Origin of the sequence: Subtercola boreus, from assembly GCF_003399625.1 — a bacterium.
GTDB lineage: Bacteria > Actinomycetota > Actinomycetes > Actinomycetales > Microbacteriaceae > Subtercola > Subtercola boreus_C.
The window spans coordinates 1-53,802 of sequence record NZ_NBXA01000031.1; the positions used below are offsets into that span (position 1 = coordinate 1).

The following is a 53,802-nucleotide window of genomic DNA, read 5'->3' on the forward strand; positions in this document are numbered from 1 at the left end:
CGGTCCGCGCCAGGGGACATTTCCCCAATGAGCAAGCCGCACTGAAATGTGTCTACCTGGCCGTGATGAGCCTGGATCCGACCGGCCAAGGGCGGGCCCGCTGGACCCAACGATGGAAGGCCGCGCTCAACGCGTTCGACATCACTTTCAACGGCCGACTCACCGTCGGACGCTAACCCACAACAACACTAGTTACACCGAATTCTTGACAGACCCTTTTCCGGTGTCGAACTTCTCGCAGCATAAAGGGGGCAGGCGAACTGCAAAAAGCGGAGACTAAGCCGATAAGCCCAGCCTCCGCTTGAATGTTAGAAACTTTTGCATCTAATGACACTCGTGCAGGCGGGAGTCAGAGCCCCTTGAACCGCGATCATTGCGGCGAGTTCCGCAGATGTAAACAGCCCGATGGTAGCTACTTGTCTTCCAGTACTGGTACTTGACTGGAATAGTCAGCAGCAATGAATTCGGCAGGGGCTGCGATAGTGATCATTGCAGCTTGGCGGGGCTCAGAGATCCGGACGAACTCTGCACCTTGAAGGCGCACTACTTTTCCCCTCCATCGTTCGCCGTCGACAGATATCTCGACGGCGTGTTGGTCGGCTTCCTCGAGAAGATGCAGCAGCTCATCACGCGCCAGCTTGGGACTGGAACCATCTGACGTTGATGAAGAGCCAACGTGGAGATAATCAAGCGCATGCAGGTAAAAGTCCAGATCGAGATGATTCCCGAATTTCCACGTCCTGGTGGTAAAGGCGAGCGGATCCGGAGATTCTAAGCTGGCGACGGAAACATGGTTGGCCTCGACTGCCCGGTCCCTGTTCCCATGGGGGGCTCTGTCTTCACCCCGGATCGAATAACCAACCAGGAGAGCATCGGGATGAAGAGATCGAAGGATCGGTGCGTCGAACGCACGGGCACGTTCATAGTTGTGTCGGCGCTCTGCTTGGGCCTCGATGATGGTTCTCAATCCTGCCACACCACCGCGGAGATGGGATTGCCGCCGTAGCAGGTGCCCAATGTTGTCGTGACAGTCCCCCCGGCGACCGCCTCAAGAGTTGTGCCTCCGATGGCCTGAACATCGTGGGTGAAGTTCGTGTCCCAGCTAAAGCTGATGCCGGGGAATGGCGGCAGCCCGTCGAGCGGCTCACTACCTGCATCGATGGACGACGTGAGAGCGACGCTCCACGTGTGCGAGACCGCTGCACCAAAGGCGCCGTTCAGGTCGTACTGAGTATGACCAGTGGTGTTGTCGTAGAGAACCAAGTCAGACGTGCCGCAGTCACCATTTGCCGGCTGCCGAGCTGCACTTCCCGGGATGCTCACCACTTCCCCAGTGGTGGGGTTGTACTTGGGAGTAGCGCCATCCAGGCTGCCCTCAGGCGTGCCGGTTGGAACCGCGTATTGCAGGCCATCCGAGTCAGTACGAATGTCGAACCCATTCTCCGCGGCCCGTTGTACGTCGTACCCGGCAAAGTGCAGTGAGGCCGTGCCCGTAATCGGTTCGTCTTCTACTGCGGCAGCAGATTGAGCCATCGAGATCGGGGTGGCTAGAGCCAAATCAACGACTGCCGCTTTTGTAAGCCACGATTTACGCATTTTAGTCTCAACCTTCTGTTCGATCGAAAAAAGGAGCACCCCTCTTTGGGGTACAAGTCTTCTCCTATGAGACCATGAAAAACAGTCTGTATATCTTCACAGAATTGGCATATCGTTGCTTAGCTTGAGTAAAGCAATTCAATCAAGGTGTTCTTCCCCAAGAACCGAGAGACCGTTCTAGCTGGCGCCATATTTCGACCACAAAACACCGCCTCTTTGCGATCAACTCCACAAACTGTCCCTGTATAAGAGGAACGACTTCGGGACCGGTGAGAAGTCTTGCTATCTAAGGGTTGCAAGACGCTCCCGCCAGAGAATCTGATGTCAAGTAAACATGTGGCATTCTCGTCACGCGAGAATAGACGACGGTCAGGCGACCCGGGTAGGCACGTCCCCAACCCGAGCTGGACGGCGGGTGGGGTCTTTCCCAGCCTGTGCACGACCTCCGACAGGCGAGGAAGTGTGCCACCGAGTACTGGCTTGTCGCCTACGCGTATACGCGTGACCTCGGCCGACCCAACGGCTCACAGGATCAATCATCGCGCCATCCATCATTCCGGTCGTGTCAGTCACAGCCGTTCCCTTTCGGATCAGGCCAGACCGACACACAATTATCCAGACACTCCCAAGGCTAAGGTTTGGGCTCCTGTTACGGTCATTGGCTAGCGGCGTGCCCGTTTGAGTTTCGTGTCTGTTCGAGATTGTGGCGCACGAACCGGCCGCCAGATTTCAGGGCGGCAGCCGCTTCGGGCAGGGTGGAAGGAAAGCGGTGCCAGACGTGAGGCATATCCGGCCATACTTGCATTTCGGTGTGCACGCCGGCGAGGGCGGCTTTGCGGGCCGTACGGGTCGTGTCGTCGAGGAACATTTCCGTCGAGCCGACCTGGAGGAGTAGCGGTGGTAGCCCGGTCAGGTCTGCGTAGAGCGGGGAGGCCCATGGGTGCCGTGTCTGCGTTCCTTGGAGGTAGGCGGCCGCGCCGCCGTGGGCGCCTTCTGCTGTCATGATCGGGTCGATCTCTTCGAGCTCGGTGAAGCTGGCCCCTTCGCCTGCGAGATCTAGCCAGGCCGACATCGTGTATCCGGCTGCTGGCAAGGGAAGTCCAGCGTCGCGCGCGCTCAGCATCGTCGCCAGGACCAGTGCGCCGCCCGCCGAGTCGCCGGCGAAGACTATCTTCGACGCGGATATTCCGCTTTCCAGGACTGCGAGGTAGGCGGCGGTCGTATCCAGGACGGCGGCCGGGAAGGGATGCTCGGGTGCCAGCCGGTAGTCGATCGAGAGCACGGTCGCACCGGCCGCTGCCGCGAGTGTCGAGGTCAGGCCCCTGTAGCCGCGCGAGGACCCGAACATGTAGGCGCCACCGTGGAAGAAGAGGACGAAGTCCGTTTCCCGCGCGGAGGGCACGGTGACGCGTTCAGCTGGGACTCCGCCGAGCTGTACTGTCTCGAAGTGGGCGCCTTCGAGCGTCAGCTGGTCTTTGGCCTGAAGGTCGATGAGTGATCGTAGCGATCCCAGGTCGAAGTCTTCTGGGGCGACATCGTCTCCCTCTCGTTGGAATCGCTTGAGGACAGCGGCGAGTTCAGGGCTAAGCATCATTGCTCCATTCATTGGTCATACGAGGGGTGGTGTTCTGAGATCTCGTGTCGAGAATGATCCCGGCGACTGTCTCCGGAGCCTCGATCGGCGCCAGGTGGGCGGTATCGATGACGAACAGCCGGGATCCACTGATGCGCGCAGCGAGTATCGCGGCGTGCTCGTCGAGGGGAGTTGAGATGTCGCGGAGCCCGGCGACGACCGTGGTGGGGACGGTGATCTCTCCGACGCGATCGAGCAGCGTCATGTCACGGATCGCTGCGCCGGCTCCCGCGTATCCCGAGGGGTTCATCAACATCAATTTTCGACAGAGATCGGCCGCCACCTCCGGATGGTGCTGGGCGAAGCTCGGGGAGAGGAAGCGGCCGACTGACAGCCCGGCAACGCTCTGCAACCCGTTGTGTCGAACCTGTGTGACGCGGGCGACCCAGATGGAGGCGTCCACCCGGGCTGATGTGCAGATCAGCGCGAGGGAGACAACACGGTGTGGCTCGCTCAGCGCGAGTTCCATGGCAATCATCCCGCCGAGCGAGACGCCAGCGACGATCGCGCGCTGGACGCCGGCAGCATCCATCACGCTGAGGACGTCGCCGGCCAGCATCGACAGGGAGTAGTCGCCGTCGGTCGCGTCTGACGCGCCGTGGCCGCGTGTGTCTATCCGCAGCACGCGGAAGTGCGGCAGGAGGTATGGCATCGCCTCGTCCCAGAGGCTCATGTCGGTGCCGATCGAGTTCAGGAGTACAAGATTCGAAGAGGCTGAGCCTTCGAGCTTCCAATGGAGCCGGGCGCCGTCGTTGTCGACGAATGGCATTCACAGACCCCCTGAGTCGGCAGGTGTAGCGCTGGTGCTGGTGTCGGTGTTGGGTAGGAAGCATTTGCTGTCCAGGTAGGCTTTTCGCCAGCGAGTGATGGTTATCCGGTCGAAGAGTCCGGCTGTGCTGAATGGGTCGGCGCTGATGAACTGCTCAGCGTCCGAGCGACGTTCGGTGTCAAGTATGTAGAGGCCGCCTCCGAGGTCGGTTCCGTCGTCTTCGAGCTTTGCGCCGCAGGCGAGAAGGCGGGAACTGTTGTTGTCAAGATAGACAAGATGCTCCGCGCGTACATGGGCGCGAAGTGCGCGGTGACCGGGTTTGTCCCAGGTTTCGATGATGTAGGGCATGCGATGGTCCTGTCCTAGGCGGTGGTCATGTGGTCGGCGCTGGCGGAGTCTCGGCGGTAATGGGAGAGTTTGTCCTCATCGATTCTCATTCCGAAGCCGGGGCCGTGAGGCACTTCGAGATGGAAGTCGCGGTAGACCGGTTGGTGCTCCGTGATGGTGTCGGCGAACAGCAGAGGTCCGAAGAGCTGGCATCCCCAGTCGAGCGATTGCACGGTCGAGAAGACCTGCGCGTATGCGGCAGTGCCGACGCTGCTTTCGAGCATGGTGCCGCCGAAGAGGGTCAGACCGGCGGCTTCAGCGACGGAGGCGACGTCACGGGTTCGGAGCAGGCCCCCGTGCTTCGTGACTTTGATCGAGAACGCGTCTGCGGCCCGCACGCTTGCGAACGCGAGAGCGCTCTGCACCGTGTCGATGGCCTCGTCGGCCATGATCGGGATGGTAAAGCGCTCGGTCAGACGACGCATGCCATCGATCTCTGCTGTCGGTAGTGGTTGCTCGACGACCGCGATGCCGCCGTCCTGCAACCGTTCGATGGCCCAGGTCGCGGACGCTTCGTCCCAGCCCTGATTAGCATCAGCGTGCACACGGACGTCGCCGCCGAGTGCGTTTTTCACGGCGATGGCGCGAGCCACGTCATCTCGTGGGTCATCCTTGCCGAGTTTGACGAGGAAGCGATTGTGCAGTCGCTTGTCGAGCATCTCCTGGGCGAGCGCTATGTCTTCGTCGGCCTTGCCCGCACTGAGAACGAGCAGAACCGGCAGCCGGTCGTGCACAGCACCCCCTAGCAGGGTGGATGCCGGCACTCCTAAGGCGCGCGCGGCGAGATCGACGCAGGCCATTTCGACGGCGGCCTTCGCGTACGAGTTGCCCTTCACGGTCGCATCCATCATGGCTAGAACCCGGCGAATGAGCGAGGTGTCCATGCCGATCAAGGGAGGGGCGAGATATTGATTGATCACGACTTGGATCGCCTCGATCGTTTCCGCTCCATACCGGGGGATCACTGACGCTTCGCCGAGTCCTTCGTTGCCGTTCTCGTCGCGGATCCTTACCAGGATCAGGCTCTGAGCGGTAACCGTCGCCATGGCAAGCTTGTGGGGGCGGATGGTTGGTAGATCAAAAACGATTGTCTCAATTGAGTGGATGCGTGTCATGGTGCCAGTCCTACCCATCCTCCGAGCGGAGGGAAGTCTGATCCGAGCGCCTGCATCGCGAGTCGGTCGTCGCGGCGAGGATCGCTAACCTCCTCGCTGTCGTAACCTAGAACCATCGTTTCGCGCCGTTCGGAGGTGTAGCGGTTCCAGTCGGGTAGGCCGGATGTTTGAGGGGAGCCTGTACGGGCAAACGCAGCCCAGGCGCTGCTCACCGTCATTCCCAACGTGAAACATCGGGGGTCCGGCTGAGGGCCGGTCAGCCCTGGTGCGCGGTCAACATTGTTGAAGACGAAGGGCACGTCGACGACATGGGGAGATCTAAGGCGGCCGCTGAATTCTTCCCAGGAGAAGAGGTACATGTAGACGGCTGCCTCATTCTGCGCCGCTTTCCGTTCGGCCTGCAGTATTGCGTTTGCACGGAAGCAGGCATCCGTCTTGACGTCGAAATAGATCTCTGCCGGAGAGGAGCCCGGTCTCCGCGCCGCGTACGAGCGCCAGACGTAGTCCAACGCCTCGTCGGAGACCCCAAATCGGTTGAGATCCGTCTGCAGATTCGTTTCAGTGAACTCCCGTGAGCCCGGGGGCACAGTTGCCAGCTCTAGTCGGTTCTCGTCCTTTGTCGTTCCGACGAGCAGCGGGATGCTCGCGGAGACCGAGGGGGCGTCGGGGGCGAATGGGTCGTTAGAGAGCGTCGAGCCGTCCACGACGGGCATGAAGTTATGGCCGGCTTTCACCGCCGACGCGTATGCGTCCAACACCTGTTCCGGGGCAGATCGAAGAAGCCCATCAATGTCGGTTGGAGCGAGGTCCAGCGCCCGGAAGACCGCGGCCGTCGTTGACGACGCTTCGTCTTGTGTCTGAGCGCGAACGATGGAGCCGCTCTGCACGACAGCCTTGTGGAAAAGGCCTTGGGCTGCGGGCATGGCCAGGAGCGCGCTGATCTTCGCGCCACCACCGGACTGCCCGAAAAGCGTCACGTTGTCGCGGTCGCCACCGAACGCTTCGATAGTGCGGTGCACCCACTGGAGGGCTGTCACGATGTCGAGGAGACCCGTGTTGCCGCTGTTCGCATAGTCGGCTCCGCCGAACTCGACGAGCGATAGAAAACCGAAGACGTTCAGGCGATGATTCAGTTGCACCACCACGACGTCCTGCTCCCGGGCAAGACGTGTTCCGTCGTGCCAGTCGGCGTCACCCACGCCTCTGACGAATCCTCCACCGTGTACCCAGAGCATCACCGGCCGTTTGAGATGATCTGAGATGGAGGGAGTCCACACGTTGAGGACGAGACAATCTTCACTCATCGGGCGGAACAGATCCTGGTTCCCGATGAATGGATCTCTCAGCGCTTGGTCGGCTGAACGCCGTTCGGGCGCCCGGTTTGGAACTACCTGCATGGCTAAGGGGCCGTATTGGGCCGCGTCGCGGACACCGGCCCACGGGGCAGGCTCTCGAGCTGGCAGGAATCGCCCGTTCGCCGCCACAGAGGCGGCATAGGGAATGCCTTTGAACACGTCGATACCACCGTGCCGGACACCTTGCACCCGGCCGGCCGTCGTATCAACAATGGGCCGTTTTGACATGACCTGATACCTCCATTGGTGTCGGAAAACGGTAACACGAAAAGTTCGCTCTATGAATTTATGGGCGCACAGCGAACACTCCGCGTCTCGTTGTGAAAGGATGAGGCTCATGCCCGGGCAATCAGATACGAGAACCGACCGTCCTGATTCGATCGCCTCCGTGCGATCCTTCGCTCGAGGGCTCTCCGTCATATGCGCGTTCGATGCGGACCATGCTGAACTTTCCGTGAGCGACGTTGGGCGACGTACCGGCCTACCACGAGCCGCCGCTCGTCGATTCCTTTACACGCTCCTGGAACTGGGCTACGTCCGCAGCAACGGACGACTATTCACCCTCACACCTCGCGTACTCGAGCTAGGTTTCTCCTACCTGTCGGCGCTGTCCCTTCCCGAGATTGTTCAACCGCACCTTGAACGCCTCTCACGCGCGGTCGGCCAATCGGTGTCCGCAGCCGTGATCGACGCAACCGACATCGTCTACGTCTCCCGTGTCGCAACAGAACGCATCATGAGTGTGCGCATCACGATCGGAACCCGATTCCCAGCATTCGCAACCAGCACCGGGCGGGTCCTCCTAGCAGGAATGACCGAACTGGACGCGACGGCAGCAGTCGAGGCGAGCACCCTCACCCCATTTACCGATCGCACAATCACAGATCCAACCGCCCTTCACGCCGCACTCACCCAAATCCGAAATCAGGGATGGGCATTTGTTGATGAAGAACTCGAGCCGGGGTTGCGTTCTCTGGCAGCACCCGTGCGAGGCCGGAACGGTTCCGTCCTCGCGGCGATCAACATCTCCATGAGCACAACAAACACAACCGGAGGAACCACCGAGGAGATGCTGCAAAAATATCTCCCACCGCTGCTCCAAACGGCCTCCAACGCCGAGAAGGAGCTACGCCTGATCTGAGAACGACAAACGCCTGCGACTGGAGGTGAGCAGCCCCGGTCTGGTGTGCCCTTGCTTTGTCCTCGATCGAATCGTGGCGCCGGCTAGATCGCCGTGTAGCCGCCGTCGATGACGATCTGCTGCCCGGTGATGTAGCTCGACACCTCGGAGGCGAGAAAACTGACAAGCCCGGTGAGATCGTCGGGGGTCGCCATGCGTCGCTGCGGGATCAGCGCGATCCACTCCTCCTGGAGCGCCGGCTCCTTCTCGATGATCTGACGGGTGAGGTCGGTCAGAACGTAACCGGGTGCCATCGCGTTGACGCGGATATCGGCCGACGCCCATTCCACCGCGAGCGACTTCGCGAGGTGCGCGACAGCGGCTTTGGAGGAGTTATACGATGCGGCCCACTGCGGCACGTTGACGATCAACCCCGACATGGAGGAGATGAGGATGGCGCTGCCCGGTAGGCCGGCGGCAAGGAGACCACGCCCGAATGCCTGGGCGGAAAAGAACGTGCCCGTCAGGTTGACGTCGATGACAGCTCGCCACTGGGCGGCGGTCACGTCGGCGGAGTCGCCGTTGATCTCGATGCCGGCGGCCGTCAGGAGAACCTGTGGCACGCTGAGGCTTTCCGTCACCTCATCGAACGCAGTCGCAGTCGCGACCTGGTCCGTGACGTCGAGACGCCGACCGAGGGTTCGCACCCCGTATTGGTCCGCGATCTGCTTCGCGGTTTCCTCGACGTTGTCGAGGAGGTCGAACAACGCGATGTCCGCGCCGTCGGCAGCGAGGGCACGGGCGACGGTCAGTCCGATCCCGCGTCCCCCGCCCGTGATGACAGCGGTCTTGCCAGTGAGTGAGGTCTGCATGGTCTTGCTCCTGAATAGTGGTTTTATAACGGGGTGAATATGAAGGTGGTCAGGGAGTGTGCGGGGCTCTTCCGCCGGAATCGTCCCAGCCCTCGCGGGTTGCCCTGATGAAGAGCCGGGCGGCAGCGCGGGGATCGGCTGCCCTGAGTACACCGCCGGTTGATCCGGTTCCATCGGCACCCGCCTGCAGGATCGAACGGGCGATCTCTGGGGTAGTCACACCCCCGGCGTGCATCATCAGCACCCCAGGGGTGCGCTCCCTGACCTCACGGTTCGCCCGCGGGATCCACTCACGCGGTTGGTCACCCATCGTGCCGATCAGCTCGGGGGGCTCGAAAAGGATCGCCGCTGGTCCGAGGCCGGCGAAGCGGAGCGCGTCCTGCTCTGAACCCGCACAGACGATCGCTTCGAGACCTGACCCACGCATGCGTTCCAGGGCGACCACGAGTGTGTCATCGTCGAGCGGATTGCGGTCGTGGTTGAGCATGACACCGTCCGCCCCGGCATCGGCCAGAGCTTCGGCCGTCACCGTGCCGAAAGTGTCGCCCTGAACATCGGTGCTCATCTCCTGCGCGAAGACCAGAACGCCGGTGCGGAGGTCGGCGACCGGAGCGACAAACGCCGTGGGAACAGTCAGAACAACCGTGACCCCGTAGTCGGCACCCGCCAGTCCCGCAGCACGCGCCAAGCTTTCCACCTGTATGCGTCTGAGCAGGTTCTTCGGACCGATCTCGAAGAACGGACCCTGCAGCACCCCGGTCATGCGGCGATCAGACGTCGAAGGAAGGCCGCGGTCGCAGGAAGCGTCTGGGCGGGATCTCCCTCGGTCGAGCACTCGAGGTTGACCCAGCCGTCGTAGCCGATGTCTGAGAGCGCCCCGAAGATCGCGGCCCAGTCGAGGTGCCCACTACCGGGCAGCAGGCGGTTGCTGTCGCCGAGGTGCACGTGCACGACACGCTCGGCGGCCAATCGCAGCGACTCCGCAAGATCAGTCTCTTCGAGCGACATATGGAAGGTGTCGGGTAGCAGTCCTCCATTCGGATGCGCGACCGCATCGATGATCTCGAGATTGTCGACGACTCTGTTGAGGTACCTGCTCTCATACCGGTTCAGAGGCTCTAGCAGGATGCGTCCGTCGGTGTCCTCCACGACAGCGAGCAGTTCACGGTAGAAGTCCATGAATTCCGTCTTCTGAGATTCATCCGGTTGCTGGAAAGCATCGAACAGGGGCAACGGATTCTGCGGGCCGTACTCGTATTCGATCTCCGTGACGGCGCCGAGCTCGGCGCACACGGCCGCAGCCTCCCGGTACATGTCGCGGCAGCGGCGCCGCAGCTCGAGGTCGTCCGACATAGCGTGCCCGTAGATGTCGTCGGTCAGCACGAACTCGACCGGCCGTATGCCGGTCTGGCTCTCCAGCGAAAGAAGCTCGGTGTGCACCTCCGCATTCCAAGCCTGCAAAGGCTGAAAAACGGCGATTGCCTCGTAACCCCAGTTCCGGAGCAGCTCGGCCTTTTCGGTGAGTGTAACGCCTGGAACCATTGGTGAGGAGCAGCACAGCGTGATCATCAGTTCTCCATTTCGGGTGTGTGGGCGTAGAGGCTTCGCAGGTAGTGATCGAAGAGTCGATATCGCGATTCGTGGTCTCCTGATCCGGATGGCCTGTACCGGTTCACGGCCGGCTTGTTGAGGGCGGCGGCTTCATCGCGCGAACTCAGCTCGCCGGACGCGACGAGCGCCAGTATCGCGGCGCCGCGACAGGTTGCCTCGCGTTCTTCGGGTACAAGCACGTCGACGTCGCAGACGTCGGCCTTCAACTGGTTCCAGAATCGCGACGTCGTTCCGCCTCCACTCGAGACGATCTCCCGCACGGTGCCGCCGAGGTAGTCGATATTCCGTTTCAACAGGTGGGCGACGCCCTCTTCCACGGCGTAGGCCATGTCGATGCGGTCGTGACCGAGCTCGAGCCCCAGGAAGGCGCCTTTGGCGAGCGGAAGATAGTCGGGTGGGTTCACTCCGGTCAAGTAGGGCAGGAACACCGGAGCATTCGGCAGCAGTCCGCGGGGGGCCCGAGTAGTGAGGCTCTCCTCGAGCTCCTCGTAGGTCAGCTCGCGGAGCGCCTCGCGGCGATACCAGTCGAGCGCCACCCCGCCACTATCGGCTCCGTTGAACAGAAGGGTGTCACCCGCTTCGAAAGCAGGATGGAACGACACTTTCGTTAACGCATCGAAAGCCCAATCCTTCCGGAGCATGGAGAGCGAGAGCACCGTTCCCGCGGACTCGCTGACCAAACCATAGTTGTAGGAGTCCGTGCCCACCATGGCGCAGAAGTGGTCTAAGGCCCCTGAGTTCACGCGATAGCCCCTGGCTGGCGGAAGGCGATCCAGCACAGTTTGGCGAACGGGGCCGAGATCGGCGCCCGCGGACACGACGTCGGGGAGCGAATCATCCGACACGCCGGTGAAGTCCACCATGTCGTCCCAGTACTCGCCCTTCGGAACGTTCCAGAAGTAGGTGAACCCGCGGGTCGTCAGCTCACCCAGCGGCACGCCCGTGAAGCGCCGGATGAGGTCATCCTTGACCATGAGCACCTGCCGGGTCGCGGATAGGGTCCGCGGCTCGTGAGTGCGGAGCCACCGAAGTTTGGCGGCAGGCCAGGTGGAGGAAGGGAACGGCTCACCTGTTATGGCAAAGGCATCCGCGCTGTCGAAACGTTCATTGAGTTCGTCGACTTCATCAGTAGCTCGGTCATCCAACCACGACATCGCCGCACGAACCGGCTGACCCGAGGAGTCGTTCAACACGAGCGACTCGGCCTGGCCAGTGAGCGCGATAACCGCATCTTGTTGAGCGGTCCCCACGACCTGGTGCGCACATTCGTTGATCAGGTCGAGGATCAAGTCGAAAAGCTGCCCGGGATCGAACTCGACTCTGTTCTCGGTTCGTTCGTACACCGCTTCCCGGCTGGCGCCAGCCAGCCTCTGTAACCGATCGTCGTAGAGGACCACCTTGATGTTGGTGGTTCCGACATCCACGGCATAAACCAGCACGGTCAGTCGCCGATGAGCTGGAAATGCACGGATCGTGTTCTGGCACGGACCGCGTCGAGGTCCCCGAAGTACGCACGGCCGAACTCACCGAGAATCACAGCACCGTCGACCACCGGGATGACCTCGGACCGGCCAAGAATCGACGAAATGATATGTCCGTCTGTATTCAAACCCCACTCCGGAAGCTCGCCGCGAAGTTCTGCGGCATTTCGGATGTGAATGGGGCCGGGGTGGAGGTACTGGCCCTCATGGCGGGTCGGCGGGGCAATTTTGGCGAGCACGTTCAGGGTGTCCTGCAGAACAAGTTGCGTGCCGTAGTAGGTACGATCCTCCGACTCCTCCTGGAGGATGACGCAACAGCTGGTGTGTGCGGAATAGACGATGACGATCCCGTTGGAAACTCCTGCGTCGACGATGAACTGCTGGAGCTGGGCCGTTACGTCGAAGAACTCCTGCCGGGCCGGTGTCTCCAGTGTGATCGTTTGGTGGTGGGTGACCATATCGTCCTCAGCTCTCCATTGGGTCGGAAGGTTGGATCAGCATGACGCTTTGCTGGAGCCGGCAGAAGTCTGAAGCTACGATGAACCAATAACCGCAACCTATCAATCGAGAAAATCGAGGTCCGATGAGTCAAAACGTCACGGTCCAACTGCTGCGCTACTTCGACGTTCTCGCCCGTGAGCTCAACTACCGGCGCGCGGCAGAGAAGCTATTCATCTCCCAACCCGCGCTGTCGGCCGCCATCCGCCAGCTCGAATCATTGATCGGCGCCCGACTGTTCGACCGGGACACCCGATCCGTTGCCCTGTCGGCGTTCGGAGAAGAATGGTTGCGATCGGTGCGAGCGGCCATCCACGAAGTCGACGCTTCTCTTTCGGCGGCGGCGGACCTCCTTGACCGCGGCCATGTCCGCATTGGGTACCTCATCGGCACGGGAGCCGATCTGTTATTTCAGCTCATCGAGGGGCTCGAGGAGGTGCCGGGAGTCACGATCGAGACCATCGAGCACAACTTCTCCGACCCCACGGCGGGACTCGCGGCGGGCACGTCCGACGTCGCCCTCATCAGGCCACCCGTCGATCTTCCCGAGCTCAAGATGTCTATCGTCGCGGAAGAGTCGTGGGTCGCCTGCCTGCCACGAACGCACCGACTAGCGGATAGGAGCGAGCTCCGCATCGCTGAGCTGCTCGACGAACCGATTGTTGTGGCGCCGAAATCTGCAGGAGGCTGGCGCGACTACTGGATGGCGACGGACGCCCGTCACGGCAGACCCGCGGTCATCGCTGCCGAAGCCGCAACCTATGAGGCGGAGACCATGCTCGTCTCCACCGGCGTCGGGATTAGCTTCACGACTTCGTCCATGGTGAGGCTCTACATGAGACCAGGCATTCGGTTCGTGCCGATAGTCGACCGTCCTGTCAGTTATACCGCCTTGGCTTGGGACCCCGAACGCCTCTCGACGTCAGCGCGAAAGCTCGTGCAGCACATGCTTGACCGTGTGCCCGCCCGAACTGCGGAGTGATCAGCATGTGTTATCAGTAGATAAGGCATCTGGACTTCCAGCTGAGAGCCTTTACCGGTTCACTTCTCGAAACGAACGGTGGCTGACTGGCCGCACGACGAGAAAGAGCTAGGACAGCACTCATGATCGATCCAGCACCTCATGTCAACCCGTCGCCCGCTACTTCGTCTCTCGCTTCAGGCGGCGACGAGGATGCAAGGCTCCAAGAGTTCGGATACACCCAGAAACTTGACCGGTCGGTGGGCAGGCTGGCCTCATTCGCCATTGGGTTCTCGACCATCAGCGCTACGACCGCGGTGTTCACCGGATTCGGAGCTGGTTATCTGAATGCCGGCTCACCTTTCATCTGGACTCTTTTCCTCGCTATCCCGGTGTTCCTGCTGTGGACGTTGATCGCTGCCGACATCGCTGCGAAACTTCCTCTCGCGGGCTACGCATACCAGTGGACCAGTCGGCTGAACGGACCCGGCTTCGGCTGGTTTACGGGAATCAGCGCTCTCATCGGTTGGGTGAGTGGCATGACGAGCCTGGGTTATATCTTCGCCGGCTATCTCGGCAGCGTTTTCGGATGGGCACTCACCCAGCCGGGCCAGATCCTCATCGCCGTCGGGGTCGTGCTCGTCTGCGTGTCGATCAATGCTTACCGCGTGCGCCTCGCAACTTTCATCAACAACGTCGGGGTCGGACTGGAGATCGTCGTCACCGTCGGCGTAACTCTCATCGTCGCCATCATTGTTTTTGCCATCCCCAACAACGCCCAGCCATTCTCGTCGCTGTTCCAAGGACAGAGCCCCGACGACGCTACCCCGTACCTCCTCGCCTGGCTCGCCGCTTCACTCGGCCCGTTCTTCGGCCTGGTTGGCGTTGAGGCCGTCGCTGATGTAGCTGAAGAGACCAAGAACGCCCGCCGGGTCATCCCACGCACCATGTTCTACGCGTTCGCCACTTCATGCGTGATCGAGTTTCTGATGTACCTCGTCTACACCCTCGCGATCAAAGACGCCTCGGCCGTCGCCGGCTCATCGACACCCATCGAGGAGATTATCTCCCAACAGCTAGGTCCAGTCTTCGCGCGAATTGTCGTTGCTGTAGCGCTCACCAACATTCTTGTCTGCCTTCTCGCCAATGTTCTTGTCGGCACCCGGCTTCTCTACTCGATGTCGCGTGACAATATGATGCCGTTTTCGAAGGCCCTCCGACACGTAGCGCCCAAGCGCAAGACTCCGTCGACAGCTGTCATCACGCTGGGTATCGTCTCGGTGCTCCTGCTTCTTTCTGCCCTGGTCAGCCCGCAGGCCTTCAACTACTTCCTCGGAATCGCAACACTCGCCTTTTTCACGACGTATGTGCTCCAGACGATCGGGTTGTTGATCGCAGCTGCTAGGGGAGCAATACCGGCTCCGGAGCCCGGCACCTTCGACTTGGGTCGAGCTCGAGTCCCCCTGCTCGTCCTCGCCCTCATCGTCTTTGTAGCTGTCGAGGTAGCGCTCCTCTTCCTCCCCGCCTTCGCTGGGAACGGTTTCGTGTTCGGCGGGATCGTTGTCCTCGCCGCTCTTTGGTACTTGGTGGTGGTGCGTCGACGTCTCACCACCGGCAACGCCGGACCGCGCTACGCCCAGCAACACCCCGACGAAGAGACCCACTGAGCTGATGGCAATGATGGCGCACGGCATCCTCCTCCCCCGTGATATCCCCGCCTCTGAGGTCGTCCACTTCGCACGGCACGTCGAGGACCTCGGATTCCAAGAACTGTGGGTCGTCGAAGACCGGGGGTTTCGAGGTGGGGTGGCTCAGGCCGCAGCCGTGCTGGCCAGCACCACAAGCCTTCGTGTCGGTATCGGTATCCTTCCGGCTGCGGTTCGGAACGTGGTCTTCGCGGCAATGGAGGTCGCCACACTCGCCCAACTGTTCCCCAGACGCATCGATGTCGGACTTGGCCATGGCATGCCGGCCTGGCTCGATTCGGTCGGGGCGCGCCCCTCTCGGCCTCTGAGCTTTCTCGAGGAATACGTGCAGGCGATGACCGCACTCCTGCGCGGCGAACGGGTGGCTGCGGACGGCCGGATCGATGTTCGCGACGTAGCCCTAGAGCCGTCAGCGTTACCGGACGTAGTGCCGGACATCTTCCTGGGCGTGCGGGGGCCCAAGTCGCTGGCAGTCTCAGGCAGGCTGGCCGCAGGGACAGTGCTGGCGGAGCCGAGCTCCCCCGAGTACGTCCGCGTGGCGCGCGCACAGATCGACGCCTCGTCCCGCCACCGGATCGTTGCTTACAACGTCGCAGTCGTAGCCGACACAAACGCAGATGCCTTCGCCACTGCCCGCCCCGCGCTGCAATACGTCGGGGATGATGACTGGGGACCCCACATCGCGCCCCTCCCGTTCGCGAGTGAACTCGCCGACCTGCGAACGACGTCCCGCACTCGAACGCAGTTTGCGGAACGACTGCCAGACGAATGGGTTGCGCAGCTGGCGCTTGCTGGGACCCCGTCGACGGTTCGCCGCCGCCTCCGCCAGCTCGGCGAGGCCGGCGTAACCTCATCCGTCATGATCCCGGTGGGCCCTGATCCCTTTAGCGCAGTGACCTCCTTCGCTCAGTTAATTGACTGAACCTGGTTTTGAAAACGCATCGAAGGGAGTAGCCGGATCGACGAGAGCAAGGCAACTCGGCAACCATGATGTTCTTGGTCGGTATCGACTTGACTCTGGACCGGATGACTGCGCATCCTCGTCGATGCTCATGACGACAGGCCGGGTAAGGCCTCGTCTTCGAGCCAGCAGCTGCTGAGCCGTGCATCGGTTTGGTCACTCATCGAAGCGGCGTCGTGCCTCTTCAATGTCCGGCATGTACTCGTGCGCCCAGGTGAGGATCGCCTCGACCGGCGGTCGGAGCGTCTTTCCGAGGGGTGTGATGCGATACTCGATCGCCACGGGACGGGTACTAAGCACGACGCGTTCGACGACGCCGTTCCGCTCAAGTCGGCGGAGCGTGGCGGTGAGCGACTTCTGGGTCACCGCAGGGACGAGGCGTCGCAGCTCGCTGAAGCGGGACGGACGTTCGCACAGCTCGTTCAGCACTTGCAGGGACCATTTGTCGAGCACCTGGTCGAGCAGCTCGCGATGAGGCGTATCGATCTCGAACCGGACTGACTGGGAGGTTGTGGTGTCGCTCACGAGACCTAGTCTCGTTGAAGTGACCGGTGATTACCAGGTATCTATGAGGTACCACAATCGATAGGAGTCGCCCATGACCGTCACCCTCATCTCTCCGGATGCCCTCATGCAGCCCGCTGCTTACCATCACGTCGCTATTGGCACGGGCGCTCGTCATGTCCACGTAGCCGGTCAGATCGCTCGGACGAGCGACGGTAAGCCAGTTGCCCCGGGCGACCTGGCCGGTCAGGTGGCACAGGCACTCCGCAATACCCACGCGGGGCTCGACAGCGCTGGTGCCGGGTTCGGCGACGTCGTGCGGCTTACTTTCTACGTAACCGCTTGGGCGCCGGAAAAGATTGACGCATTTATGGCTGGCGTCACTCAAGTGGCTGAGGAGATTGGTCTGCCCCTACCAATGCCTCCAGCCTCGCTCATCGGCGTTGACTACCTCTTTGAGCCCGACGTGCTCGTCGAGGTCGAGGCCTCGGCGATCGTGGATTGAGGCCAAGTGCGTGGAAGACCCTTAGCCGCGCCCTGCGCCCGCGGCCAAGGCACCGGTACGATCACCACGAGGGTGGTCAGCTGAGTGCACGGTTCGAGAGACTGCTTAGCGCAGGGCGACTCGCGGAGGCTCTGACCTGCCTGTGAGCAGGTCAGAGCTGGGCGTGGCGAAGGTCGTTCCACCGTAGGAGTCGCCAACGTCTTTGTAGAAGTTTCGCCACATGTAGAGCCTTGTGTTGCCGCCGCTGACCGGCCCACTTCCGGGCCCGACGATGACGGTGTGCCTGATCGAGACGTGGCCAGTGACGTTCCCTGTCCAGGATGCCGTCACGAGCTTCGTCGTACCGCCAACAAGCCAAATGCTCTCCTCGTTGTCGTTCGTACCGGTCTTGCCTGCATGCGGCACGCCATCTCGAGGATTGCCGGGCGCTCCTGTTCCCGACTGCACGACGCCCTGCATCGCGTAGGACGCGGCGCGTGCGATGGCGGGGTCTACGGCCTGGTTGCATTCGGTCTGTCGCACCGGCACCGGATTGCCGTCTGCGCCGATTACTTTCTCGATCGCGACAGGTGTGCAGAACAACCCACCATTGATCACGCCGGCATAGGCTGCTGCCATGGTGAGCGGCGCAATCTCATTCGTCCCCAAACCGTCTGAAACGTAGGTCGACAACGGGTCGCCGTCGGCCCGGTGGACGCCGAGCGAGGTCGCCACATCGCGGATCGCGCATTGGTCGAGAGACTGTTGCATAGTGATGAAGCCGTTATTGATCGATTCTTCGAACTGGGTGAGGACGGATGCCTTTCCACCTGGCTCGCCTGCGTCGTTATTGGGCTGGTACGGGCCGTTCTGGTCGCCGCCACAGGTGTTCTCGAAAGAGGCGAGGTCGTACTTCTGGCCGTTTGCACCGTTCACGATGTCGCCGAGCGAGCGCCCCGACTGGAGCCAGGCGATCAGCGTGAAGAGCTTGTACGTCGATCCGACCTGGAATCCCGTCGAGCCGCCGTACTTGGAGTCGGTGGAGTAGTTGATGCTCGTGGCGTCAGCGGGAGCATCCGGTTCTTCGCTGAAGTTCTTGTTCTGGGCCATCGACAGGATCTTGCCGGTTCCGGGCTGAACCGTGACGAGCACGGCACCCAGGTCGAGGTTCGTCGCGTCATACGGCGCGTAGTACTTGACCGTCTCATCGGCTTCGGTCTGCAGCTTCATGTCGAGCGTGGTGTAGATCTGGTAACCGCCGGTGGCGAGGTTCTTGTCGCGTTCATCGGCCGAGCCGCCGAACGTCGGGTCCTGTTCGATAACCTTCTTGACGTAGTCGCAGAAGAATCCGGCCCCGTGCACGGCGGTCTGGCAGCCCGTCGAGGGCTCGGTGATGTTCGCGGTGACCGGAGTCGCGATGGCCTCGTCGAACTGCGCCTGCGTGATGGTGTGCTCTTTGAGCATCGAGGGCAGAACATCCAGGTCACGCCTGGCCCTGTTGGCCGCCGTGTGCTCCTGGTCGAGGTCGATGCGCAGTGCCTCGGGCTCATTGACGATCGCGATCAGGCTCGCGGCCTGGGGAAGGGAGAGCTCACCTGCGTTGATGCCGAAGTAGTACTGGGATGCGGCCTGGATGCCGTAGACCCGCCCGCCAAAGAGCGCGATGTTCATATAGCCGAGCAGAATGTCGTCTTTGCTGTACTCCTTCTCGAGACCGATCGCGAGCTTGGCCTCCTTCAGCTTGCGATCCGTCGTCTGCGCAGTGGCCTCGGCGTACGCCGCCTGCTCCTGCGCGGGGTCGTCGATGGCCTCGGCGCGCTGCACGAGGATGTTCTTCACGTACTGCTGCGAGATCGTCGAGGCGCCGGAGCTGATGCCACCGGAGACGACGTTGCCGACGAGCGCTCGGAACGTGGACTGCACATCCACCCCGCCGTGAACGTAGAAACGCGGGTCTTCGGTCGAGACGAGGGCGTCTTTCGCGTACTGCGAAATCTGGTCCCACCCGACCGTCTGCCGGTTCTGCTCGTAGAACGAGGCCAGCAGCACGTTCGAGCCATCTTCGTTCTTGCCGTAGATGCTGGAGGTCTGGGCGAGGGCGTCGGGCTTGATGTAGCTGGGGAGGTTCTCGAACACGCCGATAGAGTTGTTGGCAGCGAGACCGGTCACCGCGAGAGCCGGAGTGACCATGGCGGTGACCAGCAGGCCCGCGACTGCACTCAAACCTACAAGGCCGAAGAAAGCTCCGAAGCGCGTCGCCACCGCCCTTCCACCTTTCCCACCCGTGCGCCAGAACCGGCGCGATGAGGTGTCAGCCACGAGGATCCCCTAACTCGTCGAATACAGCGGCAGAAGCTTCTGCGACGAGGCGGTCATCATAAGCCGCGGCCGGATCGAGGGTGTTTGTGAAGATCGACAGAATGATTGGATCACGGCCGGGCGGAGTGACCACGGCGATGTCGTTCCGAATGCCGCCGGCACCGCCGGATTTGTCGGCGACCGTCCATCCCGAGGGCGCACCGGCGCGGATGAGCGCGGACCCGGTCGTGTTCCCGCTCATCCAGCCGGTCAGAATTGCCAGATCCGCCGGTTCGAGGTAGCTTCCCTCAATCAGTGAGGTGAGATTCGCGCGGAATGTCGCGGGCGTGGTGGTGTCGTCTGTGCTGCCGGGTTCGATTCTGTTCAGCAGCGGCTCGTCGTTGACGACTTCGGACTGACTGTCTCCGAGCTCAGTGAGTCCCGCATCGATGGCCTGTGGGCCACCGAGTTGCGCGATGAGGAGGTTGACCGCCGTGTTGTCGCTCTTCCGCACGGCAGCTTCCGCCAACTGCGACAGGGTCAGTCCCGTCTCGATGTTCTCGCTTGTCACGGGTGAATAGCCGGCGGCCTGAACGTCGGATTCGGACCACTTCACCCTCCCGTCACGGTCAGACGCCGAAACGTCGTGCAGGAACTCTGCCGCAACGAACACCTTGAGTGTCGACGCGTAACCGAAACGCTCCTCCGCCCGGTAGTTCACCTGCCGCCCAGTGGCTGTATCGATGGCGCTGACGCCGACCCTCGCGTCGTATTGCCGTTCCAGCTTTTCGAACGGCGCCGGGTCAGCGGAGACAGACGGGCTCGTCGTCGCTCCGGCCGCTGTCTGTGAGGGTGGCGCTATCGTGCTGCAACCAGTGGCACTGACTCCGATCACTACTGCGAGCATCCAAGATCCGCGCGCTGAAATCCTCGATTTCATCAATTCCTCCGGTCGATTGCGGACGGCGCTCTCGCAGTCCCTTCACATCCCACCCCATCGGTCATCATCGCGTCAAAGCGTTGAATGACAGGATTGATGCATTTTTGACATAATGCAGATATGGATCTGTTGGCGGAATGTTCGGTGTTCGCGAGCGTAAGTGACTCGGGAAGCTTCACGGTCGGGGCCGCGCACCTCCGGATTCCGCAATCCGTCGCGAGCAGAAGAGTGGCAGCCCTCGAAGAGCGATTGGGTGGTCGGCTGCTGGATCGGACGGGTAAGAGAGCGACATTGACACCCTTCGGTCGCATCATGCTGCCCCGCGCTCGACGTCTGGTGGAGTTGGGTTACGAGTTTCAGCGTGACGCGAGTCGGGCCCTACTGGCGCCATACCGTCTTGCTGTACCAGCCAACTGGTCAGTCATCGGGCTCGCTGAGGTCGCCGCCACAGCACAAGCGGACAACCTGGCCCTCGACTATCACCAAGCTCATCCGGCCGAGCGCGACGAGTCGGTACGACTGCACACTGTTGAAGGAGCCGTAGTCGCTGTGCCGCTGGGCGAGAGCACGTGGAGCTTCCCCCTGGGTGTGGCCTCTCGTGACGGTGGGGGAAGCCACCCTTTGCGCGTCGCCTCGCTCCGCCCATATCGCGGACTGCCCGCCGGAAATTTCCGTCGGGTCTGGATCGATCCGGAAGATGACATTCCAGCTGTGCGCGATCACCTCCTCCGTTTCCGGGATGCTTCTGGACTGGCTTCAGAACAGGTTCGGGTCGCTCCGAACATGACGGGCGCTCTGACCGCCGTCATCAGCGAGGACGGCCTGCTTTTATGCACACAGCGGCAAGCCCTTGATCTCCAGCTAGAGTGGCGTGCGCTTGCCGATATTTCCCTCTATCGGAGCTATGCCATCCGGGGCCCGCGCGGAAGCGATACGGAGAGGGTGTCAGCAGTCCTGCAGATGCCCATCGAGTCGGCGTTCGGCGCGGAACAGGAAGAATTCGGATGAACCCGGTACCCGGCTCGGAACTCAAAGCGCGCGTCAACTCCAAGCTGGCGTCCGCAGGACTGACCGGCTCGATCCTCGTCCGCGATCTGGACTCGGGTCGATCCGTCGGCATCGACACGGACCGTCTCTACCCCCTGGCATCGCTGGCGAAACTGCCGCTTGCTCTCGCAGTGCTCGATCAAATCGCTGCCGGCCATCTGGACGGCGCGGGCCGGATTCGGGTACAGCCGGGGCGGGTCGGAACACCCGGCCCCACAGGGACGACACGATTCCGCCACCACGCTGACCTCGCACTGGACGACTTGGTCTATCTCTGCGTGTCCCTCAGCGACAACGCGGCGGCGGACGCGCTCTTCGAACTCGTCCCGCCAGCCGAGGTTTCAGCGAGTCTGGCTGCCTGGGGAATAGGTGCGGTGTCGATCCGGCACGGTTTTGCGGACCACACGCGAACACCAACTGAAACCCTGCCGCGGAGCGAGGTTGCCTTCGCGCACTCGATGGCCATCGGCGAGGTAACCGCCGGCGGCGGTCACCGGCTACATCAGCTCGATGTCACTTCGACGAATTCCGGGAGCGCTCAGGGCCTCAGCGACCTGCTGGCGATGATCTGGTCTTCAGGCACCGAAGGGCCTCTTCCCCGACCCAGCGTTCAGGCCCGAGAACGTCTCCGAGAGCTTCTGGCGGCGAACGTGCACCGGCAGCGTCTGGCTCCTGACTTCGCCTCCGATTCTGCTCTATGGTCGTCGAAGACAGGAACGCTTCTGAACCTCAGACACGAAGCGGGAGTCGTCGAGCACGATGACGGCACTCGCGTTTCGGTGACCGTGTTGACCGAGTCTCACGTTGCCGCAGCAATACAGCCGTACGCCGAACATGTGATGGGTGAAATTGCACGGGACCTTCACGATCACGTGCGAGCGTGAAATGTCATGTGGCGACCAACGGTACCGGGACACCGTGGGCGTCGGCCACTACTACTGGATCGACCGCCACGCGACGACCGGGGGAAGCGCCGGTGGCGGCGGGTTGCCCGAACCGTTCGAGATCCCCCTGGGCTCGCTCATTCCCCAGCGCGTGCGGAATCTCCTACCCGCGGCGAAGAACATCGGCACGACACGCATCTCGAACAGCAGCTATCGGCTCCAGCCCGTGGAGTGGTCGATCGGGGGGCTGTCGGAGCTCTCGCTGTGTTCTGCCTCAACCGGAGCGTGCAGCCGTCTGACGTCCGACAGGATGACCGGCTCCTAGAGGACTTCCAGGGCGACTTGACCCGCGGTGGCTCCCAACTTCGCTGGGACCCGACCCTCCGGTGGTAGCGAAGTATCGGGTTCGACCGCCGCAGTGTCGCACCGCCGCCCTCTTAGCACCGGTGCGGGCCCGTCGACGCCCGCACAAGAAGCCGGGGCGTCACATCCTGATGGGCGGCCGGAGGGGTACCACCAATGACATCAAGCAACCGTGACGCGGCGTGTGCACCCAGGGCCGAGACATCATGGCTGAGGGCGGTGAGCTTGGGGTGCACATACCCGCAGAGCGAGGAATCGTCCCAGGCGACCAGCGACAGGTCACCTGGCACGCGGAGACCCAACTGTGCGGCGACTCCCAAGGCGGCCACGGCCATGATGTCGTTGTCGAAGATCAGCGCGGAGGGTGGATCGGCGCTGGAAAGCGCCCGGCGTGTTGCCTGCGCGCCTGCGTCGGGTGAGTAGTTAGTGCGGATCACTGTGGGGCGTAGTCCGCGAGCGGTCATCGCCTTGATGAACGTGGCATCCCGGATCACGGTGTAGGAGAAGCCTTCGAACCCGGAGACACGTGCGATGACGGTGTGGCCGAGATCAGCGAGGTAGTCGACAGCCTCCCTCATCGACGTGGCGTCGTCCGTCCAGACCGAGGTGAGCGAACCCGCGACGCTGGGTCAGCGACGACCACTGCCGCCAACGTGCCTCTGTGAGACGAGAGTTTGACGCGGGCATCCTCGACGAGCACGTCCATGAGCAGCAGGCCGTCGACCCGACGGGAAGCTCGCCACTTCTCCATGGTCACGATGTCGTCGGCGTTTGTGGCGACAACCTGCAGCAGCAGGCCGTACCCCTTTTCTGAAAGCACCGTTTCTACACCGACAAGGAACTGTAGGTAGTAGGACTCGGTGCTGATGACCTGAGGGTCTCGCGCCAGAACGAGGCCGATTGTCTCCGTGCCCGCGCCGGCCAGCGAACGGGCGACGCTTGTAGGGCGACCACCCGAGTTCGGCCGCAACGCGCAGCACGCGATCGCGAGTGTCATCGGATACGCCTTTTCTGCCGTTGAGCGCATACGACACCCCGGCGATCGAGACGCCGGCCTTCTGGGCGATGTCCGCGATCGTGATCCTCCGTTCGCGTTGATCTATCAGCTGCGTCCCATGGCTCGTTTCGGGGCGATCACGGATCCGAGGGAGACAACCGCGTAGTCCATGTCAGCCATTTGCGCTGACAGCAGCTCGGGCGCTCGCACCCGGAACACTGTCGACTCTCCCGGCAGCAGAGTCGTGAACCCCCGGTCGACAACCGCACGGGCGTGTATACGGTCGGGCTGGACGAGAATGTCGCGCAGAAGGGTATGGGCGTGGACGGTGATGTCGAGACCGCCGGCTACGGGAACCGCCTCGACGAGGGGGGGTTCCTCGCAATCGTGCTTTCGCGAGGAACCGAGGGGTGCCAGAAGGCGCGCTCGCCCGCGAACTCGGCGAACACGCCCTGGGTCGTCGCATCGCCGAGTGCGCCGATGTGTGATGGAACTGCCGCGCGGCCCACCGAACGCCTCGGTACGGAAAGCGGAACGCGTTCTGAATCCAGTACGGTCCCGTCGTACTGGGGCCGCTGGACCAGCACGTCGCCGTTCAACTCGGTGTCCGTGTCGTTCACCGCGCAGAATTCCAGACCACGGGACGTGGGCTCGAGCGAGACGACGCTATCCCGATACATCTCGCGCAGCGCGTGTTAGAGCGGCTTCAGCCTTCCTGCCCCGTCGATCGCCGACCACGACGTCACCGGCCAGAGATCGTTGAGCTGCCAGACGATCGCACCCGCGGTGCGGGGCCAGTTGGCGCGCCAATGCAGCACACCGGTGCGCACCGCCTGCACCTGGGTCCACTGCGTCTGGTAGTGCCACTCGTCGAAATCGCGAGCCGCCGCGAAGTGTCGGCCGAGATTCCTGGCGAGCTTGGCGGGCCCGTCGATTGCCTTCTGGTGGTGAAGCACCGCTGGCGCATCGACTTCGAGCTCGGTGTCGGTGACGGCGTCTCGAAGCGTTCGCCAAGCGTCAGCCCCCTGCCAGCCGAATTCTGAGACGAATCGCGGGGCGCTGTCTCGGTAGTGGGAGTAGCCGTCGGAGTTCCAGACATCCCACGAATGGAAATGTCTGGTGATCTTCATCGTTCGGGTTGTTGTCCCAACTACCCGACCAGGGGCTGCCTTCCGTGTTCGGCCGGGTCGGATCGAGGGCGGCGACGACTTCGGGAAGCTTTCGCAGATAGAAGTTCTCGCCTCAGGAGAGGTCGCCCCCGGGCTCTGACTCCCAATCTTTGTCCCCGTGCATCCAGAGGTTCTCGTTGTTGCCGCACCAGATGGCCAGGCTGGGGTGCGAGCTGAGCCTCGTGACGTTCGAGGCGGCTTCAGCGACGACTTCGCTCCGGAACGGTTCGTCTTCAGGGTAGGCCGCGCAGGCGAAGAGGAAGTCCTGCCAGACGAGCAGGCCGAGTTCGTCGCACGCATCGTAGAAGGCGTCGTCTTCGTAGATTCCGCCGCCACACACCCGCACCATGTTGACATTCGCTTCGGTCGCCTGGCCGAGCCTGTGTCGGTAGCGCTCGGCTGTCATCGTGCCGGGATGGATGCTGTCGGGGATCCAGTTCACGCCCTTGGCGAAAAGAGGGGTGCCGTTGACGCGGAAGACGAAGGGGGACCCGAGCTCGTCGGGATCTCTGTCGACGCTGATGGTGCGGAAACCGATTGGCATAGCACGGGAATCAAGGGCGGCGCCGTCTGCGGACAGTTCGACGTCGACCGGGTAGAGCTGAGGATCACCGTGGCCCCGCGGCTGCCAACGGATGACATTCGGCACGGCGACGACAACGGTTGCCTCGGTCACGCCCGGTTCGAGTCGGGCACGAGTGGTGTAGCCGCCGACGGAGACGGCGAGAGCCGGCCGCCGGTCGATGCCGGACGGGGATCGCTCGACAGCAATGTGAGCGGTGACCACTCCCGTCTCCTCGACGACGTCTACCAGTGGGCGCACTGACACAATCCGGGCGGTGCTCCATGCTTCGATTCGCACGTCTCTCCAGAGACCGGCCGAGACAATGGTCGGTCCTCAGCCCCAGCCAAAGCTGCAGGCCATCTTCCTGATGAAGTTGAACGGCTGGGGGTAGGCGTTCGGACGGTGGCCGAGGGTTCGTTCCCAGTGTTCCGCCTCCGTGTAGGCCGACGTGAAGTGCACGGCGAGCGCGTCGGGTTTATTCTGGTTACAAGAACGGATGAGATGTCGTAGCGGTAATCGCGATGCATGTTCCGTGTGCGTCCCAATTCCCGGCCGTTGAGGCGGATGGTGGCGACGGTGTCGATTCCGTCGAACACCAGGTTCACGCGCTCGATTTTCGTCAGGTGAGGAAGGGGTCGCTCGAGCTTCCAGTCCGTGCGGCCGACCCAGGCAACGAGATCTTCGTTCTGATCGATGAAGGGGTCCGGGATGATCCGGGCGGACTGCAGATCAGCATGTATCGCGCCAGGGATCTTCGCGCCGAACTCTTTCCCAATAAGCGAGTATGCCTCGTGCGGGAGGTCCGTGGGACCGGCCGGGTCTACCATTCCCCGCCACACTCCGGTGAGATCGATCTTCTTTAGCATGATGGCCCCCTCGACTTAAGCGTTTAATCAATTCCAGACGGCCACACGATCTACCAGCAGCGATTGGGACGATAAGGCGCGTCAGGGACCTAGCTGGTGACTGCGGCGATGATGACGGGCAGAAAGAGGGCAATCGCGTTGTTGACGCCGTGCAGCAAGACGCCCGGCCAGATCGAGTGTGACCAACGGAATAGGAGGGCCGTCAGAATTCCGACAAAGAATGCGACGACCATGACGGGGTTGATCCCGTGGGCGACCGCGAAGACAGCCGCGCTTGCGATGATGCCGATCCATGCGCCGAAACGGGCAATGAGGACATTCGCGATCAGGCCGCGAAAGAGCGCTTCCTCCCCTATCGGCGTGAGGATCGAGCCGGCGACAAATGTCAGCGCGATCGACAGCAGGCCGCCTGCCGCGCCTGCCTGGTAAGTCGTCTGTACGTTCTGAGCATCGTTGCTGATCATCGTGTAGACGGCGGTGCCCACAGAACCGATCAGGAAGGCGACGATCCCGAGCACTACGCCGACGATCAGCTGACGTTTTGTGGCTCGGCGGAATCCGAAGGCAGACAACCCCCTTTTTCGGATGAGGACTGCGACCGCCACTGCGATCAGTCCCATTAGTCCGGACACGACGAGCCCGACGACCCCGGCGATCGCATCGTCTTGAATGAGAGGTAGGAGGAGTGCGACGAGCGCGTACAATGCTGCGAAGACCGCCACGCCAACAAGGAGTTCTGGCAATCCTGGCGCGGTCTGTTCTCTTTTGACGAACCTCTTGTTCGTGGACGCGGTCATGTGACGTCCTGGAGGGAGGTTGTGTTCATCGTACTCAGGTACTACTCGGTTGCTCGCGTCATGGTTGCTCGATGCCATTGCTGCTTCTCCGTCTTTTTTGACTTTTGACTTTCGACAACTGCGATTCAATGCCATGCCCTAAGGGCAGGGTCAAGATCATTCTGAAACAGGGTCACTTCTTCGGCGCATCAGCGTCACAGAGAGCCTTGTCGAGGGTGTCGATGACGATCGTGTATCGCTCCAGCAGTTCCCCTTCCGGTCCATCGAAGATGGCCCACGGCAAAGCGGCGGCGGTGACGGTGAACGCCATGCCATCCGCTGTCACGGCGTTCCGAGTCTGGAATCCGGGAATGTCTCCCGAATGACCCCAAGCCGTTGCGCAGCTGAGCTCGACGCTCTCAATTCCCGGTCCGGACTGGGAACCGGGCAGTAGCTCCTCGCCCGTCGGTACCCCGTCAGCATCTGCGTCATCGTGATCTCATCCACGAGCCTGCCTCCCAGATCAGCACGCATGAACTCGTTGAGCTCGCTCGGAGTCGAGACCATTGCGCCAGCCGCCCATGTTCAAACCAAGGGGCTGCATGCTTCAGTACCAGAGCGCCTTGCGCTCAGCGGACACCGCCAGCTGGGAACGACCGGGACTTTGCATCACTCCCGAAGGAAACCCCCTCCTGATGACCCAGGGGCTCAAGGGATGGAACACCGACGCCGAAGCGATAGAGGAGTTCCTCGACAACGACGAAGGGCCCGAACAAGGCTGGCTCGGGCCGTGCGGCCATGTGCGCGGCAACGGCATCGACCCGGCCACCGGTGATCTCAAAATGGGTAGGGCTGGCTGATTCGACGAGATATTCGCAATATACGACGACCATCTCAAGGGCGACAACCCGTCGGGCGACGTTTCGACACAGGGCAAGCGCGCTGCCTATCTTGACCTCACTCTGATGTTCGCTACCAAGCAAATCGAGCCGGCGAAGGGCAGCTTTGAACTCCGAATCAGGAAGTGAGACCACCACTGTGCTCATCCGATTCGGAGGGGCCGATGCTTCGGTTGACTATGCCCCAAGGACACGGTGTTGGCTGAAGCCATCGGCGGCATCCGCCGCCAGTTGTTGTTACGCAAGACTCGGAGTTGAACGCGTGATCGAAGCCCACTCTCTGACCAAGCGGTACGGCTCGAAGACTGCCGTCGACTCCATTGACTTCACCGCTCGCCCAGGTTTGGTGACGGGCTTTCTCGGCCCCAACAGCGCCGGCAAGTCGACCACAATGCGGATGATCATCGGCCTCGACCGCCCCTGCGTTCGGGACTCCGGACTGCGTCGGTTCCCCGGCTCATCGCCATGCGGCGGATCATCGGTGACCCGCGCGCCGCCTGGCGCAATGTCTCTGCCGTCGCACTGCTCGGGGTCATTGCGTCCTACCTCTCCAAAATCCCCATAGACCCTGCTGCGCTGGGTATCTCCGTCGGGTCGACCTTTTGCTCGCCACGCCGTTCATGAGCCAGTTCGGGCTCGAGGCATCAGGGGTGCGGCTCATTGGCGCCACCGTGCTCTCGGGTGTCGCGCTCACCGTCGGGGTCGCGGAAATGTGCCGGCCCCTCCAACACCAGATCCTCACGCACGCAACTCGACGTAACGACTGACCCGCCATACAGAAATTGAAAGAGGCCAACATGACTGAAACCATCACTCGAGAGTACGCAGCGACCACGAAGCGGAGGTTCCCCCGGTTGGCTATCGTCACCATGGCCGCGGTGGGAGCGGTTCTGGGCATCAGCGGGTGCGGCGTTCTCGACCCGTCACAGGCCGTGACTTACGAGGTCGGCATTGTTTCAGGAACCAGCGACGGCGCCTTATTGCAGGTGGAATACAGCAGTCGCGAGACCGGCCTGAGCGAGCGGCAGACGATCGAGGAGACGGTCGACCTGTCGGCTGCCCCACTGCAGTTCGAGACCATCGGTCGAGCCGCCGATGACGTGTCGATCTCCGTGGTGGGCGTGCCCGGCATCATCCTTCAGTGCACGGTGCTGCTGGACGGCGTCGCCGTCACCGAGCAACAGTCGAGCGCGGCTGGCGACGGCGTTGTCTGCGCCGCCACGACACCCACCGCGCAGGATTGATGGAATGAGCAGCCCGGTCGCATCCGGCATGATCGCCGTCATCGGTGGCGTCGTCGTTGCTGCGCTTTTCTTCGTGCCCTTCGTCGCCGTTCAGGTGCGTCGATATGGTTCCCTCACGTTGGGCAGAACGCTGGTTGCCCTGACCGTTCCGGTCTATGCGTTGGCGCTCGTGACGTACACGCTCCTCCCACTGCCCAGCGACATCGTCGCACTGTGCATCGGGGGTGGCGCCGGGGTACAACTGCGGCCAGGGCAGTTCGCGCTCGACATCCTGCGGGAACAGTCCATGAGCCCCGGTCTTCTGCGGAACCCCGCTGTGCAACAGTTCGCTCTGAACGTGGCTCTGTTCCTGCCACTCGGGGTATTGGTACGTTTGCTCCTCAGCCGCGGCGCGGTGGTCACACTGCTGGTGGGGGTCGGTGCGAGCGCGCTCATCGAGCTGACGCAGGTCACGGGAGTCTGGGGGCTGTACCCCTGCGCATACCGGCTTCTCGATGTCGACGACCTGATCGCGAACACGTCCGGAGTGCTGGTCGGGTGGCTCGTTGCACCCCTACTGGCATTCTTGCGTCGGGGCGACGGGCTGGCGCCAGCAGCTCCGCGTGCTCTGACTAGGCGCCGGCGGTTGCTGGGGATGCTGTGTGACGTCGTGATCGCATCGTGGGTGACCCTCGTCATCACCGCGATCTACAGCGCAATCACCCTCACCGCCACCGGGCTGGCACCTGCCGCCGATGGGGCTGCAGACATCATCATCGGCCTAGGAGTCGCGATGTCATTCCTTGGCACGCTGCTGTGGACGGGCCGGACTCCCGGGGAAACAGTCGTACGATTGCGCCCGCAGAACCGGCCGTCCGTGCCGGGCGCAGTTGTCAGGTGGTCGCTGGGCATCGGTGGGTATCTGCTTTTGCAACTGCTCGCGCCCGACAGCATCCTGGACGCGGTCTTCGCGTTCATCACGATCGTCGGTGTGCTGTTCACGAGCAACCACCGTGGGCTCGCCTATCGCGCACTGGAATGGCAGATCGAGGATGACCGCGCGCTGCGCACGAGATCCGTTCCGCTCGCGGCCGGACACTCCGACTAAAACCCTGAGGTCGAGGCATGGCAGTGCTAGTTGATCGATAACGGTACCGGGAATGCTTGGGCCTTGAGCAACGCGCGCTTATGCAGCGCAGCGACGGTGAGGAACACCACCAGTCCTACCGACGTGAGCCCGGCGCCGACGACTGGCAAGGCGTTGTAGTCGAACCCGCGGCGGAGCACCTCCCCGCCCACGGCGGACCCGAGACTCACGCCCGCCAAGAACGACGCCGAGGCGATGGCTGAGATAAACGGCGATGTCACGTTCGCCACTTCGACGGCGAACGACTGCAGGGGTGGGACCATGCCGAATCCGGCGGCGCCGAGAACGCCGAGCAAGACAATGACGGCGACGATGTTCGTGTCGAGGAACGAAAACGCGATGAGAGCCCCGATCAGTACGACCATCGCCGTCACGGTCGTTGCGCGGACGGATCTGTCAGCGAAGACTCCTGCAAAGTGGGTTCCCGCTACCAACCCGACCCCGAAGACGAGAAGCAGCCAGACGACCGTGCCGTGCGAGGCGCCGGACCGCTCTTGGAGCATCGGTTCGACGTAGGTGAACATGATGAACAGGCCGCCGTAAGCGAGTGCCATCGCTGCGTAGGTGAGCCAGAGCCTTCCAGTGCGAAGGGCTGTGCCCACGCTGCCGGATGCTGCAACTACGGCCTCGGATTTCAGAGGCAGGACGGCGACGAGTCCAAAGAGGGAGATGACTGCGAGAACTGTGACAAACCAGAACACGCTCCTCCAACCCCAGGCGTTACCGGCGAGGTTTCCGATGACGACCCCGAGGACGTTGGAGATGGTCAGGCCAGAGAAGACCAGCGCGATGGCGCGCCCGCGGCGGGCGGGCGTGACGATGTCGCTGGCGATCGTAATCGCGACCCCCATGAAAGCGCCGAGCATGGCACCAGCGAGCGCGCGGCTCAGTACGACGAGGAGGAGTGTGGGCGACAGAGCTGTACCGATATTTGCGAAGAGAAAAACCGTCACCAGCATGACGGTGAGCAGCTTGTGAGGCACGCGGAGCGTCGCTGCGGCGATGAGCGGCCCGCCTATGACGCCGCCTAGCGCGAATCCGGTCGTGATCAGTCCCGCGTCGGCGACCGGAACACCGAATCCGTCAGCGACGGACAGCAGCTGACCGTTCGGGGCGAACTCGGCGGTTCCAAGAGCGAATGACGTCAGCGCGAGAGCGTACAAGGGAAGCGGGGATGATCTCATTCATCCATGCTCGATCGGCACGGGCGAAGCTACTAGATACCCCTGATTCATACTCATCACAGGGAATGGTTAGGTCGGGCCGTCGGACATAACGTTGAACTATGAACAGTCCAGGGCCCCTCGCCGAGTATCTCCGTGCCAAGCGCGCTGACCTATTGCCAGATCAGACGCAGTTGACCGGCTACGGCGCAAGGCGGCGCGTCCGAGGACTTCGGCGGGAGGAAGTCGCGCAGCTCGCCGGTGTCAGCGTCGGCTATTACACGCGTCTGGAGCAGGGACACAGCCGTCACGCCTCCGACGAGGTGCTGCTTGCGATCGCGATCGCACTCCAGCTGACAGTCACTGAGACCGAACACCTGCTGGATGTGTCGAAAGCGCGAATGCCGCTGGGCGGTCCCGCTGCGCCGCCCATTGAGGTCGCAAGCCCCATGGCGCTCAAAATGCTCGACTTCGTCACGGATCGTCCAGCCGTACTTCTCGGTCGCCGCGACGATGTACTCGCCTGGAACCGACTCGGTCATTCACTCATCTCCCCATTCCTACCTTTCTCTGCCCCGGGCATAGCGAGTGAACGCCCGTCTTTGGCTCGCATGCTCTTCCTCGATCCGCAGACACGCGCTCTCTATCCGAACTGGATGAAAGAGGCGGGGGAAACCGTCGCCTACCACCGGATGGTCAGCGGGAAGCATCCGGACGACACCGACCTCATTGCGCTCGTCGGAGAACTCGTCATGAAGGATTCCGCGTTTGCAACGTTATGGTCGGAGGGCCGCGTGGGCGAATGCATCTCGGGCAGCAAGCAATTCCACCACCCGGTGGCCGGTGACTTCAGAGCCACCTACGACCTTTGGTCGCAAGCCAGCTACCCCGAGCATCGTCTCGAAATCTACGACCCCGACGATCCCGACCGGGTCATCGCAGCGCTGCGGCGTGTACCCGAAGCCGGACTCGGCGCACACGGACTGCCTGAGGCGCACTACGTCGGGTAGACGATTGAGGCCAGCGGCGCTGACGTCTGGGCGCGAAGAGGTTTGCGATGCAGAGCGGTCGCGACTATCGCGGCTGGCGAGGGGAAAGGAACTGCAGATCCGGTGGCCCAGCGGTGCCTGCGCCCTGTGGGCTGTGGGCTATTCGGCGCAGCGGAGGTCGGCGACGAACGTCCGCGAGCGCAGTTCGAGTTTCGCGATACGCTCGAGTCGAGCTGCTTCGCGATCGAAACCGCTATACGCGAGAGGGGGGAGCTTCCGGACATTGGAGGAGCACTCGAAGTTCGCACACACCAGCGTCGCCACGGTGTTGCCGGCCCGTCCCGACGGGCCCGTTCTCTTCGCCGTGAAGTACAGGACGTCGTTGGGAAGGGTGACGTCTTCGCACCAGGCACATTGCGGCCGGGAGCGGGTCTGGCCGGCGGACTTCCGCAACATGATCCCGGCCGGACCGTCTTCGAGGTGCGTGATGACGTATCCAACATCGGGGAGTTTGGGGTCTCTCCAGCCGAGGTAGTCGAGGTCTGCCCAGGCGAGGGTATCGAAGTCGGGTGGAAACGTAACGGCTTTCCGTTCCCGAAGGGAGGTATTGATGAATGAAGCGCGTACGTCAGAAGCGCTGAGCGGTGTCACTATGGGCCTTTCTCAAAGCATTGTGGTTGTCAACTGGATGGCCAGCTGGACAGGGAGGAGTGGAGTGTGTCCAGGACTCGTTCCCACGATGCGCTGGCGGGTCGTGGACCGCGGCTGAAGCCACCACCGCGTTCCAGGAGGACGAATCCGTGAAACGTCGAGTGCAAGAGGCGCACCGCGTCCGTCTCGTCGGGTTCGTTCAGTCCATACCCCCGGAGAATCGCTCTGGTCATGGCCGCGTGCCGCGCGGCTGCACTCTGTTCGGCGACCTGGGGCTCCAACTGCATCTGTGTCGCGGCGTACCGCCCAGGATGGCTCATCGCGTAGGAGCGATATGCGTCAGCGAAGGCAACGAGAGCGTCGCGTCCTGCCCGCCCCGCGAGGGCTGCGCCGACCTGATCGGCCAGCTCGGTCAAGGAAAGTACCGCCACCCCGGACCGGAGTTCATGCAGGTTGCGGACGTGTGCGTACAGGCTGGCGTCTTTGACTTCGAAGTGCCGGGCGACAGCGGACATTGATACGTTCTCGAATCCGTCGGTGTCGGCCAGGTCGGCGGCAGCGCTGATGATGCGGCCTGGCGTCAGTCCTGCACGAGCCATGACGTAAACCTCTTCCCTTTCCTGGGATAATACTAGATTTACCTAGGAAGTCTAGGAAAGCCCCAAGGCTGGCGATTCGACGGATCACAGACGACCGAGATCGACCAAGACACGGGGCAGGAGGCTGTGGAACTCGAGCGCGCCTCCTCATAGGCACCGGATCGGCGCCGGACGAGACCGATTTCGAAATTCGGTGACGACCATTCGTCGCTGACGCCGAGCCGGCGCGTCGTTCCACATGAACCAACTTTTGGAAGTCGTATATCTAGCTGACCGGAGTACCGGCTTCTGCCGCCTCGCTAGGACTCGTGAAGCGCGGTACATCGTCGTGGGACTCGGTCAGCGGCACCCACGACTCGAACACCGACGACTCACCGGGGAGCGGGTGGCCCGGAGCATTGATGTTCTGCGGGGGTCGTTCTCCTCCGAGAAGGAAATCGATGATGGGCTGGTCGACCTCAGTCGTCCCATAAGGAAAGACGCCGTGCGTGCCCTCGTTGTCCACCGCGATGAGAGTGGCGTTGGGAAGAGCGGCGGCGGTCGCGACGCCAGACTCGTAGGGGGTCAGGGGGTCGAGTTCACTCTGCAGAACGATCGTCTCAGGGAACTTCTGGGTAGGAGAGGGCATCTTCTGTTCGGTTGGCCACCAAGCGCACAATGGCGGTACATCGAGACGGCCAAGCTGCGCTGTGAGCGGCTCATTTTTCGCCGTTTTAGTGTTGTACTCGTTCCAAAAATCGGCCCCCTGTGTCCATTCGCCGTCGTTGCAGTAGATCATGTCCACGGTCGAGGCGAATGTGCGGGTCTCCGCCTTGTCGGTCGGCGGGACGAGCTGGAGTTCCAACTGGGCGCGTCCTGCGGCAATCACTGCAGGATTGAGAACTGTCGGGTCAAATTTGTCGAGCATGCGAATCGCTGCAGCGGCTGGGCCGGCCTCGGTCGAAGTCGTGCCAGCAGACGCTTCCGATTCGGCGATGACCTGCTTGACGAGTTCCCCAATCACCGGGTACCCGACATTCTTGCTGATAGCGATCACGGCGTTTGAGGCGTACCAGAGCATCTGTGCTGCGCTGGCCTGTTCCGGGGCCGCAGAGGCTGCAAAGTACCGATCCCAGATCGCCTCCGGGTCGGATCCCAGACCGTAGGTTGCATCGTTTCGTGCGATGTAGTTCATCGCGTGAAGGCGGAACTGCCGATCGTAGGCCACGTGCTGAGCATTCATATTTTGCTGAATCGCAGGCTGCGTGATGTCGATGGCCGAATCGAGAACCATGCGATCAATGTTCTCGCTGAACAGGGATCCGTACCATGCGCCCAGCCAAGTGCCGTAGGAGGAGCCCATGTAGGTAACTGTCGGTAGGTTCAGCAGGTGTCGGATGAAGTCCATGTCGTAGGCGGTCTGCTCGGATGTGATCGTCTTGACATCGACGTCATTGGAGCACGCTCGCGCAATTGACTCTTGCTCGCCCGCCACGCCCCCTGCCGGGTCGTATTCGTAGTCGCACGTCACAATACTGCTCTGGCCGATTCCGCGCTGATCGAAGCTGACGTAATTCGTCGTCGGGCGGAGTTCCAGTGTGCCGGCTTGACGTTCGGCAGCGAGAGGAAGACCCGGGCTGACGGGGCCGCCTGGATGAATGAGCAGCGTGGTGTTGTAGGCGGGATCGGTCGCGTCGATGTTCTTGGCCTGGGAAATGCGGAGATCCCATGTGTCTGCGGGGTTGACGTTGCGCCAATCCTTGGGCACCTCGATGGTCGCGCACTCGACATTGGAGACATCCGCGGTCGGCGGATCGAGGGGAATCTCGAATTCGCACGTTTCCCAGGCGAGTGTCTGGTCGGCGAGAGAGTCCGCAAGTGAAACGATGTCGGGCGTCTGCACCAATTCCTCTTTACCTGGAGATGTGCACGCAGTCAACGTAAGAGTGCTGCTGATTGCGAGCAAACTGGCTGTCGCGAGCAGGCCGCGTCGGGGCCTTCGTCCTCGGGTGAACAATGGCATTTCGGAGTCCTTTCTTAGGGAATTCAAATAACACACGATGACCTCGGGGCCGAGTCAAATCTGTTCTGTTGTTCTTGCTGAACGGTCCTGATTCGACCGCGGCTCTCGGACCTCCCGCACTATGGCTGTAACGCGAGCTCATACCTTTTCGCCCAGACAGGTCGCGGAGCAGCGAAGGCAGCGGCGGCTGGCTCATAGGCGATTGTTCGCAGGGCGTATCGCTCGCGGACTCGCACGCCGGAATTGATCAGCGGCAGATCGAGGCGAGGGCATCCGGTGGAGGATCCTCGATTGACCCAACGGTGCCGACGATGATCCACGTCAAGTCAATCTGATAGGTCGGAGGCAGCGAAAGCTCGGCGGGGCCGATTGTTTGTGCGCTAAGCAGGGTTTCCACTCGGGGCATCCCTATCGGTTTGCGTGGCAGCACGAGACGTCGTCAGCCGTCGAATGTGGGTAGGGAAGCACGGGTAGGAGGGAATCTTTCTAATTGGAGAGCATGGCAACGGCGGCCGTCGCTGACGCCGTAACGACAGCGGTCCAGAGGACGATGGCAATGAGCTGCCACAGGATGACCCAAGATTTTTTCACGCCGGAGCTGATGAAGAAAAGAGCGGTGAACGAGAACGGAAGCGCCAGAGGCGCCAAGATGCTCGCACCCGGCACGCCGAACCTGACGAGCCAACCGGCCAGCCGCTTCTTACCTTTAGATTCGTTCTCCTCCGCTTGATGCTGAGGTACGGCCGAGGTTACTACCAGGGGTGTTCCGGCTGTGACCGCGGACGTGTGTGCTGCGGGAACCAGGTCCGGCGACGTGACGGAAGCAGAGCTTCGCACCCGGCGAGCAAGGATGGCTCCTCGCACCCGCGAGCCGAGTAGCACGACGAGCACGACACTGACGCTGCTGCCAACCGCGTTTGCCGTAAAGGCGACCAGCGGGTGCATCCCGGCAACAATACCCAGGCCCGTAGCGGCCTCGTCGACGAACGGGATGGCGCCGAGGAGGGCGACGAGGAGAGGCTGCACAATTTCTGGTACGTGACTCACCAGGTCCTGGAACGGTCCAAATGGGTTGTTCATCGATTCTCCTGAGAGTTAACGGACGCGGTGCGTGCCTGAGTTGTAATTCGTAGGTTCAGCCGCTCTGGTGAGTGGAACAGCTTGCACGGACAACTAGAGGCCATGACCTCGGGGCACGGTCAAGCGCCAAGTTCTCACCTGTTTTTCGAGTTCGAACCCTGATGCGCAGACTTGACCATGTCCCGAGGTCATGGTCTTCACTGATAAACAGCAGACGGCCGGCTATCTCGGCCGGACCAATATCCGCTGCTCCAGGCTTTGGGCAGATGTGACCGGTCGCCGGTTCAGACGAATAACGGAGGACACCATCATCGAGGAAAACGAATCTTTCGAGCCTGACGACGAGGCCGACGGCGTCAACGCAGAAGTGACGTTTCCGGAGGCGGTCATGCTCCTTCTGTTCAACCCCCGCAATGGAACCTTCGCCGGGGAGGGTTTGAACCTGATGTACGTGCTCGGCGGCGCCATGTTCACTGAACTCGCGTCGCGGGGTCACATCGAACTCATCGAAAACGGACGACAGCTTCAAAGGGTCGGCCCTGCGCCGGCCTCGTCCCTTCTGCGGGGAGCGTGGGACCGTGTTCCCGAGAGCCCGACGGGGACTAGATCACTCGTCGTCGACATCGGGACGCGGTCGCGGGAGACCACGTTGGATCGGCTCGTGGTCCGAGGTGACATCAAGAAGACATCGCACCGTCTGCTCGGATTCATTCGCACCCACAGCCTCGAGGGTGGAGACACCGACACACGCGATCAATTGCTGGCCCCCGTCAGGGCCGCGTTGGTAGACGGCACGGAGCCTGAGGCTCGGATTGCAGCGGTTATCGCGCTGCTCTCGGCCAGCAAGAATCTCCCCTCGATGCACGCAGACATCCCGTGGTCGGGCGATGTGCACACCCGCGGCAAGAAATTCGAGCGTGGTGATTGGGGTGCTAAGGCCGTGTCGGACGTCATCCTGACCGCACTCGTGACCCAACTCGCCGGTGTGGCATTTGCGACTGCTCTTGCCAGATTCACGGGGCCCGACTGATCGAACGCACCCGCTGCGTCTCCTCCTCCGCTGTTGTTGAGGCTCCGAGCAGCAGGTTGATGCAACCTGGGTCGAGACCGAGGATGACATCGAAGGACGCGCACTATCGAACCGGAAATGGATTCAGATCATCGAGGAATGGAAGTAACCACCATGGCGTGGAGTACAAGCGAACTCGCGGAGCTTGCGGGCACGACTCTCAAAGCGGTCCGGCACTATCACAAGGTCGGACTGCTTGAGGAGCCCGAGCGGAAGTCGAACGGGTACAAGCAATACCAGGTCTCACACCTCTTGCGCCTGCTGCAGATAACCCGGCTTGCGGAACTCGGCGTGCCACTGGCGCAGATCGCCGCTCTTGGTCACGCAGACAAAGATCCCGATCAAGCTATCCATGTGTTGGACGCTGAACTGGAGGCGACCATCGATCGCTTGCAGCGGATCCGGGGAGAGCTGGCCCTCATTCTGCGCCACCGTGCCCCAGCGGAGCTGCCGACAGGATTCAGCAACGTGGCCGGTGAGCTGTCGGAAGCCGACCGCGCACTGGTCCTGATCTACTCCCGCCTCTTCGACGAGGCGACGATGGCGGACTTGCAGGGGATGGTCCAGGAACAGCCCCGCACCGACGTGGATAAGGAGTTCGACATGCTTCACGCAGATGCGGACCGGGCAACTCGTCGCAAGCTGGGGGAACTTCTGGCCCCCGCGATGAAAGCCGGACTGGATAAGTTCCCCACGCTGAAGAGCCCCATCGCGCAATCGCCGACGCGCGCGGGATCCGCACGGAACGCCGTCGAAGCGGCGATGCACGAGCTCTACAACATCGCGCAGCTCGAAGTGCTCTACCGCTCACATCTCATCAGCACCGGGAAAGCGAAGGAACTCGATGTCCTCGAAGCAGCACTCGACGCGCTCGAACTCGATGAGAGTGACTGACGGCTCTAGGAGCATAGCCAGCGCATCGCCCTGAGAGCGATGCCTTGGGCGGGTGCTAGCAGTTCATAACACGGCACTTCAGCTCGCCGCACCCGTCGGCATAGGCGGCGCAGGCGTTTCGCGAGCGGTGCCTCCTGGTGCATCCCCGAAGGAAACCAGGATACCGAGGGCAATGAACCGCCACAGCTCGAGACCCCAGATGCTGTCGACGGGCGGAAGGGCTGCAATCGAGGCGGCGGAGATCAGGTCAGCGACCACGGACAGCGTCCTGCGGTTCCACCGATCGATGACGACGCCCGCTACGAGACCGATGACGACGGCGGGCACGGCGGTCGCAGCAGAGATAGCACCCATGCTGAGCGGGCTCCCCGTGATCTGAAGCACGATCATCGGCAGAGCGACCACGGCGATCCCATTGCCGAGGACGGAAAGAAAGTGTTAGCCGAGATAGGCGATGGCCGTGATGTTCATTCCTACACTGCACACTGTGACGTCACGTCGGAGTCAAGCCTCCGTCCTCATCACCGACCTGAGCGGACCCTTGCGGAATCTACATTTGGAGGGTCACGAGTTGAGCGCGGCTGTGGGTGGGGTGCGTGCGGCGCGAATGGCGGGGAGGAACCCGGCGAGGCCGCCGATGACTAATGCGGCGCCCACGCCAACGACGATCGCGAGGAACGGAAGGGTAAAGGGCCACCCGTTGATCGCGGCGAGGGTGGCGGTCGCGATCATGCCCAGGATGCTGCCGAACACCCCGCCGAGCGCGGAGAGGAGAACGGCTTCGGTGAGGAACTGGACCAGAATATGGGGGCGGGTAGCACCTAGGGCGCGGCGGAGCCCGATTTCCTTCCGGCGTTCGAGGACGGAGACGATCATGGTGTTCGCGACACCGATCCCACCGACCAGTAGCGCGATCGACCCGAGTCCGAGGAATAGGCCGGTGAAAGCTTGGTTGGCGGCGTTTTTCGCGGCTAACGCGTCGGAGGGTCGCGACACGTCGATGTCGTTCGGGCTTTGCGGGGAGATCGTGGGCGCGAGGAGGGAGCGCACTCTGTCGACCGCTTCGTCCGAGGACCGCTCATACACGGTTGTGGGGTTGCCCTCGTAGCCAAATTTCTGATTGGCGATGTCTGAGCCGATGAAGGCGGCAGTGTCGAGTTCGGGGGCGAGGGCGATGGAGTCGAGGATAGCGATGACGGTAAAGTACTGCCCGCCCAACCAGATTTGAGTGCCGGGTTCGACTACTCCGAGGCGTTCGGCAGCGGTATTACCGAGAACGACCGCTGGGTATTGGGAGGTGGCGTGGTTGAGCCAGGTCCCGGTCCGGATGGCGCCGTAGACAACATCGAGGAGGTTCTCATCCGCGACCATCGTGGCGATCCCCCCAGTCGCCGCCGGGTCAGAGAGGATGCTGCGATACACCGACACCTGAAGAGCTGCGGTGCTGCTAGCGGATTCGACCTCGGGGACGAGGCGTACCTTGTCGACGGCGTCGGGCGGGAGGACAGTTTGTTCTCCCGTGAGGCTTGTACCAGCGGTGGAGGTGAGGAGGTTGGTGCCGAGTTCCGCGAGTTGATCGTTCAGTCGGGCTTGGCTAGAGGCGGAGACTCCGACGACGGCGATCATCGCGGCCATACCGATCGCGATGCCCAGCGCGGAAAGCAACGCCCGGGTGGGGCGTGCACGAAGCCCCGCGGTACCGAGAGCGATGACGTCGCGCCCGCGCAGCCTCGAACGCGGCCGGACTGCACGGGTGACCGTAGGGAGTGTGGTCATGCGGTGGCCGCCTTAGAAGAGTCGCCAACGACCTTGCCGTCGCGGATCGCGATACGCCGCGGGAGCCTAGCGGCGAGTTCATTGTCATGAGTGATGACGACCACAGTGGTTCCTCGTCGATTGAGTTCGGACAGCAGTTCGACAACTGTCGCGCCCGAGACGCTGTCGAGGTTGCCAGTGGGTTCATCGGCCAGTAGCAGCGGCGGGTCGCCGACCACGGCGCGGGCGATGGCGACGCGTTGGCGTTCGCCGCCCGAGAGCTGGTTGGGGCGGTGCCCCGTCCGCCCGCCAAGCCCCACTCGTTCCAGAGCGATCTTCGCGAGGCGCCGCCGCTCGGAGCGGGCCGTACCGGAGTACAGGAGTCCATCGGCGACGTTCTCCAAGGCGGTGACTCCGTCGGCGAGGTGGAAGTGTTGGAACACGAAACCGATCTCGTAGGCGCGGAGGGCGGAGCGGTCACGGTCGTTCATGGCCGCGACGTCGGAGCCGCCGATGAAAGCGCGGCCCGCGGTGGGCCGGTCGAGAGTGCCGATCAAGTTCATCAGAGTTGACTTCCCCGACCCGGACGGTCCGACAATCGCCACGAACTCGCCCTGCTGAATGCTGAAGGTCACGCCGGCGCAAGCGAGGACAGGGGGTTCGCCGTAGGAACGTTCAACGTCCTCGAGGAACACGATCGGGTTCATCGACGCGGCACCACGACGAGGGTTCCGGCTTCGATTCCGTCACCGAAGACCTCGACCCGCCCGCCAGCGAACAGCCCCAACGTCACAGGCACCTGCGTGGTGGTTCCATCCGGATACTCGACCTCGACCCCGAACTCGTCCTCGGTGAGGGCCAGGATCGCACCGACAGGGACGGAAAGAACGTTCTCGCGGCGTTCACTGGGCACATCGACCGATACCGCAGCCTCTTGAAACGCTGCAGTGGCAGTGGCGTCGGTGAGGGCGACAACGGCGGGAATCATTGTCTGTTTCTGACCGGTTGCACCGTCCACCTCGGTAGGGGTTCCGACGGATTCGATCACTCCGGTGGTGGTCGCTCCCCCGGGCAAGTGCACGTTCACGGCGGCGCCGATCACGGCGAGTTGCTGTTCGGCGAGCGGGATATTTGTTTCAATGATCTGGGTGGTGCTGGAGGCGTCGAACAGTCCCGTGCCGGCCCCGACGAGATCTCCGACCTTCACAGTGACGGTCCCGATGCGGAGATCGCTGGAGGAGAAGACAAAGGAGCCGAGCGGCAGGGTGCCGGTGTCATCGAGACCGTTGGCGTCCTGCCACGCTTTGACCGCCTCAACCGTCGCCCAGGTGAACCGCTCGTCGGGTTCGTCTGAGAAGTGCCCGAGATCGCGAAGGCTTTCCTCGAGCTGCTTTACGTCCGGGCCGTTGTCCATGCCGCTTTCGAACGAACGCCAGGCGGGTAGGCCGCCGCGGAGCAGGAAGATCGGAATGTTGTTGACGGAATACAGTCGCCCACCGAGGGAGATGACCGCCCCTTCCGCAGGCAGCGCGGTGATTGTTCCCCCGGTCGCTGATTGGATCGATCGGCGGTCGGCGTAGCGCAGCGTCCCAGTGACGGTGGTACTGCCCGCTAGATCCCCCTGCTGCACCGCCTCAGTCGCGGATGGTGTCTTGTCTGCGGCTCCCACAGCGGCATTGTTTCCCGCGCCGGTGAGAATCCACAGCCCTCCCACGGCTACCGCGGCCACCAAGAGGGTGAAGATGGCGACACCGATGCCGCGCCGCCCTCGTCGTCTCGGCGACTGCTGGTGCCGTTCGGCCGTATCCGTCTCGGTGGAGTCGGGCTCGTCCGTGGTCGACATCAGTTGCCGCCCGTTTGAGCTTCGTCGGCGCACTTCTGAAGGATGTCGCGGGCGCTGTCCATCGGCAGGGAGATTGCCTCACCGGGCTTTGGATCCGGCACCTCGATGCCGTTCTCCCGCAGGCATGCTGCCAGCAGCAAATCCGACTGGAACTGCTCATCGGTCGTCGTGGTGCCCGAGCCGCCCGGGCCGGGGCCGAGCTCTGTGATGCACGCTTGGACTGCGGCGCCGAAAGCGGGGTCGTTGTTGGCGGCAACCGACGAATCGGTGTCGTCCGGGTCGGGCATGTCAACGCCCTGGCCGCGCATGCAGTCCGCGAAGGCGAGCTCGTAGTCCTCAACCGAGCTCGAAGCCGATGGAGAGCTTTTCTGGGTCTGGGCGGTTGGGTTGGAGCAGCCGACCAACGCGACCAGCAGCAGCGGCACGGCTACGATCGCGGCGGACAGGGCGGAGGTGCGGCGTGTAGTCATTGGGATGTCTCCAGGAATGGTGTGCCGCAGCGGTTCCGCGGACACACACAGCCCACCAAACCGGCGGTTACCACACCGTTCAAGAAATCCCTTACCTTTCCGTAACATGGTTTGTGGTTCCCTAGGTCGAACACATTTCGTTAGGAGGCCGTGTCGTGCGAGTTCTGATCGTCGAAGACGAACCATTTCTCGCGGACGCCATCGGTAAGGGTCTGCGCCGGGAAACAATTGCTGCCGACATCGTCCACGATGGCGCGGCCGCGCTCCAAGCAGTGGATGAGAACGGCTACGACGTGGTTATCCTTGACCGCGACATTCCGGTGGTGCACGGGGACGATGTCGCCGCCCGCCTCGCGCGGGATCATCCGGACGTGCGGATCATGATGCTCACCGCCGCCCGCGCCTTAAATGAACGTGTCACCGGCTTCGAACTCGGTGCCGATGATTACCTCACGAAACCGTTCGAGTTTCCCGAGCTCATCGCACGCCTGCGCGCCCTAGAGCGGCGAACCCAACCCGCACGGCCCCCGGTGCTTGAGGCCTATGGTCTGCGGTTGGATGCGTTCCGCCGAGAGGTGTACCGGGAAGGGCGACTCATCCGACTCAGCCCGAAAGAATTCGCCGTGCTGCACACGCTGATGAACGCCGATGGCGGTGTGCTCAGCGCCGAGACCCTCTTAGAGCGGGCCTGGGATGCCAACATAGATCCCTTCACCAACACCATCCGCGTCACCATCGCCAACCTCCGCAAACGCCTCGGTGAACCCCGCATCGTACAAACCGTCCCGGGCGCCGGCTACCGCTTCGGCCGGTGACTCGATGAACACCGAATTCAAGGCCCCGCGGGGGCGGCGCTTCACCCTCCGGTTGCGACTCACGATGACGTTCGCCAGTCTGGTGATCGGGTGCGGTGTGATCCTGATTGCAATCGTTTACCTGTACATGCGTTTCGTGCCCACCTACGAATTCCAAGCGGCGATACCTCTCGGCGGCAGCCCTACACCTGGTCGCAGCACGCCGGCCGGCACGACCGCGTTGTCGTCCGTGTCCAGCATCGATGGCATCCTCACTAATGTTCTCGTCGCGTCGTTCATTGCCCTGGCGGTGATGGCTGCTGTCGGCGCCGCGCTCGGCTGGTATTTCGCCGGTCGCACCCTTGCACCCCTCGCTGACATCAACGACGCCGCGAAACGTGCTGCATCAGGCACCCTCGACCACCGTATCGTGGCCGTCGGGCCGGCAGATGAGATCACCCGGCTCTCCGACACGTTCAACACAATGCTGGGCTCCCTCGAGCGGTCGTTCGCGGCGCACCGCCGGTTCGCTGCAAACGCCTCCCACGAACTACGCACACCTCTGGCCACCACGAAGACGATGATCGACGTCGCCCTTGCCGATCCCGAGGCCGATACCGACGAGCTGCGCGTGCTCGCTGAACGAGTCCGCGTGATGAACAACGCCAACATCGACACCGTCGATGCGCTGCTGGATCTCGCCGCAGCTGACGAGGTCGCCCTCGTCCGCGGACGGATTATTCCCGCCGAAACCATTCGGGCAGTCGCGCGTCGCCTCGCCCCCGACGCCGAAACCGCACAGATCACGCTGAGCGTGCGGGGCGAATCAGCGCCCCTGAATGCCAACCCAGTGCTGATCGACCGTGCGATTGACAACCTGATCCGCAACGCGATCCGCTACAACCACCCCGGCGGCTACGCAACCGTGCTCGTCAGCAGCGATGACCATGGAACCCATGTCACTGTCAGCAACACGGGAGCCTTCGTCAACCCCGAAACAGTGCACCAGCTCGCCGAACCCTTTGTGAGAGGCTCAGGCCGGAGCCGTGTCACCGGGGGAGGCCACGGACTCGGCCTCCCGCTCGTCACCGTTATCGCCCAAGCCCACGGCGGTACCCTCACGCTGACCGCCAACCCAGACGGAGGCCTCACCGCCCTACTCCACCTCCCAATGATGTGACCTGACGCCCTCGGGGTGTGACAAACGCACCTTCGGGATTCTGTCGATGACTTCCTGGTCGCCGACTACGGTCGCAGCGAATCTCACCGCGGGTACCTCCTGCGGCTTTCCCTGCAGAATGCTCTGCTCAGATGCCCCGGAGAGCAATCAGGGGTCACGGTGTCGGGACGTCCGAGTTGCAGAGTGCCTGGTCGAGCGTGTCGATGACGATCATGTACCGCTCGAGCAGCTCGGCCTCCGGTCCGTCGAAGATGGCCCATGGCAATGCAGTGACAGTAACGGTGAACGCCGTGCCATCCGCTGCGACCGCGTTTCGTGTTTGGAATCCGGGGATATCTCCCGAGTGGCCCCACGCGGTTCCGCAGGTCAGTTCGACGCTCTCGATTCCCAGCCCGTACTCAGAACCCGGCAAAAGCTCTTCCCCCGTTGGTATCCCCGTCAACATCTGCTTCATCGTCGGCTCGTCGAGCAACGTGCCATCGAGGACCGCACGCATGAAATCGTTGAGTTCGCTCGGCGTCGACACCATCGCGCCCGCCGCCCAGGTCCACGACGGATCAGACGAGGATATATCGCGAAGGTCACCCGACTTGTCGACGTGGTATCCCTTCGGATGATCCCCCCGAATAGTGCGCTCCCCCTCGCGGGGCAAGTAGGTGTGATCCAGCCCCAGGGGTTCGACGATCCGAGCCTCGATCTGTTCGAACAACGGTCGAGTGGTGATCGCTTCGATGAGCAGACCAAGCACGATGTAACCGGTGTTGCTGTACTCGTGGCGTTCGCCCGCAGGAAAGCTCGCTGGCCGTTGAAGAGCGACATCGAGCATGCTTCGTGGTGATCGGTAGGTGTCCCGGACCGCGAAGGCATCGGCCGCGATGAGATCGGCGTACTCCGGCAGCCCACTGGTGTGCTGAAGCAACTGCCTGATGGTGATGGCGGACGCATCCACCCCGTCCCCCCGCACGACGCCCGGAAGGTACTGCTCGATGCCCGTGTCGAGTTCCACAAGCCCTTCCTCGACGAGTTGAAGAACGACCACGGCCGTGAACGTCTTCGACGCGCTGCCGATGCGCACCTCACCGTCTTCGGGAACCGGGGAGTCGTTTTCGAGATCGGCTGCGCCAGCGCGAACCTCATGATGGGTTCCGTCCGGATCTGTGCGGGTGGCTAGCGCTGCGGGGTACCCGCCGTCGACCAGCCCGTCGACGATTCTCTGGAGGTCATCGGCGGGCGGAGTCACGTTCGCTCGCCAGGCGACACCGGCAACGGCCGCGGAGGCTATGAGAGTGATGGAGAGGCCGAGTGCTAGCGCACGACGCGGTCGGTGGCGAGGGGAGGACGGATCAGACGCGCTCGCCGCAGCCGTGCCGTAAGGCGAGGCGGTGTCGTTCGTCATACAGGTCTCCTCGTGTTGTTCGTGCGAGAGCGGCTGAAGGGCTTCAGTCCCTCGATGTGAGAGCCGATGTCACGGCAATCGCGCCGCTGGCGGAGATTGCTGAGGAGCACCACCCCACCGAGGGGATACATGAGCGCGCCCTCGCCCAGAATGTTGCCCGACCTATCGTCGGGAAGCAGGAGAAGCAGGTCTTCGACTATCAGCGACGTGTTCTCCTGCACGGGCTGTCCGTTCTGATCATCGGTATTCATAGGGCCTCGCCGTCCACCCAGCGACCACCGAGCGAGTGAATCGTTCGCCGATCAAGTGGTGCGTTCTGGTGTCGGGATGAAGTGCGTCTGGAAGCGGAAACTCGTCGGCGTCACCGGGCCCGTAGAGATCCAAACCGTCGAGGTATGCCATGTTCGGTTCGCAGCGCCCCGCGATCGCGGCCGCCATCGCCTCGCGAATCACCGCGAGCGTTAGTCTTCCGAAACGCGTGTCGTCGACATCCCCCGACGCGAGGAATCGCACTTGGTCAGTGCCGAGCGTGGCGACATCTACAGATCCCGGCCCAGGTGTGTTCTCGTGGATTCCACAGAAGATCGGCGAGATCACCACGATGGGGGTGTACGGATGTCCGTCCCGGATCGTGTCAAGGAAGCCGTGGAGCGCGGGGACGAAAGCGCGCAGCCGCATCGAGTCGAGGTTCACAATGTTGATGCCGATCTTCAGGCTGATGAAGTCGGCGGGAGCGTCACGAATTACTCGCGCGATAAACGGATCGAGAAGCGCACTCCCTCCGAACCCGAGGTTGCGAAGCCGCAACCCTCCGGCGCGAGCCGCAATGGCTGGCCAGATCCCGGTAGGGCCAGCGGCGTTCGAGCCCTGGCTGATCGAGCTCCCGTAGTGCACCCAGACACGCGCGTCCGGCTTCTCTGAGGGGCTGACGGGAGCGTTCACCGATATCGAGATCAGTTCCAGAGACTCGTTGTGCGGCAGCCAGATCTCGATCTCTTTGTCTCCGCTAGGGAGTCCGCGAAACGCCGAGATGTGAGGAACGCCCGGATGGAACGTCGACGTTCCATCGCGGAGATCTAGCTCGAATGCGTCGCCCTGTGTCAATTCGTCCGTGGCTACCATCGAGCCGTCGACCACCAGGTCGATTCGACCCCGCGGTCGCTCGGCGCCTGCGTAGGTCGCTCGCATCGGATGCGAGACGAGTTCGACGTCGGTCGCGCTCGTTCGAAAGGCGATGGTCACCCCAGATGGTTGGGCTTCCATTGCGGTGAGCTGAGGGTCGGGAAACCGACGAAGGACATCCCGCGGAAGTCGGTGCGGTCGGAAGCCCCTCTCGGTAACTTCGAGTTCGGCCGCACCGGTGAGGAGCGTCTCGGTGATCGGGATGGTGAACATCATGGCATGGCTCTTTTCATGTCCGCCGACGGTGTCGGCACGGTGTGTGGCGATCTCATTGGGGCCTACTCGACCCGGTTCAGCGTGTCGATGGCTGTCGATGCCGCTTCTGCGATGAGCCGATCGTCGGACTCGGCGTCCTCGTCGTCGCGGCTCGACATGACTGCGATGACGATCGGCGCCCCCTCCGTCGGCCACACGATGGCGATATCGTTGCGGGTACCGTAGCCTCCCGACCCCGACTTGTCGCCGACGGTCCAGTCCGTGGGCAGGTCGGCGCGAACCAGGTCGTCGCCCGTCTGGGTCGCGGTCATCCACGACTCGAGTTGGGTCGCTTCGGCCTCGGGTAGCGCGTCGCCCAGCACGTATGCCTCCAAGCTCGTGGCGAGCGCCTGCGGCGTGCTCGTGTCACGGTCGTCGCCGGGGACGGCCTCGTTGAGTTCGGGCTCGATCCGCGACACGACTGTCGTGTCGTCGCCGATTTCGGTCAAGGCCGAGCCGAGAGCATCCGGGCCGCCTAGTTCTTCAAATAGATAGTTCGCAGCCGTGTTGTCGCTCACGGTCAAGGCAGCTTCCGCGATTTCTCCCAGCGTCATGTTGCCGCCGACCCGCGTTTCGGTAACGGGTGAGTAGGTCACGATATCCGCGGCGTCGATGGAGATGGCCTTCGCCAGCCCACTGACCCCTACCTGATCGAGGAGAGCAGCAGCAGCGAGAGCTTTGATCGTCGAGGCGTAGGCGAATCGTTCGTCATCCCGCCAGCCGACTTCGGAGCCCGTTGCCGTGTCGATGGCGTAAACGCCGACTCGCGCCTGGTAACGCTGCTCCAGCTCTTCGAAGTCCTCCGTCGTGTCGCGAGAGGTGCTCGCGGATGTGGAGGCTGAGGTCGCGGCCTGGCCGACCGACACCGGGGTCGAGGCGCACCCGGTGAGAACTGCCGCCGACACGATCAACGCAGCGAAAAGTGGTCGGGTCGGGAGAAAGGAAAGAACAGGCATGGGTCCATGACAGACCATGCCCCAGGGGCAGAGTCAAACCGACCTCCCGAGGGGTCGGCCTGCAAGACAAGCTATCGCTCGACCGTCACGACTTTGGTGTGGGCGACCTCTCGAAGTGCCTCGATGACAGCGATGATCGCCTGTCGATTGAGGTTAGGTCGCCGCACGACGGCGACGATACGACGATCGTCAAGGCCGACGGTGGGCCGTCGGACGAGGCCAGGGCGGCGGATCGCCGCTAACGCGGGAAGCACCGCGACGGATAGCCCGGCGGCAACGTGCGCCAGGAGCACGGCGTAGCTCGAGAAGCGCCCTGCAACAATCGGTTCGAATCCCTCGAGGCGGCACTGTCGGGGCACGAGTTCGCCGAGATAGGTTCCCGGCAAGTCGAGCGCCCACCGATCGTCTGCGAGTTCCGACACCGGAATCACGTCGAGGGCGGCCGCTCGGTGCGCCTCGGGCACCACCACGAGTAGCCGGTCGGTCGTGAGCGGAATGACGCTGACCGCCGGCGTGAGTAGCGTGCCGTCGTGCTCGTCGACGGTGAGGATGACATCGCAGAGTCCCTGGTGGAGTGCTGTCGTACTCTCCCGAGGTTCAATCTCTCGGAGCTCGATGTCGAGACGCGGATGTGTGCGCTGAAGGCTGCGGACGGTGTCGATCAAAATCGGCTCGACCGAACTCGGGAACCCTCCCACCCGGACGAGACCAGCGATGCCACTCGACGCATCGCGGATCTCGGCCTCGATGGAATCGAGATGATCGCGCAGATCGCGGGCTTTGTCGACCAGCATTCGTCCGGTGGGAGTCAGTCGTAACGACCGTCCGGCGCGCTCGAACAGCTGAGTTCCGATCTCTTTCTCGAGCACCGAGAACTGCTGCGAAACGGTGGAGGGACTCAGCATCAGTTCAGCTGCAACGCCTCGCACCGTGCCGACTCGCTCGAACACGTCGAGCAGTCGAAGGCGCCAAGGGTTGAGAGTCATAGGCCCAGCTTATTGTTCGGGTCAGCCGCACAGAAGGGTAGAGAGGGACCTATCGACGCGCATGTTTCGGGCTGGTTATCGTGAGGTGGTGACCTACCTCCTGTCCTCTCCGACTGCATCACCCACGACCAAAGCATCGGCCGCATTCTGGGCGGATGCCGACGCTCACGTGCTCCGATACGGCAGTCCCTTCGTTCCGGAGATCATCGCTCGCGCGGCGGGCAGCTTCGTCTACACCGAGAGCGGCCGCAAGATCCTCGACTTCACGTCCGGTCAGATGAGCGCGATTCTCGGTCATTCCCACCCCGAGATCGTCGCAACAGTCCAGCGTCAGGTGGGACAGCTTGATCACCTCTACAGCGGGATGCTGTCGCGCCCCGTCGTCGAGCTCTCGCGCCGACTTGCCGATTCGCTGCCCTCACCGCTGACGAAGACCCTGCTCCTGTCGACCGGCGCCGAGGCGAACGAGGCCGCCATCCGCCTGGCGAAACTCGTAACCGGCGGGCACGAGATCGTATCGTTCGCCAGGTCATGGCACGGTATGACCCAAGGCGCCGTCGGGGCGACCTACAGTGCCGGTCGCCGCGGCTACGGACCCGCGGCCCCAGGCAATATCGCCATTCCGGTGCCGGCCACATACCGACCCGACATCGTCGACGAGGATGGCGTTCTCGATTGGCGTCGGCAACTCGATCTCGCCTTCTCCCTCGTAGACGCCCAATCGACCGGAGCGTTAGCTGCCTGCATCGTCGAGCCGATCCTGAGTTCCGGAGGCGTGATCGAGCCACCCCTCGGCTACCTCGCGGCCCTCAAGCGCAAGTGCGAAGAGAGAGGTATGTTGCTCATTCTCGATGAGGCTCAGACCGGCCTCTGCCGCACTGGAACCTGGTACGCCTTCGAACGTGATGGGGTGGTTCCCGACATCCTGACCCTGTCGAAGACTCTGGGGGCCGGCCTGCCGCTCGCCGCCGTGATCACCTCCAGCGAGATCGAGCAGGTCGCATTCGAGCGTGGCTTCCTGTTCTTCACAACCCATGTGTCCGACCCACTCGTCGCGGCCGTCGGATGCACGGTGCTCGACGTGCTCGAACGTGACGGGCTCGACGAGCGCGCCACGACGCTGGGCGCACAACTCGGCGCTGGGCTTCTCGACATTCAGAGCCGCAATCCGGTCGTGGGGGATGTGCGGGGCCGCGGACTCCTGCAGGGCATCGAACTGTTGTCGAACCAGAGTGAATTGATCGAGTCGAACACCGACGCCCTCGGCTCAACGATCACCCGGCGCTGTTTCGAACTGGGGTTGCACATGAACATCGTTCAGTTGCCCGGTATCGGCGGGACATTCCGCATCGCCCCTCCCCTCACCAGTACCGATGCCGAGATCCAGCTCGGCCTCGAAATGCTCGATCAAGCCATCGGGGAGGTGGTCGAATCATGGCGTGGAGCACCAGTCAGATCGCCGAATTAGCAGGAACAACGGTCAAAGCTGTTCGTCACTATCACGAGATCGGTCTGCTTGACCTTCCGGAACGCACGTCCAATGGATACAAGCAATACTCGGTCGGACATCTCGTTCGACTGCTGCGAATAACTCGACTGACCGATCTCGAGGTGCCGCTGGCTCAGATTGCCGTAATGGAAAGCTCGGATTCACAACCGGAAGAAGCACTTCGTGTGCTCGATGCGCAACTCGCCGAGACCATTGAGCGCCTGCAACGGATCAGCGCGGAACTCAAGATGATCCTTCGTAATCAGTCATCGATGGACATGCCCTCTGGGTTCAGCCCGATCTCCGTCGATATCTCTGAGGCGGATCGCGCACTGATCATGATCTATTCGCGGGTGTTCGGACCAGCCGAGATGGACGATGTGCGCTCGATGATCATCGATCTGAGGAAAGACCCCGCTCATACCCAATTCGACAACCTCGCCGAAGACGCTGGCGAAGAAACCCGGCAATCGCTGGCCGAGCACTACGCTCCACTGCTCTCTACTATCACCAGCCGATACCCCTGGATGAGCGATCCGGGAAGTCGAGCTCCGCGAGGCGCAAGGTACGCCGAGAGCACTCTGGGCGAGGCAATTCACGACCTGTACAACGCCGCCCAGCTGGATGTGCTGCGGCGGGTGAGCATGTTGCGAGCGCCGGAGGCTGACGGGTGACCATCGGGGTGTAATCCGCGTGCTTGACCCTGCCCCCAGGGCATGCCGTTGAGTGATGGATGTCGCGAATACGCGATGACTCACTCACTCACGGAGCAGCATCCATGCGATTTCTTCGCACCCCCCTTCAGATCATCCGCGCCGACATCCGCCCCTACCTGGCCATCAACGTAATCGCCTACGGGGCATTCGTCGTCGGATTCATCGCTGCAGTGATCTTTCCCGAACTCGGAGCAGATCGAGGAGCGACATTGGAGAACAACGGAACGGGTGATCTCGTGCGGTCGCTCTTTCTCAACCCAGCGCTCTTCGCCGTCGTAATCTTCGGGGTCAACGTGGTTGCCACCGCGGCACCGTGGATCGTACTACCGTCGCTCATCGTTCCCTTTGCGGGGATTGCCGCGTTCGCCTATCACGCTTTCACCCTCGGTTCGGGCCTCGCCCCGACCACCGACATCGCGACGGTCGGACTGATCCCTCATTCCCTCACTGTCATCATTGAATTCCAGGCCTACGCCCTTGTCATGTTCGGCGCTTATCTCCTCGGACGATCGTGGATCCGGCCCGCAAGCGTCGGCGCGCGCACCCACCGGATCGGCTACCTGCGCGGGTTGAAGAAGCTCGGATGGCTGAGCCTGCCAGCGCTCGCGCTGTTCGTCATCGGTGCGATCTATGAGGCGCTGTCACTTCGCTTTCTGGTTCAGCCGCTCGTCGAGCTCATTCTCTAGCCCCTGACTCTCGGGACGAAGACCCGGTTACTCGTGATGTTCTTCGCGAGGGACCCCACTTGACAGTGCCCCGAGGGCAGGGAGTTGAATCATCCGTACCGGGCAATCGCCGGACGATCGACAGGGGCAGACCGTGCCATGGAGCACCAGTCAGCTCGCAGAACTCGCGGGCACAACCATCAAAGCCGTCAGGCATTACCACGAGATAGGCCTTCTCGACGAGCCTGAGCGCAAGACCAACGGCTACAAGCAGTATCAGGTTGCACACTTCTTACGCTTGCTTCAGATCACCAGGCTCTCGGCTCTCGGCGTTCCGCTCGCGCAGATCACCTCCCTCGGTCACGCCGATACAGACCCTGATGAAGCGATTCGCGTGCTCGACACAGAACTCGATGTTACCGTCACTCGACTTCAGCGGATTCGCGGCGAGCTCGCGTTGATCTTGCGGCACCGCGCCCCGCCCGAGATGCCCCCGGGATTCAGTGAGGTCGCGGGGGGCCTCTCCGAGGCCGCTCGCTCCATGGTCATGATCTATTCTCGCGTCTTGGATGAATCGACGATGGATGACCTACGAAAGATGATCATTCACGAGCCCTTGTCTGACGCGGACAAGGCATTTCAGGCGCTGGCGCCGGACGTCGACCGGGGATCCCGTCGCCGCCTGGGCGAGCTCCTTGCGCCCGAAATACGGAGGCAACTCGAGCAGTATCCGTCATTGCGAAGGCCCGGATCACAGTTGTCCCGCGGGACCTCATCCGCGGAGAGCGCCGTGCAGGCCGCGATTCGGGAGCTCTACAATCCTGCACAACTCGAAGTGGTGTATCGCGCACACCTCATCAGTACTGGGGCGATCGACGACCTCGACGCGCTAGAGACCGCGCTCGATTCGCTGGAGGCCGAGTCCGCCGACTAAACCATGTCGGTGCGCCCTGGGGCCGTGGGCATCCACGCCCCCGACATCATCCCGCCCCTCCATCGTGAAGCCAGTTGAATCGCCAGCGAAGCGCCCGCTCCGTGCTGGCCGAGATGGTGAACGCTGATACCGCGTTGTTGCCCCGCGTCGGGAGTCGGATTGGCGACGTGAAGGTGCCGATGCTCTCAGCTATCGGGGGCATCTGGGACAAAGTAGACATGAGCTGCGGGATCAGAATGACAAGCCCGATCACGAGAATCACCATCGCGATAGCCCCGATCCGACGACTGGCTGTGGGGTGAGCTCGATCGAAATGCGCCCGACGGCCTTCGGCGGACGCCCCGTCCGGAACGAGTTGCTGTTCGCGCCCTCCGGTGACAGCGCTCACTGAAATTCCCCAGTTCTGCTCACTGAAATTCCCCACCCCGGGTCGCTTCCGCGCATAGAAGCGGGCCTCCCTCGATGCTGATGGTCTTCGACCACACACCAGCTCGAGAAAGGCCCTGT

Annotated in this window: 57 protein-coding genes and 4 pseudogenes; 23 read left to right on the forward strand and 38 right to left on the reverse strand. The window is 62.5% G+C overall.

Annotation, left to right across the window (positions count from 1 at the left end; all coding sequences use genetic code 11):
* Positions 1 to 176, forward strand: a pseudogene (locus tag B7R21_RS16675) (IS256 family transposase); the annotation flags it as partial.
* A 236-nt stretch (positions 177 to 412) separates the two neighbouring features.
* Here B7R21_RS16675 and B7R21_RS19795 read toward each other — a convergent pair.
* From B7R21_RS19795 to B7R21_RS16705, 7 genes are all read right to left on the reverse strand, one after another.
* A complete protein-coding gene (locus tag B7R21_RS19795) occupies positions 413 to 967 on the reverse strand; it encodes a hypothetical protein (protein WP_147305939.1) in 555 nt (184 codons plus the stop codon).
* Positions 964 to 1,635 carry a hypothetical protein gene (locus tag B7R21_RS16680; RefSeq protein ID WP_116284389.1) on the reverse strand — a complete coding sequence of 224 codons (672 nt, stop codon included), beginning with the start codon at positions 1,633 to 1,635 and terminating at the stop codon, positions 964 to 966. The genes B7R21_RS19795 and B7R21_RS16680 overlap by 4 nt, the downstream gene beginning before the upstream one ends.
* Positions 1,636 to 2,251: 616 nt before the next feature.
* Entirely contained in the window at positions 2,252 to 3,190 is a 939-nt protein-coding gene (locus B7R21_RS16685; protein WP_172592239.1) for an alpha/beta hydrolase, read from the reverse strand.
* Positions 3,180 to 3,998, reverse strand: coding sequence for an alpha/beta fold hydrolase (locus tag B7R21_RS16690; RefSeq protein ID WP_116284391.1), 819 nt, complete (start codon positions 3,996 to 3,998; stop codon positions 3,180 to 3,182). The genes B7R21_RS16685 and B7R21_RS16690 overlap by 11 nt, the downstream gene beginning before the upstream one ends.
* Positions 3,999 to 4,346 (reverse strand): YciI family protein, encoded by a 348-nt coding sequence (locus B7R21_RS16695; protein WP_116284392.1) that lies wholly within the window; start codon positions 4,344 to 4,346, stop codon positions 3,999 to 4,001. It abuts the gene before it with no gap.
* Between the two features lie 14 nt (positions 4,347 to 4,360).
* Positions 4,361 to 5,500: a muconate cycloisomerase family protein gene (locus tag B7R21_RS16700; protein ID WP_172592240.1), complete on the reverse strand. Its 1,140-nt coding sequence runs from the start codon at positions 5,498 to 5,500 to the stop codon at positions 4,361 to 4,363.
* Positions 5,497 to 7,083 (reverse strand): carboxylesterase/lipase family protein, encoded by a 1,587-nt coding sequence (locus B7R21_RS16705; RefSeq protein ID WP_172592241.1) that lies wholly within the window; start codon positions 7,081 to 7,083, stop codon positions 5,497 to 5,499. Before B7R21_RS16705 ends, B7R21_RS16700 begins: the two co-directional genes overlap by 4 nt.
* 109 nt (positions 7,084 to 7,192) lie before the next feature.
* On the opposite strand from B7R21_RS16705, the gene B7R21_RS16710 reads away from it, so the two are divergent.
* A complete protein-coding gene (locus B7R21_RS16710) occupies positions 7,193 to 7,996 on the forward strand; it encodes an IclR family transcriptional regulator domain-containing protein (protein WP_116284395.1) in 804 nt (267 codons plus the stop codon).
* Positions 7,997 to 8,079: 83 nt separating this feature from the next.
* Here the strand turns inward: B7R21_RS16710 and B7R21_RS16715 are convergent, their stop codons facing one another.
* The 5 genes from B7R21_RS16715 to B7R21_RS16735 are packed head-to-tail and all read right to left on the reverse strand — an operon-like array spanning position 8,080 to position 12,397.
* Entirely contained in the window at positions 8,080 to 8,847 is a 768-nt protein-coding gene (locus B7R21_RS16715) for an SDR family oxidoreductase (RefSeq protein ID WP_116284396.1), read from the reverse strand.
* 49 nt (positions 8,848 to 8,896) lie between these two features.
* The gene (locus tag B7R21_RS16720) at positions 8,897 to 9,610 is read right to left on the reverse strand and encodes a triose-phosphate isomerase (protein WP_116284397.1); all 714 of its coding nucleotides are present in this window, start codon (positions 9,608 to 9,610) and stop codon (positions 8,897 to 8,899) included.
* Complete coding sequence (locus B7R21_RS16725) at positions 9,607 to 10,416, reverse strand: sugar phosphate isomerase/epimerase family protein (RefSeq protein ID WP_116284398.1); 810 nt, start codon at positions 10,414 to 10,416, stop codon at positions 9,607 to 9,609. The genes B7R21_RS16720 and B7R21_RS16725 overlap by 4 nt, the downstream gene beginning before the upstream one ends.
* Positions 10,416 to 11,897 carry an FGGY-family carbohydrate kinase gene (locus tag B7R21_RS16730; protein WP_116284399.1) on the reverse strand — a complete coding sequence of 494 codons (1,482 nt, stop codon included), beginning with the start codon at positions 11,895 to 11,897 and terminating at the stop codon, positions 10,416 to 10,418. The genes B7R21_RS16725 and B7R21_RS16730 overlap by 1 nt, the downstream gene beginning before the upstream one ends.
* 2 nt (positions 11,898 to 11,899) lie before the next feature.
* A complete protein-coding gene (locus tag B7R21_RS16735) occupies positions 11,900 to 12,397 on the reverse strand; it encodes a YjbQ family protein (protein WP_116284400.1) in 498 nt (165 codons plus the stop codon).
* A gap of 125 nt (positions 12,398 to 12,522) precedes the next feature.
* Here B7R21_RS16735 and B7R21_RS16740 point away from each other — a divergent pair, with 125 nt between their 5' ends.
* The 3 genes from B7R21_RS16740 (at position 12,523) to B7R21_RS16750 (ending at position 16,026) form a co-directional block, all read left to right on the forward strand.
* A complete protein-coding gene (locus B7R21_RS16740; protein WP_116284401.1) occupies positions 12,523 to 13,419 on the forward strand; it encodes a LysR family transcriptional regulator in 897 nt (298 codons plus the stop codon).
* Between the two features lie 122 nt (positions 13,420 to 13,541).
* Positions 13,542 to 15,065, forward strand: a complete 1,524-nt coding sequence (locus tag B7R21_RS16745; protein WP_116284402.1) for an APC family permease — start codon at positions 13,542 to 13,544, stop codon at positions 15,063 to 15,065.
* A 10-nt stretch (positions 15,066 to 15,075) separates the two neighbouring features.
* The gene (locus tag B7R21_RS16750) at positions 15,076 to 16,026 is read left to right on the forward strand and encodes an LLM class flavin-dependent oxidoreductase (RefSeq protein ID WP_253259870.1); all 951 of its coding nucleotides are present in this window, start codon (positions 15,076 to 15,078) and stop codon (positions 16,024 to 16,026) included.
* 195 nt (positions 16,027 to 16,221) lie between these two features.
* On the opposite strand, the gene B7R21_RS16755 is transcribed toward B7R21_RS16750, so the two are convergent.
* The gene (locus B7R21_RS16755; protein WP_116284404.1) at positions 16,222 to 16,590 is read right to left on the reverse strand and encodes a winged helix-turn-helix transcriptional regulator; all 369 of its coding nucleotides are present in this window, start codon (positions 16,588 to 16,590) and stop codon (positions 16,222 to 16,224) included.
* A gap of 73 nt (positions 16,591 to 16,663) precedes the next feature.
* Between B7R21_RS16755 and B7R21_RS16760 the strand changes: the two genes are divergently transcribed.
* Positions 16,664 to 17,074, forward strand: a complete 411-nt coding sequence (locus B7R21_RS16760; RefSeq protein ID WP_116284405.1) for a RidA family protein — start codon at positions 16,664 to 16,666, stop codon at positions 17,072 to 17,074.
* A 105-nt stretch (positions 17,075 to 17,179) separates the two neighbouring features.
* On the opposite strand, the gene B7R21_RS16765 is transcribed toward B7R21_RS16760, so the two are convergent.
* Both B7R21_RS16765 and bla (B7R21_RS16770) read right to left on the reverse strand, forming a co-directional pair.
* On the reverse strand, positions 17,180 to 19,276 hold the full coding sequence (locus B7R21_RS16765) for a transglycosylase domain-containing protein (RefSeq protein WP_172592244.1): 2,097 nt from the start codon (positions 19,274 to 19,276) through the stop codon (positions 17,180 to 17,182).
* Positions 19,277 to 19,364: 88 nt separating this feature from the next.
* Positions 19,365 to 20,258 (reverse strand): class A beta-lactamase, encoded by an 894-nt coding sequence (gene bla, locus B7R21_RS16770; protein WP_172592245.1) that lies wholly within the window; start codon positions 20,256 to 20,258, stop codon positions 19,365 to 19,367.
* Positions 20,259 to 20,411: 153 nt separating this feature from the next.
* On the opposite strand from bla (B7R21_RS16770), the gene B7R21_RS16775 reads away from it, so the two are divergent.
* The 3 genes from B7R21_RS16775 to B7R21_RS16785 are packed head-to-tail and all read left to right on the forward strand — an operon-like array spanning position 20,412 to position 22,547.
* Positions 20,412 to 21,299 (forward strand): LysR family transcriptional regulator, encoded by an 888-nt coding sequence (locus B7R21_RS16775; RefSeq protein ID WP_116284408.1) that lies wholly within the window; start codon positions 20,412 to 20,414, stop codon positions 21,297 to 21,299.
* Entirely contained in the window at positions 21,296 to 22,222 is a 927-nt protein-coding gene (locus tag B7R21_RS16780; RefSeq protein ID WP_116284409.1) for a serine hydrolase, read from the forward strand. Before B7R21_RS16775 ends, B7R21_RS16780 begins: the two co-directional genes overlap by 4 nt.
* Position 22,223: 1 nt before the next feature.
* Positions 22,224 to 22,547 (forward strand): FAD-dependent oxidoreductase, encoded by a 324-nt coding sequence (locus B7R21_RS16785; protein WP_216364278.1) that lies wholly within the window; start codon positions 22,224 to 22,226, stop codon positions 22,545 to 22,547.
* 112 nt (positions 22,548 to 22,659) lie between these two features.
* On the opposite strand, the gene B7R21_RS16790 is transcribed toward B7R21_RS16785, so the two are convergent.
* The 7 genes from B7R21_RS16790 to B7R21_RS20265 form a co-directional block, all read right to left on the reverse strand.
* A complete protein-coding gene (locus B7R21_RS16790) occupies positions 22,660 to 23,163 on the reverse strand; it encodes a LacI family DNA-binding transcriptional regulator (RefSeq protein WP_116284410.1) in 504 nt (167 codons plus the stop codon).
* Positions 23,160 to 23,582 carry a hypothetical protein gene (locus B7R21_RS16795; protein WP_253259875.1) on the reverse strand — a complete coding sequence of 141 codons (423 nt, stop codon included), beginning with the start codon at positions 23,580 to 23,582 and terminating at the stop codon, positions 23,160 to 23,162. The genes B7R21_RS16790 and B7R21_RS16795 overlap by 4 nt, the downstream gene beginning before the upstream one ends.
* A gap of 695 nt (positions 23,583 to 24,277) precedes the next feature.
* The gene (locus tag B7R21_RS20485) at positions 24,278 to 24,712 is read right to left on the reverse strand and encodes a hypothetical protein (protein ID WP_216364279.1); all 435 of its coding nucleotides are present in this window, start codon (positions 24,710 to 24,712) and stop codon (positions 24,278 to 24,280) included.
* A gap of 112 nt (positions 24,713 to 24,824) precedes the next feature.
* Complete coding sequence (locus B7R21_RS20490) at positions 24,825 to 25,574, reverse strand: hypothetical protein (RefSeq protein WP_216364280.1); 750 nt, start codon at positions 25,572 to 25,574, stop codon at positions 24,825 to 24,827.
* Complete coding sequence (locus B7R21_RS21135; RefSeq protein ID WP_437184195.1) at positions 25,559 to 26,182, reverse strand: glycosyl hydrolase 2 galactose-binding domain-containing protein; 624 nt, start codon at positions 26,180 to 26,182, stop codon at positions 25,559 to 25,561. Before B7R21_RS21135 ends, B7R21_RS20490 begins: the two co-directional genes overlap by 16 nt.
* Positions 26,183 to 26,271: 89 nt before the next feature.
* On the reverse strand, positions 26,272 to 26,979 hold the full coding sequence (locus B7R21_RS16805; RefSeq protein WP_172592246.1) for a CPBP family intramembrane glutamic endopeptidase: 708 nt from the start codon (positions 26,977 to 26,979) through the stop codon (positions 26,272 to 26,274).
* A gap of 172 nt (positions 26,980 to 27,151) precedes the next feature.
* The gene (locus B7R21_RS20265; RefSeq protein ID WP_172592247.1) at positions 27,152 to 27,289 is read right to left on the reverse strand and encodes a hypothetical protein; all 138 of its coding nucleotides are present in this window, start codon (positions 27,287 to 27,289) and stop codon (positions 27,152 to 27,154) included.
* A gap of 364 nt (positions 27,290 to 27,653) precedes the next feature.
* On the opposite strand from B7R21_RS20265, the gene B7R21_RS20270 reads away from it, so the two are divergent.
* The 5 genes and pseudogenes from B7R21_RS20270 (at position 27,654) to B7R21_RS16815 (ending at position 30,188) form a co-directional block, all read left to right on the forward strand.
* Positions 27,654 to 27,818, forward strand: coding sequence for a hypothetical protein (locus B7R21_RS20270; protein ID WP_172592248.1), 165 nt, complete (start codon positions 27,654 to 27,656; stop codon positions 27,816 to 27,818).
* A gap of 301 nt (positions 27,819 to 28,119) precedes the next feature.
* A pseudogene (locus B7R21_RS16810) lies at positions 28,120 to 28,278 on the forward strand (ATP-binding cassette domain-containing protein); the annotation flags it as partial.
* Between the two features lie 199 nt (positions 28,279 to 28,477).
* Positions 28,478 to 28,624 carry a hypothetical protein gene (locus tag B7R21_RS20275; protein WP_172592249.1) on the forward strand — a complete coding sequence of 49 codons (147 nt, stop codon included), beginning with the start codon at positions 28,478 to 28,480 and terminating at the stop codon, positions 28,622 to 28,624.
* Positions 28,625 to 28,654: 30 nt separating this feature from the next.
* Positions 28,655 to 29,101, forward strand: coding sequence for a hypothetical protein (locus tag B7R21_RS20280; protein WP_172592250.1), 447 nt, complete (start codon positions 28,655 to 28,657; stop codon positions 29,099 to 29,101).
* Between the two features lie 4 nt (positions 29,102 to 29,105).
* Positions 29,106 to 30,188, forward strand: a complete 1,083-nt coding sequence (locus tag B7R21_RS16815) for a VanZ family protein (RefSeq protein ID WP_172592251.1) — start codon at positions 29,106 to 29,108, stop codon at positions 30,186 to 30,188.
* A 26-nt stretch (positions 30,189 to 30,214) separates the two neighbouring features.
* Here the strand turns inward: B7R21_RS16815 and B7R21_RS16820 are convergent, their stop codons facing one another.
* Positions 30,215 to 31,411: an MFS transporter gene (locus B7R21_RS16820; RefSeq protein ID WP_116284413.1), complete on the reverse strand. Its 1,197-nt coding sequence runs from the start codon at positions 31,409 to 31,411 to the stop codon at positions 30,215 to 30,217.
* Positions 31,412 to 31,512: 101 nt separating this feature from the next.
* Between B7R21_RS16820 and B7R21_RS16825 the strand changes: the two genes are divergently transcribed.
* A complete protein-coding gene (locus B7R21_RS16825; RefSeq protein ID WP_116284414.1) occupies positions 31,513 to 32,400 on the forward strand; it encodes a helix-turn-helix domain-containing protein in 888 nt (295 codons plus the stop codon).
* 138 nt (positions 32,401 to 32,538) lie between these two features.
* Here the strand turns inward: B7R21_RS16825 and B7R21_RS16830 are convergent, their stop codons facing one another.
* The 4 genes from B7R21_RS16830 to B7R21_RS16845 all read right to left on the reverse strand — a co-directional run bounded on the left by B7R21_RS16830 (position 32,539) and on the right by B7R21_RS16845 (position 36,711).
* Entirely contained in the window at positions 32,539 to 33,030 is a 492-nt protein-coding gene (locus B7R21_RS16830; protein WP_116284415.1) for an FBP domain-containing protein, read from the reverse strand.
* Positions 33,031 to 33,059: 29 nt separating this feature from the next.
* Positions 33,060 to 33,629, reverse strand: coding sequence for a TetR/AcrR family transcriptional regulator (locus B7R21_RS16835; RefSeq protein WP_116284416.1), 570 nt, complete (start codon positions 33,627 to 33,629; stop codon positions 33,060 to 33,062).
* A gap of 265 nt (positions 33,630 to 33,894) precedes the next feature.
* Positions 33,895 to 35,511 (reverse strand): alpha/beta fold hydrolase, encoded by a 1,617-nt coding sequence (locus tag B7R21_RS16840; protein ID WP_172592252.1) that lies wholly within the window; start codon positions 35,509 to 35,511, stop codon positions 33,895 to 33,897.
* A 606-nt stretch (positions 35,512 to 36,117) separates the two neighbouring features.
* A complete protein-coding gene (locus B7R21_RS16845) occupies positions 36,118 to 36,711 on the reverse strand; it encodes a small multidrug efflux protein (protein ID WP_116284418.1) in 594 nt (197 codons plus the stop codon).
* Positions 36,712 to 36,901: 190 nt separating this feature from the next.
* Here B7R21_RS16845 and B7R21_RS16850 point away from each other — a divergent pair, with 190 nt between their 5' ends.
* Together B7R21_RS16850 and B7R21_RS16855 are read left to right on the forward strand one after the other, a co-directional pair.
* The gene (locus B7R21_RS16850) at positions 36,902 to 37,741 is read left to right on the forward strand and encodes a GOLPH3/VPS74 family protein (protein ID WP_116284419.1); all 840 of its coding nucleotides are present in this window, start codon (positions 36,902 to 36,904) and stop codon (positions 37,739 to 37,741) included.
* Between the two features lie 138 nt (positions 37,742 to 37,879).
* Positions 37,880 to 38,674 carry a MerR family transcriptional regulator gene (locus B7R21_RS16855; protein WP_253259871.1) on the forward strand — a complete coding sequence of 265 codons (795 nt, stop codon included), beginning with the start codon at positions 37,880 to 37,882 and terminating at the stop codon, positions 38,672 to 38,674.
* A gap of 78 nt (positions 38,675 to 38,752) precedes the next feature.
* Here the strand turns inward: B7R21_RS16855 and B7R21_RS16860 are convergent.
* The 5 genes and pseudogenes from B7R21_RS16860 to B7R21_RS16880 all read right to left on the reverse strand — a co-directional run.
* A pseudogene (locus tag B7R21_RS16860) lies at positions 38,753 to 39,097 on the reverse strand (MFS transporter); the annotation flags it as partial.
* 141 nt (positions 39,098 to 39,238) lie between these two features.
* The gene (locus B7R21_RS16865; protein ID WP_116284420.1) at positions 39,239 to 40,450 is read right to left on the reverse strand and encodes an ABC transporter permease; all 1,212 of its coding nucleotides are present in this window, start codon (positions 40,448 to 40,450) and stop codon (positions 39,239 to 39,241) included.
* A complete protein-coding gene (locus B7R21_RS16870; RefSeq protein WP_116284421.1) occupies positions 40,447 to 41,136 on the reverse strand; it encodes an ABC transporter ATP-binding protein in 690 nt (229 codons plus the stop codon). The genes B7R21_RS16865 and B7R21_RS16870 overlap by 4 nt, the downstream gene beginning before the upstream one ends.
* Complete coding sequence (locus B7R21_RS16875; protein ID WP_116284422.1) at positions 41,133 to 42,272, reverse strand: peptidoglycan-binding protein; 1,140 nt, start codon at positions 42,270 to 42,272, stop codon at positions 41,133 to 41,135. The genes B7R21_RS16870 and B7R21_RS16875 overlap by 4 nt, the downstream gene beginning before the upstream one ends.
* Positions 42,272 to 42,742, reverse strand: coding sequence for a hypothetical protein (locus B7R21_RS16880; RefSeq protein ID WP_116284423.1), 471 nt, complete (start codon positions 42,740 to 42,742; stop codon positions 42,272 to 42,274). Before B7R21_RS16880 ends, B7R21_RS16875 begins: the two co-directional genes overlap by 1 nt.
* A 155-nt stretch (positions 42,743 to 42,897) precedes the next feature.
* On the opposite strand from B7R21_RS16880, the gene B7R21_RS16885 reads away from it, so the two are divergent.
* The gene (locus B7R21_RS16885; protein WP_116284424.1) at positions 42,898 to 43,557 is read left to right on the forward strand and encodes a response regulator transcription factor; all 660 of its coding nucleotides are present in this window, start codon (positions 42,898 to 42,900) and stop codon (positions 43,555 to 43,557) included.
* A gap of 4 nt (positions 43,558 to 43,561) precedes the next feature.
* Positions 43,562 to 44,716 (forward strand): sensor histidine kinase, encoded by a 1,155-nt coding sequence (locus tag B7R21_RS16890; protein ID WP_116284425.1) that lies wholly within the window; start codon positions 43,562 to 43,564, stop codon positions 44,714 to 44,716.
* 154 nt (positions 44,717 to 44,870) lie between these two features.
* Here B7R21_RS16890 and B7R21_RS16895 read toward each other — a convergent pair whose 3' ends face one another.
* From B7R21_RS16895 to B7R21_RS16915, 5 genes are all read right to left on the reverse strand, one after another.
* Positions 44,871 to 46,112, reverse strand: a complete 1,242-nt coding sequence (locus B7R21_RS16895; RefSeq protein ID WP_116284426.1) for a serine hydrolase domain-containing protein — start codon at positions 46,110 to 46,112, stop codon at positions 44,871 to 44,873.
* A complete protein-coding gene (locus B7R21_RS20495) occupies positions 46,109 to 46,363 on the reverse strand; it encodes a hypothetical protein (RefSeq protein ID WP_216364282.1) in 255 nt (84 codons plus the stop codon). The genes B7R21_RS16895 and B7R21_RS20495 overlap by 4 nt, the downstream gene beginning before the upstream one ends.
* Positions 46,350 to 47,510 (reverse strand): SGNH/GDSL hydrolase family protein, encoded by a 1,161-nt coding sequence (locus tag B7R21_RS16905; RefSeq protein WP_367379414.1) that lies wholly within the window; start codon positions 47,508 to 47,510, stop codon positions 46,350 to 46,352. The genes B7R21_RS20495 and B7R21_RS16905 overlap by 14 nt, the downstream gene beginning before the upstream one ends.
* A gap of 62 nt (positions 47,511 to 47,572) precedes the next feature.
* The gene (gene bla, locus B7R21_RS16910; RefSeq protein WP_253259873.1) at positions 47,573 to 48,454 is read right to left on the reverse strand and encodes a class A beta-lactamase; all 882 of its coding nucleotides are present in this window, start codon (positions 48,452 to 48,454) and stop codon (positions 47,573 to 47,575) included.
* A 122-nt stretch (positions 48,455 to 48,576) separates the two neighbouring features.
* On the reverse strand, positions 48,577 to 49,491 hold the full coding sequence (locus tag B7R21_RS16915) for a LysR substrate-binding domain-containing protein (protein WP_116284428.1): 915 nt from the start codon (positions 49,489 to 49,491) through the stop codon (positions 48,577 to 48,579).
* A gap of 88 nt (positions 49,492 to 49,579) precedes the next feature.
* On the opposite strand from B7R21_RS16915, the gene B7R21_RS16920 reads away from it, so the two are divergent.
* From B7R21_RS16920 to B7R21_RS16935, 4 genes are all read left to right on the forward strand, one after another.
* Positions 49,580 to 50,959 carry an aspartate aminotransferase family protein gene (locus tag B7R21_RS16920; RefSeq protein WP_253259874.1) on the forward strand — a complete coding sequence of 460 codons (1,380 nt, stop codon included), beginning with the start codon at positions 49,580 to 49,582 and terminating at the stop codon, positions 50,957 to 50,959.
* Entirely contained in the window at positions 50,926 to 51,654 is a 729-nt protein-coding gene (locus B7R21_RS16925) for a MerR family transcriptional regulator (protein WP_116284430.1), read from the forward strand. The genes B7R21_RS16920 and B7R21_RS16925 overlap by 34 nt, the downstream gene beginning before the upstream one ends.
* 104 nt (positions 51,655 to 51,758) lie before the next feature.
* Positions 51,759 to 52,382 carry a stage II sporulation protein M gene (locus tag B7R21_RS16930; protein WP_116284431.1) on the forward strand — a complete coding sequence of 208 codons (624 nt, stop codon included), beginning with the start codon at positions 51,759 to 51,761 and terminating at the stop codon, positions 52,380 to 52,382.
* Positions 52,383 to 52,515: 133 nt separating this feature from the next.
* On the forward strand, positions 52,516 to 53,295 hold the full coding sequence (locus tag B7R21_RS16935) for a MerR family transcriptional regulator (RefSeq protein WP_116284432.1): 780 nt from the start codon (positions 52,516 to 52,518) through the stop codon (positions 53,293 to 53,295).
* A gap of 46 nt (positions 53,296 to 53,341) precedes the next feature.
* Here the strand turns inward: B7R21_RS16935 and B7R21_RS20500 are convergent.
* Positions 53,342 to 53,802 (reverse strand): annotated as a pseudogene (locus B7R21_RS20500) (hypothetical protein); the annotation flags it as partial.

Bases quoted from the DNA above. Each gene is read 5' to 3' on its own strand.
- B7R21_RS16685 (WP_172592239.1), bottom strand. From the start codon at position 3,190: ATGATGCTTAGCCCTGAACTCGCCGCTGTCCTCAAGCGATTCCAACGA.
- B7R21_RS16690 (WP_116284391.1), bottom strand. From the start codon at position 3,998: ATGCCATTCGTCGACAACGACGGCGCCCGGCTCCATTGGAAGCTCGAA.
- B7R21_RS16695 (WP_116284392.1), bottom strand. From the start codon at position 4,346: ATGCCCTACATCATCGAAACCTGGGACAAACCCGGTCACCGCGCACTT.
- B7R21_RS16700 (WP_172592240.1), bottom strand. From the start codon at position 5,500: ATGACACGCATCCACTCAATTGAGACAATCGTTTTTGATCTACCAACC.
- B7R21_RS16705 (WP_172592241.1), bottom strand. From the start codon at position 7,083: ATGTCAAAACGGCCCATTGTTGATACGACGGCCGGCCGGGTGCAAGGT.
- B7R21_RS16710 (WP_116284395.1), top strand. From the start codon at position 7,193: ATGCCCGGGCAATCAGATACGAGAACCGACCGTCCTGATTCGATCGCC.
- B7R21_RS16715 (WP_116284396.1), bottom strand. From the start codon at position 8,847: ATGCAGACCTCACTCACTGGCAAGACCGCTGTCATCACGGGCGGGGGA.
- B7R21_RS16720 (WP_116284397.1), bottom strand. From the start codon at position 9,610: ATGACCGGGGTGCTGCAGGGTCCGTTCTTCGAGATCGGTCCGAAGAAC.
- B7R21_RS16725 (WP_116284398.1), bottom strand. From the start codon at position 10,416: ATGATCACGCTGTGCTGCTCCTCACCAATGGTTCCAGGCGTTACACTC.
- B7R21_RS16735 (WP_116284400.1), bottom strand. From the start codon at position 12,397: ATGGTCACCCACCACCAAACGATCACACTGGAGACACCGGCCCGGCAG.
- B7R21_RS16740 (WP_116284401.1), top strand. From the start codon at position 12,523: ATGAGTCAAAACGTCACGGTCCAACTGCTGCGCTACTTCGACGTTCTC.
- B7R21_RS16745 (WP_116284402.1), top strand. From the start codon at position 13,542: ATGATCGATCCAGCACCTCATGTCAACCCGTCGCCCGCTACTTCGTCT.
- B7R21_RS16750 (WP_253259870.1), top strand. From the start codon at position 15,076: ATGATGGCGCACGGCATCCTCCTCCCCCGTGATATCCCCGCCTCTGAG.
- B7R21_RS16760 (WP_116284405.1), top strand. From the start codon at position 16,664: ATGACCGTCACCCTCATCTCTCCGGATGCCCTCATGCAGCCCGCTGCT.
- bla (WP_172592245.1), bottom strand. From the start codon at position 20,258: ATGCTCGCAGTAGTGATCGGAGTCAGTGCCACTGGTTGCAGCACGATA.
- B7R21_RS16775 (WP_116284408.1), top strand. From the start codon at position 20,412: ATGGATCTGTTGGCGGAATGTTCGGTGTTCGCGAGCGTAAGTGACTCG.
- B7R21_RS16780 (WP_116284409.1), top strand. From the start codon at position 21,296: ATGAACCCGGTACCCGGCTCGGAACTCAAAGCGCGCGTCAACTCCAAG.
- B7R21_RS16785 (WP_216364278.1), top strand. From the start codon at position 22,224: ATGTCATGTGGCGACCAACGGTACCGGGACACCGTGGGCGTCGGCCAC.
- B7R21_RS16790 (WP_116284410.1), bottom strand. From the start codon at position 23,163: ATGAGGGAGGCTGTCGACTACCTCGCTGATCTCGGCCACACCGTCATC.
- B7R21_RS16795 (WP_253259875.1), bottom strand. From the start codon at position 23,582: ATGACACTCGCGATCGCGTGCTGCGCGTTGCGGCCGAACTCGGGTGGT.
- B7R21_RS20485 (WP_216364279.1), bottom strand. From the start codon at position 24,712: ATGAAGATCACCAGACATTTCCATTCGTGGGATGTCTGGAACTCCGAC.
- B7R21_RS21135 (WP_437184195.1), bottom strand. From the start codon at position 26,182: ATGCTAAAGAAGATCGATCTCACCGGAGTGTGGCGGGGAATGGTAGAC.
- B7R21_RS16805 (WP_172592246.1), bottom strand. From the start codon at position 26,979: ATGACCGCGTCCACGAACAAGAGGTTCGTCAAAAGAGAACAGACCGCG.
- B7R21_RS20265 (WP_172592247.1), bottom strand. From the start codon at position 27,289: ATGGCGTTCACCGTCACCGCCGCCGCTTTGCCGTGGGCCATCTTCGAT.
- B7R21_RS20270 (WP_172592248.1), top strand. From the start codon at position 27,654: ATGACCCAGGGGCTCAAGGGATGGAACACCGACGCCGAAGCGATAGAG.
- B7R21_RS20275 (WP_172592249.1), top strand. From the start codon at position 28,478: ATGAGCCAGTTCGGGCTCGAGGCATCAGGGGTGCGGCTCATTGGCGCC.
- B7R21_RS20280 (WP_172592250.1), top strand. From the start codon at position 28,655: ATGACTGAAACCATCACTCGAGAGTACGCAGCGACCACGAAGCGGAGG.
- B7R21_RS16815 (WP_172592251.1), top strand. From the start codon at position 29,106: ATGAGCAGCCCGGTCGCATCCGGCATGATCGCCGTCATCGGTGGCGTC.
- B7R21_RS16820 (WP_116284413.1), bottom strand. From the start codon at position 31,411: ATGAGATCATCCCCGCTTCCCTTGTACGCTCTCGCGCTGACGTCATTC.
- B7R21_RS16825 (WP_116284414.1), top strand. From the start codon at position 31,513: ATGAACAGTCCAGGGCCCCTCGCCGAGTATCTCCGTGCCAAGCGCGCT.
- B7R21_RS16835 (WP_116284416.1), bottom strand. From the start codon at position 33,629: ATGGCTCGTGCAGGACTGACGCCAGGCCGCATCATCAGCGCTGCCGCC.
- B7R21_RS16845 (WP_116284418.1), bottom strand. From the start codon at position 36,711: ATGAACAACCCATTTGGACCGTTCCAGGACCTGGTGAGTCACGTACCA.
- B7R21_RS16850 (WP_116284419.1), top strand. From the start codon at position 36,902: ATGGTCTTCACTGATAAACAGCAGACGGCCGGCTATCTCGGCCGGACC.
- B7R21_RS16855 (WP_253259871.1), top strand. From the start codon at position 37,880: ATGGAAGTAACCACCATGGCGTGGAGTACAAGCGAACTCGCGGAGCTT.
- B7R21_RS16865 (WP_116284420.1), bottom strand. From the start codon at position 40,450: ATGACCACACTCCCTACGGTCACCCGTGCAGTCCGGCCGCGTTCGAGG.
- B7R21_RS16870 (WP_116284421.1), bottom strand. From the start codon at position 41,136: ATGAACCCGATCGTGTTCCTCGAGGACGTTGAACGTTCCTACGGCGAA.
- B7R21_RS16875 (WP_116284422.1), bottom strand. From the start codon at position 42,272: ATGTCGACCACGGACGAGCCCGACTCCACCGAGACGGATACGGCCGAA.
- B7R21_RS16880 (WP_116284423.1), bottom strand. From the start codon at position 42,742: ATGACTACACGCCGCACCTCCGCCCTGTCCGCCGCGATCGTAGCCGTG.
- B7R21_RS16890 (WP_116284425.1), top strand. From the start codon at position 43,562: ATGAACACCGAATTCAAGGCCCCGCGGGGGCGGCGCTTCACCCTCCGG.
- B7R21_RS16895 (WP_116284426.1), bottom strand. From the start codon at position 46,112: ATGACGAACGACACCGCCTCGCCTTACGGCACGGCTGCGGCGAGCGCG.
- B7R21_RS20495 (WP_216364282.1), bottom strand. From the start codon at position 46,363: ATGAATACCGATGATCAGAACGGACAGCCCGTGCAGGAGAACACGTCG.
- B7R21_RS16905 (WP_367379414.1), bottom strand. From the start codon at position 47,510: ATGATGTTCACCATCCCGATCACCGAGACGCTCCTCACCGGTGCGGCC.
- B7R21_RS16915 (WP_116284428.1), bottom strand. From the start codon at position 49,491: ATGACTCTCAACCCTTGGCGCCTTCGACTGCTCGACGTGTTCGAGCGA.
- B7R21_RS16925 (WP_116284430.1), top strand. From the start codon at position 50,926: ATGGCGTGGAGCACCAGTCAGATCGCCGAATTAGCAGGAACAACGGTC.
- B7R21_RS16930 (WP_116284431.1), top strand. From the start codon at position 51,759: ATGCGATTTCTTCGCACCCCCCTTCAGATCATCCGCGCCGACATCCGC.